Here is a 57,671-nt window from a genome sequence, read left to right on the forward strand (position 1 = left end):
CTTATATGGATGTTTTTATAACGTAAAAAATATAGAAAACGGTGCTTACGCTTATAACAGTAAAACGCATTCCATACAACCACTTCGATATGGAGACCTTCGTTATCCCCTTCAATCTAGTATGACGATGGATAACGTGAATCTTTTTCAAGTACCGCTTTGCCTACATGTAGTCGGAAAGAAAGATTACTATACACGTGCATTAGGCTATAGAGGGTACCGTATTCACCAAATGGAAGCTGGCATACTCGTCCATAAACTCGTTTTCGCCGCAACCGCGATGGGGATGGGCGGTCATCCATTACTAAGTTTTGATACAAATTCATGTGATCAGTTATACGGGATAGATACTGGAAATGAAACGTCTCTCATTCAAATTCCTGTTGGGGCGTATCGAGCACGGAATTGGTTAAAAGGGGATTTGCGTAATTAGAAGCACGCCGGTGGACGGCGTGCTTTTTTAAAGGACTTAATTTATAAAAAGCGAAATGAGTATATATTCTTACATAAAAGGAGAGTTTAACTTGAGCATTTTACAACGATTAATCCAGCAAGCAAAAAATCCTCGCGGGACAATTGGTTCTTCCATGCTTTGTATTATGAACACTGCACATACGAGGATAACAAATTGGGCATTACAGAAATTACATATAAAGAAAGATGCAATCATATTAGATATCGGTTGTGGCGGAGGTAAAACGATACACACTCTTTCAAAACGAACTCCACTTGGGAGAATATATGGGATTGATTACTCCGATCAAGCTGTAAAAAATTCTCTACAGACGAATATAAAGGATGTTCAAAAACAAAAAGTCATTATTCAACAAGCAAGCGTTTCTTCTATTCCCTATCATACGAACTTCTTCGATCTCATTACCGCTTTTCAAACACACTACTTTTGGCCTGATGTGGAACAAGATATAAAAGAAGTATTTCGCGTCCTACAACCGAACGGATCCTTTTTATTAGTGGCTGAAACTTTCAAAATTCAATATCATATGGAGAAATGTAAAACGACTGAAGAATTAATAAACCTATTTTATAAAACAGGATTTAAAAGTGTGAAATGTTACGAAGAAAGAGGATGCCTTTGTGTAATAGGAAACAAATAAAAAAGCAGACCCTTTGAGGTCTGCTTTTTTACTAGATTAATTTAAAAATACTCTTAATTTGTCTCGCGAATAACCAATTTTTCGTACCGTAGTTATCATTTAAACTATCTAAATTGATAGATTGTCCGTTAGCAAACTTTAATTCTAACGTTGTATTTTTGTCATTTGTTTTTAAGTTGCTATGTGTAATTGCTTCATACTTTAATTTTTCGATTTCAACATATTCATCTTTTTCTTGTCCAATCACGACATGATCTTGGAAGAAAAACAATACTTCTACCTTCTTACCGAAACAAAATACATTTTTCGTATAAATTAATGTCGCATTATCAAGTCCGACGCATACTTCTTTCATCTCTTCCACAACGTGTCCAAAGTCTTCTTCTTGTCTTGCGTTTGATTCAGCAATCCATTCTTCGATTGTTTTCATGTTAATTGCCATACTGTGCCCCCTGGTTCGTCCATTACTTTATTTAAAAATAAATACTATATGAAAATATAAGCGATAAGTACTATGTTTTCAAGGGTGAACGGTATATTCGAAATAAAGTGAAACTTTAATTAGTGGAGGTGTTCTTCATCCCCCACTGATTATTAGTTGAACCAATCGGGCTTTTACGGGCAGTTGATCCCCACCTAACCTCTTTGCTTTCGCTGAATTTTGAGGTGGGGGTCTTACTGCCCGTTAATGCGGGATAAAGTTAAATTTCAAAGTAATCTACTAGGGGCACCGATTTCATTATATTTTAAACGTTTGAACGAGGCATTCTTCATCATCGATTAACTGTGTTTTCTCATCAAATTCGATGTTTAGCTCCCTATATACTTTCTTCCAAAAAGAAACAGCTGGTACATTTTTCACAAGTTCGATAACGAAATACTGTCCTCGTTTCTCTTTTAGTACATTCTCAATAACTTGTTTACCAATTCCTTTTCCTTTGTACTGATTCAATATGAAAATGTCATTTATGCCAAAGTCGTTTTCCTTCTTCAAAAACGGGCGTTCCAACAATAATAAAAATCCTACAATACTATTTTCAGCTTTTATAAAATACGGAGTGATTCCGTCATTTTTCCAAAACATGTGCAAATCTTCGTATTCAAAAAATCCATTTGCCCCAATCTTTATATTAGGAGTGAATGTAGAGAGGTCATGAAGATATAGTGCGTACAAATTACGTAATATTTCTTTTTCTGATTCTTGAACTGTTTGAATTGTTACAACCATTTTTAATAATCCCCTTCCCTATATGTAACTGTTTCTCCCTCTTTATTATTCGCTAAAAAATTTTACCTACCTTTGCAAAAAAAAATAGCACTTAAAAAGTGCTATTCTGCTCTCCTTGCCGCTTGCTGAATTGGATCCCAAACACTGTTATATGGTGGTGCATAACTTAAGTCGACATCTTCTAAATCGTGAATGCTCATTTTATTGAAAAGCGCCATTGCGATTACGTCAATTCGCTTATCTACACCTTCTTCTCCAATTACTTGTCCGCCCAATAATTGTTTTGTGTCCGAGCGATATAGTAATTTCAAGTGAAGTGGCTTAGCACTTGGATAATAACCGGCCATATTTGTTGAATCTACATGAACCGTCTTATACGGTATGTTTAGCCCTTTTGCTTCTTTTTCATTTAAGCCTGTTCTTGCGAGCGTCAAATCCATAAATTTAATAATACCTGTACCTAACGTACCTTTAAATGCTCTTCGTTTATCAAGCATATTCAGTCCAGCGAGTCGCCCTTGTTTATTCGCAGTCGTTCCGAGCGGGATATGATCATGAATTTCCTTTATAACGTGGTAATGTGTGGCACAATCACCAGCTGCATATACGTCCTGCACATTCGTTTGCATATATGCATTTACTTCAATTGCCCCTTTATGATTTGTACGTATATTTGTTCCTTCAAGAAAATCAGTATTTGGCTTCACTCCAACCGACACTAAAACAAGATCTGCTTTATACGTTCCTTTATCCGTTTCAATTTGTTCCACTCTTTCATTTCCTTTAAATGCTTTTACATTTTCATTCGTTAAAATTTCAATATTATGTTTACCTGCTTCTTTATGTATATGTTCAGCCATATCTGCATCATAAATCGTACCGATATGATCATTTCTCTCAATCATTCTTACTTTCTTACCAAGTTCAACAAATGTTTCTGCCATCTCCAGTCCAATCGCACCGCCGCCAATAATAGTTACATCCTCAACTTTATTCGTTTCTAGCGTTTTTAATATACGCTCAGCATCAGGAATTGTTTTTAAAAGATGAACGCCTTGCAAATCTCGACCTTCCCATTCTGGCATAATAGGGCGCACTCCAGTCGCAATTAATAATCGATCGTACGGAAATTCAAAAATATCTTTCGTCTTCGTATGCTCTGCGTACACCATTTTCTTTTCCGTATCTACTTTCGTTACTTCATGACGCACTTTCGCATCAATTCCATACTTATCACGAAACGTCTTTACATTACGCGCGATTAATTTTTCCGTAGAAGCGATAGCACCACTAATGACATATGGTAACCCACACTGCGCGTACGAATAAATTTCACCTTTTTCTAACGTCACAACATTTGCATTTTCATCGTTTCTAACAATTTGCATAGCTGCACTCATACCAGCTGCATCTCCGCCAATAATGACATAGTTCACTTTACCACTCCTTCTTTTTTACATACTCTTTACGTTTTCCATATTTTACAGAAATAACACCTACTCCCATTGTAAAGAAAGAGAATTTCATCTTCAAATTTTGTGCACAAACCTATGCCTTAATAGGTAACCGTCGTGTCTTATAAACAACATATTTAATATGCTATAACAGTAATAATCGAAAGTGGAGGTGAAACATATATGTGTGCCGGCCTTCTCGCTCAAACTCCAGAGGAACCGCAAGAACCGAAACCCGCCGTGTCGCTTGATCAAGAATTTTCTATTAATGCAACATTATACAGCGCTCGCGCTTGGTTATCTAATGATGAGACTTTCGCACAAACGATTTGGAAAGGCTCTCACTTCGCTTCAGCATCACACGCTGGCAAGTCCATCTTACCAATCGGTACTGTAAAAATTTTGAACTTATCTGATGATACAATAACAGTTACTGCATCATCAGAATCAGATGATGCCCTCAAAATAGTCGTACCGCCTCATTCTGAAGGTGTTTTAACATCTAGTGCATTATCTGATGTGCACGCAAGTACATCAGGAGGAGCAAGTAAAGTCACATTCCTCTTTCATATCTTTTTCTCAAGGGATCCTGGTCCAGCTAAAAAACCATAGAAAAGGTACAGTTATGCACTGTACCTTTTTCACATTTTCTATTCTCTTGATTTGATGAGTTCAACATTATAAGATTCAATCTTCAAACTGAGTCCACACTTTATACATACATTCATCCATTCAACCACCTTTTCTTTAGAGGCCAGTTAATCCCTGTGTAAAGGTTTGAATTATTGTGTTTATGTAAGACCAAAACACGATAAATGTTGCAATTCCGATGAAAACATTTGCAATAAAAAGAGTATAGACAAGATCTAATCCACCGTTATCTAGTTTTACTGTAGCTACAATTATACTAATTCCCATATACGTTGTAGCCAGCCCTAATAAGATTGGTAAGAAGAAGATTAATAAAAAACTAAATAGAAAAGAAAGCACTAATATAGCGATAGCCGGAGTTGCTATCGTTCCCCATACGCCGAATACTTCAAGAAATGAAAAAGAAGATTTCATCATCTTACCACTTACAAAAATAATAAATCCGACAAATAAAGTTAAAATTAGTAAAAATAAAAAGACCGTTACAGAGTCCAAAAAGAATGTAGGAGTAGTTATATCTGGTGTAAATGTTTTCGTAACAGCTGCTGCAGCACTCATCATTCTATAAAAAATACATGCACCTAAAAAACAAATAAGAACAAGACTTACAATTCCATTTCGTACTTCAACCTTACCGCTTTTCATAATCGCTGTCGGTGCTTTGAAAGCATGTTTAAAGAACTGAAAATAGCCACTCGCAAACCGCTTCGCCTGCTCTACCGTTTCATTTGGTCGAGTTTCCTTTGCTGGTGCTACGCGTGCTCGTTGCTCATCTTCTTGTGCACCACTCGCTACTACTTCCTCCGTCAACGAATGTCCACAATTCCCGCAAAACTTTGCCTCTGTTGTATTTTCCGTACGACACGCCGGACATTTCATTCTCTCATTCCCTCCTTAAGCATATACCATATAGGGTGTTACAAATTCAATATATGACTTTGTACATAAAACATGACTACAAGAAAAAGATTCTGAAATCCTGCTTTCAAAAGAAATATATGTGCTAGCAATCTTGAAAAATAATGCTATTATGAAACAGAACAAATAACATTTTTAACAGATTGGATGAAAGACAATGGAATTGGTAAACTCAATTTTTCAAATACTCCTTACAAGCGTAATCCAATTATTTTCTTTAATTGGCGTTATCATTGTAATTGGATTTCTATTAGGCTATTTAGAATCTCTCACACGCATGTATTGGTCGAGAGCTTTCGGAAGAAAAGGATTCCTTTTAACGGCGTGGATCGGTGTTCCGATTCACGAACTTGGACACGCCATTATGTGTGTATTATTTCGTCATAAAATTGTAGCAACGCAGTTTTTCCCAACAGATACAAGCCAAGGCGCTTTAGGCTACGTACAACATCAATACAATCAAAAAAGTGTATATCAACGAATTGGGAACTTCTTCATCGGAATCGGTCCTATTATTTCCGGTATTACTGCGTTAATCCTTTTAATGCGCTATTTCGTACCAAATTCATATTTCTTATTTAATACAACTCTCGAAAAAACAATCGCTTCTACTTCTATTAATATAGAAATGGTTCAAAACATGCTCTTGTCGACGTTCGTATTATTGAAAAGCTTATTTACAATAAGTAATTTATTGAATCCTTCCTTTTGGCTATTTTTATTTATCGCTATTTGTATTTCTGCACATATCGCTTTAAGTAAAACAGATATTAAAGGATCAATAGACGGTGTTATCGTCATGTTTATCGTATTATTTTTATTCAACATAATCGCAGGACTATTTCAGTACGACAGTAACCAGCTAATTGGCAAAGTGATGAAGTATAATATGTACCTCATCGCGTTTTCTAGCGTGGCACTGCTGTTCTCTTGTATTTCTACACTTGTTAGTTTTGGATTTTATAAAATAAGAGGAGGGCGTTCGTTTTGAACGCCCTCTTCTCATCACTTATTGTTCTTATAATCACATTGCTCAACCGGAACGCGAGCATGTCCTTCTTCATCTGTACACCATGACTGCGACTGGAAGGCAAGAAAAATACCGATCCATGATTCTTCCTTTTCGAAGTGAATGAGTATACCTCCGTCTTGCCATATACCATTATCACCTTTCCATTTCTCTACATTCCCTTGATTCATATGAATATCGTGTATACCGTTTCCTGGTTCAAAATGAAAGTAAGAATCTGGTGTATTTTCTTCTGGTCCCCATCTTTCACCGAACGCGTAAATAATTGCTTTTTCTTCTATCGCTCGTTTTATATAACGTTCTATTTTTTCATTTAAATCATTATCCACTCCTGCTTTTTCAGCAGGTAAAGGAATCATTTGTTTCGAATCAAATACATTACCTCTTACGTAGTCTAAAGCTACTTTCGGTTCATTGTTTTTTACTTCTGTAAAACCGAACGGTAATGTCGGTAAAATATGAATCGCCTCTGACCGAATATCGTTACTCGCAAAATATAAAACTTCTGACGGATAACTTTGCGATTTCACATTAATTGCAATACGATAATCTACTCCTGCTTCACCTTGTAAATGAACTTGATAATGAGGTGTTTTCCCTTTTCCAATCTTAGACTGTATAACTGTACCTTTTAACACGCCGTAGTTTTTTAGGGGCATACATTTCATCTCCTATTCATTTAGTAGAAGCTTTTCATATTTAAAACATTATCCAATCATAAAAAAAAATCCTCCTATGTTAGGAGGATTTTTAATTTCTCAACATATACCAAACAATAACCTCTACTACTACGAGCAAAACCGCACCAAAAATCATTAACGTCGTCTTCTTTAATAGTTCATTTTCACGATAAGGGATGTTACATAAATACGCACCTAGTGTAATTCGCGATGGGCAAGCGATTGTCGCTACTGATGATGCGGTGTTTTGCAGTGTCGTGACGTATTGCCATGGGAGTGCTACGTTTTGCGCAGTTTGCATTTGTAGTTTTATAAACATCGCATTTGATCCGGCGTTACTACCTGTTAAAAAGCCACCGATTCCGCCGATAAACGGAGCAACGAAAACGAAAAACGTTCCAAATGTTTCACCAGCTGTTTTTGCCAGTAATGAATGCATGCCAGATGCACCCATTAGTTCTGAAATGGCGATAAACATCGTCGTTGTAATCGCAAAAGGAATCCATTGTTTTATCGTTTGCGAGAGTGATTGTTTAATAATATGAGATGGAATACGGAAGAAGATAATAGTAAATAAGCAAGTCATACCGAGCCAAAATCCTGGTGAATATAGTAGCTCTAGCTTGTAAGAGTATGATTTCAAATCAAGAACGGCATATGATCTGAATACATCATGTAATGCTGGTACGAGGCGAGAAAGTAAAATACAAACTGTTAGGAATATATAAGGGCTAATAATTTTTATAATAGATACTTCTCTCTCCGTTGCCGCAGCATGTTCTGTTATTAAATTTTGCTCACTTTTTCCTTTTAATTTAATGATAAGAAAACCAAATGTAATTGTAACGATAGAACTTAATATACCTGCGAGTTCAACACTTACGTATGCGTTAGAAAGATAGATTCCGAGAGAAAATAATAGAAAGAAACCGAATCCTTCTTTCCACTTTTCAATAACAGCCTGCCAACCACCAACAACGTGTAAAGAAAGAATGACGAAATAAGCAAACATCGGAATGCTTAGTAGTGCCGTATTTGTGCCAAGTGTTGTAAGCGGCATATTTATAAGCTGCGAACCGATAATCGTACCAGTTGCCATTGCGCCCCATGAACTAGCTAGTAAACCAATAAATGAAAGTAGTACAGCTTGAAACGGTTTATAACCTAATGATAGAAAGATAGGTGCTGCAACCATAAAGCCAATTCCGAATCCACTTACTGATTCGATTAGCGGGCAAATACCAAAACACATAAGGAGCATTTGTAATAAACGATCGTGCGTCACTTCTTCTAAAAAACGCGCTACTTGATCGATGTACCCCATTTTGTTCATGAGGTGAAATAAAAAAATACCGAAAAACAAAACGTACCCAACAATAAAACAAATTAACCAACCTTTAATCGTTGCGTGAACAGTTTCACTTATCCCTAATTGAAACGTTGGCGAGAGTAAAACGATTCCAACAGACACAACGTAAGCAATTAAAGAGGATCTTAATGACGTTTGTTTAAATAAAAATAAACAAATGAAAATCATCATAATTGGGATAAGTGCCAACAATATGGCCATGTTATCATCTCTTTTCATTAAAAATACAATTTTTAACTATTATATAACAGATGTCATATTTTTCAATTGTTTTTGAAACAGATTCAAAAAAGGAGCCAAATGACTCCTTTTCATCCCCATTTTCTATTATCCTGAAAAACACTCTGCTGTCCGACTATTTTGTCTAACACAACAAACACAATATAAGCACATATTACTTGCAATACAACATTTCCAAATTTCATTAATTCAAATGAATGGATCCAGCGAAATAATTCGTTTAATAATACAATCGAAACGATACTAAATAGTTCTATACTAATCGAAAATATACATATTTCTAAAATAGATTGCTCTTGAATGCGATTTAAGTTGGAAAAGATGAATACATATCCTAAAAATAGAGCCATCAACTCTATTTTCGTCATGCTAATAAGCCAAGCGTATAGTGGTACAGTTAAAAGAAGATATAGTAGTTTTCGTCTTAGCATGCCTTCTCACCCTCTAAATTATATGTATTTTCTGTATATTTTAACATTTATTACGTAAAACAAAAAGAAGAGACTTATGCCTCTTCTTTTTGTTTTGTTGCCTGTATTAATTCACATATTTCTTCTCGCTTTTCATTTTCTAACAGCTCAATGACTTTACTTCCAACGACTACTCCATCACATATTGTAATCATTTCTTCTACATGTTCCTTTGTTGAAATACCGAACCCTGCCACTACCGGTAAATGCGTATGTGATTTTACTTTTTCTAAGTAACTATGAATCTCACCTTTAAATTTTTGACGTACTCCTGTTACGCCTGCTACTGTAACGGCGTAGACGAATCCTTCTGATTCACTCGTGATTTTTTCGATTCGCTCAATTGGGCTTGTTACTGTAACGAGTGGAATTAGCGCAATGTTTGCCTCTCGAAGTAACGGGGCAATAATATTTTGCTCTTCATACGGTAAGTCTGGAACGATGATGCCGTCTACACCTGCTTCTATACAGTTTTCGATGAATCGTTCTTTTCCAAATGCGAGTACCGGATTTAAATATGTCATGAGTACAAACGGAATTTGTACTTCTTTCCTTACCTCTATTAATGCTTGAAAAATGCCTTTTAATGTTACACCGCTATCTAGCGCTCGTTTCCCTGCTCTTTGAATCGTTGGACCGTCTGCGACTGGATCTGAAAACGGAATGCCGATTTCAACGATGCTCGCTTCTGCTTCATCTAGAAAACAAATTCTTTCTTTTAATTTTTCAAGGCCACCATCTCCGCCCATTACGTACGGAATAAATGCTTTCTTGCCATTTTCAAACGCTGCTTTAATTTTTTCTACTCCCATTTTTTACACCTCTTCCATATAACGTTTTATACTCTCTACATCTTTATCCCCGCGACCAGATAAACAAATGACAAGTCCTTCGTCTTTCTTCATTTGCGGCGCTAATTTTAATGCGTATGCGACAGCATGTGAGCTTTCTAACGCCGGAATAATCCCTTCTTTTTTCGTTAATAATTGAAATGCTTCTAACGCTTCTTCGTCTGTTATTGAATGATAAGAAACGCGTCCAATATCTTTTAGCAAGCTATGTTCTGGCCCAACACCTGGATAATCGAGTCCCGCTGAAATAGAATGCGCTTCTTGAATTTGTCCTTCTTCATTTTGCAGAAGGTACATCATCGATCCGTGTAAAACACCAACGCTTCCTTTCGTTAAAGTAGCTGCGTGCTTTTCTGTATGAACACCTTTCCCAGCTGCTTCTACGCCGTAAAGAGCGACTTCTTCATCGTGTACGAACGGATAAAACATGCCCATCGCATTACTACCACCACCAATACATGCAACGACTGCCTCTGGTAATTTCCCTTCTAACGCTTCATATTGTTTTTTCGTTTCTTTCCCAATTACACTTTGGAAATCACGAACAATTTGCGGGAATGGATGTGGTCCAAGAACGGATCCCATAATGTAGTGTGTATCGTGTACATGTGAAACCCAGTAGCGAAGCGCCTCGTTTACCGCATCTTTTAATGTACCGCTACCTGCCGCTACGCTTTCTACTTTCGCTCCGAGTAATTCCATTCGGAACACATTTAATTTTTGACGTCTCACATCTTCTTCTCCCATAAAGATGACACATTCTAATCCGAGTAGGGCACATACAGTAGCGGTTGCCACTCCGTGTTGTCCTGCCCCTGTTTCAGCGACAACTTTTTTCTTGCCCATTCGTACTGCAAGAAGTGCCTGACCGATTGTATTGTTAATTTTATGAGCTCCTGTATGGTTCAAATCTTCACGTTTTAAATAAATCTTTGCACCGCCACAATACTTCGTCATATTTTCAGCGAAATAAAGCGGTGTTTCTCTTCCGATGTATGTTTTTAAATAATGATTTAATTCCTTTTGGAACGCTTCATCTTGCATTGCTTCTTTATATGCTTCTTCTAGTTCTAATACAGATTGCATTAACGTTTCTGGAACGTATCGTCCGCCGTATATACCGTAGTGACCTTTTTCATCTGGATATGCGTAATTCATTTGGAACACTCCTTCGCTTTTATAATAAATTGTTTTATTTTCTCTACATCTTTCTTTCCTTCTGTCTCCACTCCGCTACTTACATCGACCATGTATGGCTGAATAGTTCGAATCGCTTCTTCTATATTAAGAGCGTTTAATCCACCAGCTAATATCGTTTTCTCTCGCGACTCTTTTGACATATGTGCGAGTAACTCCCATGAAAATTTCTTTCCATTTCCCCCGTGAAACTTTTCTTTCGGACTATCAAACAATATATAATCCGCTTCATATGTTTGAGCGTTTTTCATATCTTCCTCCGAAGTCACTCCGAGCGCCTTTATAGACGGAATATTCAATCTTTTGATTTGGTGATTATCTTCATCCCCATGTAGTTGCACATGTGTTAACCCGCACTCATCTGCAATTTCCTGGATCACTTCTACTGATTCATTTACGAAAACACCAACCTTTAACACGTTTGCTGGAATCTCCTGAATGATTTCTTTCGCTAGCCTTGGAGTAATTTTTCGCTTACTTTCTGCAAAAACAAATCCAATTGCATCTGCTCCGTATTCGCAAGCACGTTTTGCCGTTTCAACATCAGTGATGCCGCAAATTTTCACTTTCATATGTTCACCTTACAGTCTTCAAAAAAGGTATGAATAGAAGATGATGTCATAAGTGCCTCTCCAACTAACACACCTTTTGCTCCAGCTTTTTTAACACGGATAATATCTTCCTTTGAATGAATCCCGCTTTCACTAATCCAAAGTAATTTCTCCTCGTTTAATCGTTTTCCAAGCTTTTCTGTTTGGCTTAAATCGACTTCGAATGTTTTTAAATTACGGTTGTTAATGCCGATAACGTGCGGATTTAATTGGATCGCAATTTCTAATTCCTGTTCATCATGAACTTCAACAATTGCTTCTAATCCTTTTTCTAGTACGTAGGTGTACAACTCTTTTAACTTCTCTTTCGTTAACGCCGCTACGATTAGTAAAATAATATCTGCGCCAGCTTCATACGCTCTATCAATTTGAATCGTATCGATTATGAAATCTTTGCATAAAAGCGGAATGTTACTTTCTTCTCTTGCCGTTTGTAAATCATGAAACGACCCTTTAAAAAATTGACCGTCTGTTAAAATAGAAACTGCTCCTGCGCCGCATTCTTCATATATTTTCACTTGTTTTCGTACATCAACATTTAAATTGATATCCCCTTTTGATGGTGATGCTCGCTTTACTTCTGCAATGACAGTAAACTGCTGTAATGCTTCTACAAGTGAATGTGTCTTTCTACTTTCTTTTAATGGTGTATACGTTTCATATAATGCCGCAACTTCCTTTTTCTTTTGGTCTACAATTTTGTCTAAAATCGTCCCCACTTTAATTCACCCTTTCTAATTTTTCATGACTTGCTGCAATTAATAAGTTTAGTTTGGCTAATGCTTTTCCAGAGTCAATACTATGCACCGCTAGTGTAATTCCTTCTTCAATCGTTTCTGCTTTTCCATTTGCGAAAAGGGCTAGACCTGCATTTAATAAAACAGTATCGCGGTAGACACCCTTTTCTCCACTTAATACGCCGAGCGTAATCTTTGCATTTTCTTTTGAATCTCCGCCTCTAATCTCTTCGTTTTTCACTACTGAGAAACCATGTTTCTCAGGATCAATACTCGTTTCTACTATTTCATTATCCTTTAAAATGACAACATGATTCTCTCCTTGTAATGATGCTTCATCTAAAAATCCACTTCCGTTTACGACAAGCGCTTGTTTTCTTCCCAGCTTCTGTAATACTTGCGCAACTGGTAGTAACATATCTCGTTTATAAATGCCGACAAATTGTGTTTCTAAATTTACCGGATTTGTTAAAGGACCAATTAAGTTAAAAATCGTCGGCACATTCAATTCTTTTCTTATTTTCATAATGCGTCTTAATGCTGGATGCATCGCTGGCGCGAATAAAAATGCGATGCCGACATGCTCTAATAAATAATCAATTTCGTTTGGCGTACTGCTAATATTTACACCGAGTTCTTCTAATAAATCTGCACTTCCTGTTTTACTAGAAACAGCTCGATTCCCATGTTTTGCAACCTTTACGCCAGCTCCTGCCAGTACAAATGCCGATGTTGTACTAATATTAAACGTTTGGGCACCGTCACCACCCGTTCCGCAATTGTCCATCGCTCCTTGTATATGGTTCGAAAATGGTAGTGCCTTTTCGCGAAGAGCTCGAACAAGTCCGTATATTTCTTCTGCTGTTTCACCTTTCGCTTTAAGTAAGACTAAGAAAGCTGCAATTTCACTTTCCAATATGTTTTCATTTAATAAAAGAAGCCCTGCTCTATACATTTCCTCTTCTGTTAAATGTTGCCCCTCCACTAATTTACGAAGATAGCTATTCATACTCTTTCCTCCTCCTTCACTTCTGTTAAAAAGGCACGTATTAACTTTCCGCCTTCTTCTGTCGCGATTGATTCCGGATGAAACTGTAATCCGAATAGCGGATAATAATTGTGACGAACTGCCATAATTTCTCCATCGTCCATCGCTGTCGCTAGTATGTCAAAACACTCTGGCAAGCTCGTTTGCGCTGCAACAAGGGAATGGTAGCGCATCGCTGTTAACGGCTGTGTAACATATGAAAAAATTGACGTTCCGTTATGTTTCACGTGTGATGTTTTTCCGTGTTTAATGCGTTCTGCTCTTACAATGTCTCCTCCAAATGCTGATATAATTGCTTGATGACCAAGGCAAATACCTAATATGGGAACGTTCTTATAAAAATGACGAATCACTTCGATACACATACCAGCATCCTCTGGTTTTCCTGGTCCTGGTGAAAGCACAATTCCTGTTGGATTCATCTCTTCTAGCTGTTCTATCGTTATTTGATCATTTCTTACGACTACAATATCTTCTTCGTATTCACCTAACAGTTGATACAAGTTATAAGTAAATGAATCATAATTATCAATTAGTACAATCATTTCATTACCTCCAATAGTGCTCTCGCTTTATTTAACGTTTCTTCATATTCAGCTACTGGGTCTGAATCATAAACAATTCCCGCTCCTGCCTGAACGTATGCTTTTTCATCCTTTACGACCATCGTTCGAATAGCGAGCGCCATATCAAGGTTCCCTGAAAAACTAACGTATCCAACTGCACCCGCGTATACATTTCTTTTTTCATTCTCTAGCTCATTTATAATTTCCATTGCTCTAATTTTCGGAGCTCCCGACACTGTTCCTGCTGGTAGGCAATACGCTAATGCATCAAATCCACTCATTTGTTTTCGCAATGTTCCGTAAACTTCAGATACAATGTGCATAACATGAGAGTATTTTTCTACTTTCATATATTTATCTATCGTCACGGATCCAATTTCACTTACTCTGCCAATATCATTTCGCCCAAGATCTACAAGCATCATATGCTCCGCTCGTTCTTTCTCATTTTCTAACAGTTCTTTTTCAATTTCCGCATCTTGCTCCTTCGTTTTCCCTCTCGGCCTCGTACCCGCAATTGGATTCGTCATCACCTTATCTTCTCTAACTGATAACAAGCTTTCCGGCGAAGAACCGAGTACAACATAATCTTGAAAATCGATATAGAACATATATGGTGACGGATTGGCAATTCGAAGTTTTCGGTATAACGCGAATGGATCACCGATACATTCACTTTGCAAACGCTGTGACAGTACGACTTGGAATATGTCCCCGGCTCTTATATGTTCTTTCGCCGTTTCTACCATCTCACAAAACTCTTTTTCCGTTATAGAAGAAGTGAATGATAATGTTGACCTTATTTCAGTTACTTCCGCTGCTTCTTCCTGTAACACTTCCTCTTTGTATACTTGCAACCTTTCATATACTTCGTCATAAGAAGCTGAATCGTCTTCCCTGCATACATATACAAATGATAATTTTTGGCGTAAGTGGTCATACACAATTAACTCACGGTACAGTAAAAGGTGTACTTCCGGAATATTTAATGGATCGTGTAAATCTGCTCCAATGTTTTCATATTGCCGGATGACGTCATAGCCAATATAACCAACTGCTCCTCCGCAAAATGGAAATGGACTGTCTACTTGTGCTGACGCGATTACTTCTTCTAACACTTGTAGTACGTTACCTTGCAGCTTTTCTGTTTGGCCGTAAATCGTTCGTTCCACTTCCGTACCAACGCTTTTTACTTCACCATATGGATTACATCCTAAGTAAGAATAGCGTCCTTTATCTTGATGAAGCTGCGAACTTTCTAATAAAAACTTTTTCTTTCCCTTCATACGTCTATATAAAGAAATTGGCGTAATGCTATCTCCTTCTTCTTCAGCGATTACTAAAAATGCTCTTCCCTGTTCTTTTTGCTTCATAAATTCCTCTTTTGTCATCATGCCTTTCACCTCAATCTGAAAAATAAAAAAGTCCTCTACATATCGAAAATATGTAGAGGACGATAAATTTACCGTGGTACCACCTCATGTTGGACGCAAAAGCATCCCGCTTTGTTCAGGTACAAAATATATACCTTATCCTTGTAACGGCGGAACCCGGGTTGCCTACTGAAAATAATTGTTCAGCATACCTCTCGTAAGCCCATTCCGTATATGGCACCGTACCGGGCTCCCACCTATCCCCGGCTCTCTGTAACGTCTCCAATATACGTACTCTTCTTACTTAAACGATTTCGTTTATTTAATTTTTTGTACACAAAAAGGGAGTACTCATCCTATAGAAAGGACGGGTACTCCCGTGGTGCCACCTTAATTCGTTACAAATGTAACGCACTTTACCGTATCAAAAACAATACGTGTCTCTTGTATCGATGAGATCATGTCGCCAAAGCCTACTTCTTTCGTTTCGGTTTGGAAGCTCCGAAGCCCATTCCACATCAATCCCATACTGATTCGCACCAACCATCAGCTCTCTGACATGTTCATCATGTGTACTCTTCTTCATCAACGCTTGCATTTTTTTAAGTTGCACTCATTATAGACTTAACTTTTTTCATAAGTCAATACTTTTAAAAGAATTTTATTTTTCTCTTCTTTCAATATTATATTGACAAAACAACCTCTTTTTATGTAAATATAATAAATACTCTATTAAAAATAAGGTTTTTTGTATGAATATTATATATTAAAAAAGTAAAAAGACGCCAAAAAACGCTTACAATTCTGAAAATTCATATTTCTGTATGGATTTTTCAGAATAATCATGATAGATTATAAATATGCATAACGCATCAAAAGACATGACAAAAGGAAGGGGAACTACATGAGTACGCAGATGTTAACTTTAACTTCTATCTCTATTTACATGCTCGGGATGTTAGTAATTGGCTATTTCGCCTATAAACGAACGTCCAACTTAACAGATTATATGCTTGGCGGGCGTACACTAGGCCCCGCAGTAACAGCATTAAGTGCTGGAGCAGCTGATATGAGTGGTTGGCTTTTAATGGGCTTACCCGGTGCAATGTTTAGCGTTGGATTAAGTAGTAGTTGGATTGCGATTGGCCTAACACTAGGCGCATACGCAAACTGGCTTTATGTCGCTCCTCGCTTACGTACCTACTCTGAAATTGCAAACAACTCTATTACTATCCCAGAATTTTTGGAACACCGTTTCCACGACAAATCCCATATGTTACGCCTAGTATCTGGACTTGTTATTATGATATTTTTCACGTTTTATGTAGCTTCAGGATTTGTCTCTGGCGCTGTATTATTCGAAAATTCATTTGGACTCAATTACCATGTTGGTCTTCTTATCGTTGGTGGAGTTGTCGTAGCTTACACATTATTTGGTGGATTTTTAGCTGTAAGTTGGACAGACTTCGTGCAAGGAATCATTATGGTAGTCGCTCTTATTCTTGTTCCAGTCGTAACAATTATGCACGTAAATGGACTTGGTCCAGCATTTGAAACAATTAAATCTATCGATCCGGCATTATTAGATATTTTTAAAGGCACTTCTGTATTAGGAATTATTTCATTATTCGCATGGGGCCTTGGTTATGTTGGACAACCACATATTATCGTACGTTTTATGGCGATTTCTTCTGTAAAAGAAATTAAAAGCGCACGACGCATTGGTATGAGCTGGATGATTTTCTCTGTTGCTGGAGCTATGTTTACTGGCCTTATCGGTATTGCATACTATTCAAAAGCAGGTTTAAAACTTTCTGATCCAGAAACGATTTTCGTTGAACTTGGCACTATTTTATTCCATCCACTTATTACTGGATTTTTATTAGCAGCGATTTTAGCAGCGGTTATGAGTACAATTTCATCTCAGTTACTCGTTACTTCTAGTGCTATAACAGAAGATTTATATCGTACATTCTTTAAACGTTCTGCTTCTGATAAAGAACTTGTATTTGTCGGTCGTATGGCTGTACTTGTTATTGCATTAGTTGGGTGCGCATTAGCGTTTAAACAAAATGATACGATTTTAGCTCTTGTTGGATACGCTTGGGCTGGATTTGGTTCTTCATTCGGACCTGCTATTTTATTAAGCTTATATTGGAAACGTATGACGAAGTGGGGCGCACTTGCTGGTATGGTTTCTGGTGCCGCTACAGTCATTATTTGGACTCAATTCAAATTCTTAAAAGAATTCTTATATGAAATGATTCCTGGTTTCACTATTAGTTTACTAGTAATCGTAATTGTTAGTTTACTAACGCAACCTTCAAAAGAAATTGAAGAGCAATTTGAGGATTTCGAAAAACAACATAGTCATAATCTATAAAGGAAAAGCTCTGCTGTTATCGTATCAGCAGAGCTTTCTTTTTATGAAAGTTCGACAATCTTCTACTCGAATTTAACAATTTCTTTATGTTTCGTTAAATTAAACATAACACTACTCCTTTATAGTAGTACTATCAGCACTTATACAGAAAGGGGACTCCAACATGTTAGCAGCTTTCCAGCAACAACAAACACGAAAATTTTCACCTATTACAAATACTTCTGCGTCTCGTTTGAACATACAACCTAATCCACCTAAAATTTCAATCGCTCCTTCTGTTATTTCAGTCATTGGTGTTCATATGGAAAAAAATAAGTTGAAAGTAAGAACTGGACAAAGCACTGAGTTATCAGCCTCCGTTTTGCCAGTGCAAGCAACGAATAAAGAACTTATTTGGACAAATATGAATGCTGATGTTATCACAATGTATCCAAAAGGTGATACGGTAACGATTACTGGAAAAAGTGCCGGAAGAGCAGTCGTAATTGTCACAACTACTGAAGGAAAGTTCCGTGACCTATGTATTATTCATGTACAACCTTATATGACAAATCCAAAGTAAAAGAGTGGCTTCCTAGCCACTCTTTTACTTGATTTCAATGTATGAATTTTTACTTGTAACGAGATTGATGAATTGGTCTTTATCTTGAGGAGAAATAACTTCTGTTTTATGTGCGCCGTAAACAATTTCAAGTCGATCAAATGACAATGCATGAGCTGCTATTGGATTTTTCGTATTTGAAATTTGTTTTATATCTCGTATAAATATGCGTTTTTTAACGAGACCTGATCTAATTGTAATTGTTTCTTCTCCGACGATGTATTTTGTCGAAAACCAACTCCACATAAATAATATCGCTAACGGAATTGTAAAAAATAAAAGAAAATACTCTTTCCCTGCAAATAGAGGAGCAAAACACGCTCCAATGACAACGAAAAAAATCGGATATAACCATATATCTTTTTTTGATGGAAATTCCATTAAACTTCCCTTCCTCCCCTATATTTCTGTAAAACAAAAAGAGAAGTATCACAACTTCTCTTTTCTCCTCTAACATTATAATTCCTGTGTATATGCCGGCTCATTTACTACATTTTTTGCTGTTCGTTTTTGTTGCTGTAGTAAGAAAACAGATACACCAAACAATACGAGCATGCTACCGATAATTTGCATGGCATTTAGTCTTTCACCGAGTAAGAAGAACGCTAATATAGATGCTCCAACTGGTTCACCTAAAATACTCATTGAAATCGTTGTTGCATTTACGTAGTTTAATAACCAATTATTAATGACGTGTGACACTGTCGGCACAACCGCAAGTAAAAGAAAAACAGTCCAATCCCACTTCGTATAACCTGTAAAAGGCACTTGCAATACTATATTATAAATCCCCATAAAAATACCTGCGAATGCAAAAACTGTAAAGCTATAAATCCAGTGTGATACTTTCTTTACCGTTGTTTGCCCGATAAATAAATAACCGACAACCGCTATGACACTTAAAAAGGATAATATATCTCCATAAATCGCTTGTTCACTTAACCCTAAATCTCCCCACCCAATACACATTACGCCTAGTATCGCTATTCCCATTGTTGCAATGGCTGAGTATGTTGTTCTTTCTTTAAATAAGAAAAAACCTCCAACTAAAGATACGATTGGTTGAAGCGCTAAAATAATAGTCGAACTAGCAACTGTCGTATGCTTTAAAGATTCAAACCATAAAAGAAAATGAAGTGCTAAAAAGAAACCAGATCCAATTAAAAATCCCCAATCTTTTATTTGAATCTTACTAAACTCTTCCCGTTTTTTCCAAACGATAGGCAGCATAATAAGTACGATAATCCATAATCGATACATACTTAATATTGAAGATGGTGCTGAGGACATCTTTACAAAAACTGCTGCGAATGAAATGGCTATAATGGAAATTGCTAATGGTAGTGCGATTGATCTTTCTTGTTTCAAATTCCGTCTCCCCTCTCACCTGTCAAAAATCCCACTTCATTATATCCGTTTTCTTTCACAACTTAAATACTAATTTTTTAGATTCTTCGTACCATTATGGTAAAATAGAAACGAAAGCACCTATTAGTGAATATTTCTTTCTTTTTCACTACAAGCGTCGCTCTTACAATCATTACAGTAAATTTTTATTTAGGGGGATCTACATGAATCAAACAATAGGGAGAATTGAAGAAATTTCATTTTATAGCGCATCACTTCAAGAAGATGTTACACTTCTCGTTTACTTACCGGTAAATTACACACCACTGCACAAACATACAGTTGTAATTGCACAAGATGGTAGAGATTATTTTCAGCTTGGTAAAGCGCACCGTGTAATTGAGCGCCTTCGTGAAACTGAAGAAATTGACCGTACAATTATTGTCGGTATTCCATATAAAAATGTACACGATCGTAAAGAAAAATATTTCCCAAATGAAGTGAAAAACGCTGCGTATATTCGTTTCCTCGCTCATGAACTTGCACCATATATCGATGAAAATTATCCAACGTACCAAATGGGAAAAGGTCGTGTGTTAATTGGTGATTCTCTTGGCGGGACAGTTTCCTTCATGACTGCACTTATGTATCCGCATACATTCGGTAAAGTCGTTATGCAATCACCATTTGTGGATGAAACAGTGATGAGCTTAGCAAAAGACTTCAAAAATCCGGAGGCGCTAGACCTTTATCACGTCATTGGGACAGAAGAAACAGCCGTAAAACGCACTGATGGGCAAGTTTCTGATTTCGTACAACCGAACCGTGAGCTCAATACGCTTCTGACAGATAGAAATTTCATCACGCATTACGAAGAATTTGAAGGTAATCATACGTGGAAGTATTGGCAGACTGATTTACCGAAAGCTTTCTCTCATATTCTATCAATGAAATAATAGAGAGCAGTATTCAGAATAATTTGATATAATAGATTAAGAGATTTATTTTCTCAAAATCTAACTAGACTTACAAAGGGAGGAATTGGAACATGAAATTAGGCATTGTAATTTTTCCATCTAAAATGATTCAAGATAAAGCGAACGGATTGCGTAAACGTTATGATCCGCACTACGCATTAGTTCCGCCACATATTACATTGAAAACACCCTTTGAGACGCAAGATGAACAATTAGAATCGATTGTAAAAGAGTTACATACAATCGCAAGTAAAACGAACCCTTTCACCCTTCATGTCGGAAAAGTTGGTTCATTCGCACCTGTTAATAATGTTCTTTATTTTAAAGTAGAAAAAACACCTGAACTTACTTTCTTAAATGAGGAGATGCATAGCGAATTCTTTATACAAGAACGCGAGTACGCTTTCGTACCTCATTTAACAATCGGACAAGGCTTATCAGATGCAGAGCATGCTGATGTATTAGGCCGATTACGTATGAAAGATTTCTATTATGAACAACCAATTGATCGCTTCCATCTTCTATATCAATTAGAAAACGGAACGTGGACTGTATACGAAACATTCCACCTTGGAAAGGGGAACAACTAATTTGCACGCACAGATCGTACAAACGGACGAACAACTAAGAGATGCATTCTCTGTACGTAAGCAAGTATTTGTGAATGAGCAACAAGTTTCTGCTGACGAAGAGTATGATGAGTTTGAAGAAACTTCAACACACGTTGTTATATATGATAATGATATTCCAGTTGGTGCTGGTCGTTTTCGCATACTGGATGGAATAGGAAAAATGGAACGCATTTGCGTACTAGCTTCCCATCGTAAAAAAGGCATTGGAAAAATTGTTATGGATGCACTTGAAGCGTATGCGAATGAAAACTCGCTACCAAAATTAAAGCTGCATGCCCAAACACATGCTGAAGATTTCTATAAGAAACTTGGATATGTAACGAATTCTGATGTATTCATGGAAGCAAATATTCCTCACATCGTTATGATAAAAGAATTGTAATTTGAAAACAGGAGGTATCCCCTCCTGTTTTTTACATTGCTATTTTCTTTTTCTTCCGCTAAAGTTAAATGTTGATGCTATAGTTTTGAAGGTGAATATATGACACAAGAAAAATTTTCACAAAAATCATTAACGCACGCTGATATTCCGCGTGCAACATACCATATTCCAAAAACATCTACCCATTTAATTATGGAAGAAGATGCTGATGCAGCGTATTTCCGCGCTCTCGAACAACAAAATGTTTTTTTAAATGAAAAACAATTAGAGGCCGTACGCACGACAGAGGGTCCCGTTCTTACATTAGCTGGTGCCGGAAGCGGGAAAACATCTGTTTTAACAACCCGCGTAGGTTATTTAGTAAATGTAAAACAAGTTCATCCACGAAATATTTTATTGCTTACATTTACACAAAAAGCAGCTGAAGAAATCCGAAATCGTGTAGCAAATTTACCAGGTATGAATCGTGCTGCAAGTAGCTACGTTGTTGCCGGTACATTCCACTCTGTCTTTTTAAAATTGCTTCGTAGTCAAGGATATAATCAGCAAATTTTAGCAAACGAAAAACATAAACAAATTATGATAAAGAAAATCTTGAAAGAATTGCGTCTAAAAGACGATTATGATGCTGAAACGATGCTCGCTATGATTTCACTTGAGAAAAACAAATTGAATCGTCCGAAAGATGTAAAAGCAAAAACACCCGTTGAACAAGAATTTAAAGAAGTATACGAGCGTTTTGAAGAAGTAAAACAACGATATAATTATATTGATTTCGATGACATCTTATTAGAAACATATTATATGTTAGAAAATAACATTCCTTTGCTTACCCAATTACAACAACGTTTCCACTATATTGAAGTAGATGAGTTCCAAGATACATCGTATGCACAATATGAAATTGTAAAATTGTTAGCCACGCCAAGAAATAATTTATTTATCGCAGGTGATGACGATCAGGCGATATATGGCTGGCGAGGAGCAAGTCACCAAATTATTTTATCTTTTCCAAAAGAATTTGATAACACTACAATTATCGCACTTAATACGAATTATCGATCCAATCCTTTTATCGTCGGACTTGGAAATGAAGTTATCAAACTAAATCAAGAGCGTTTTGATAAAGAGCTATATTCTGTGCGCGAAGAAGGTGTACAACCTTTTTACGCAAGACCTGCTACGACTCTTGATGAAGCAAATCAAATTTTGCAGCTCATTCAAGAAAAAGTAGATAGCGGCGAACGCAACTATAAAGATTTCTGTTTACTGTATCGCACACATTCTGTAAGCCGTTCATTACTTGATCAGCTTACCATTCACAAAATCCCATTTATTAAGCACGGGGCGAGTCAATCATTTTATGAACATTCTTTAATTAAGCCTGTATTAGATCATTTAAGACTGGTGATTGAACCGTTTCGACTAGAATCACTTTCAAACATATTGCCAACGATGTATATCGGGCGTGATGATTGTATTTCATTTATTGAACGTGAACAATGGAAATACGGTGAGGGCCGTTTCCCTTCTCTTCTTCATTTCTTATTATTAAATCCGAGCTTAAAACCTTTTCAAGTGAAAAAGGTAAATGAGCGTATCGATTTTATTAAATTTATAAAAGAATTAGAACCGAAAAAAGCATTAAAAGAAATTATTCATGGTAAAGGAAAGTATTTAGAGTACTTACAAAGTAATGACCGCTCTTCCTTTACGATGCATAAAGATATACAAGAAGAAATGTTAGAAGAATTAATGGAGTCAGCAACTCGTTTCACCGATATTCCAGCTTATTTACAATTTATTGATGAAGCAATTCAAGGTCAAAAAGAAATGGAAACATTAAAAACAATGCCAGAAAAAAATGCTGTTTCGCTTATGTCTATTCATAACGCAAAAGGCCTTGAATTTCCATGCGTCTTTTTACTTGGAGCGAGCGATGGTATTCTTCCACATACTTCTTCTTTAAAAGATGCAAATGATCGTGTTACAGAGACTTCTGAAGCTTTAGAAGAAGAACGTCGACTACTTTATGTCGCCATTACACGTGCAAAAGAAGAACTTTACATTTCCTCTCCGCAATTTTTTAGAGGAAAAAAATTAGATATCTCTCGTTTTTTATATACTGCGCGAAAAGATTTACCTGAAAAGACATCCACTAAATAAGGATGTCTTTTTTTTATATTGCATTATGTACATCCCTACTATATAAATTCCCTGTTTTTATCATAAGAATTAACGTAATATCGACCATATCTCATTCATATTGTAATAGTGTATGTCAGAACTCACGATAAGGAGTGAACATAATGAGCTGCAATTGTAACGAAGACCATCATCACCATGATTGTGATTTCAACTGTGTATCGAATGTCGTTCGTTTTATACATGAATTACAAGAATGCGCAACTACAACATGTGGATCCGGTTGCGAAGTTCCATTTTTAGGTGCACATAACAATGCATCAGTAGCGAATACACGTCCTTTTATTTTATACACAAAGACTGGAGAACCTTTTGAAGCATTTGCACCATCTTCAAGCCTTACTAGTTGCCGATCTCCCATTTTCCGCGTAGAAAGTATAGATGATGATGACTGTGCTGTATTACGTGTATTAACTGTAGTTTTAGGTGATGGTACCTCTGTACCACCTGGTGACGACCCAATCTGTACGTTTTTAGCTGTACCAAATGCAAGGCTAGTGTCGACATCTACTTGTATTACTGTTGATTTAAGTTGTTTCTGCGCTATTCAATGCTTACGTGATGTTTCTATATAAAACTAAATATTAATTTAAGCATGGATTGGGTGGCAGAGTTTTCTGCCACCCAATCCATGCTTAAAAGGTATTATTATGTATTTTTCATAAAATTGGGAACTTGTCTAGAACATAGAACCTGTCCTTTTCATTAACTGAAAGTAGAAACAGATAAAGGAGTGAAAAACATGTTCTCTTCTGATTGCGAATTTACTAAAATCGATTGTGAGGCGAAACCAGCTAGTACACTACCTGCCTTCGGTTTTGCTTTCAACGCGTCTGCACCTCAGTTCGCTTCACTATTCACACCACTACTATTACCTAGCGTAAGTCCAAACCCAAATATTACTGTTCCTGTAATAAATGATACAGTAAGTGTTGGAGATGGCATTCGAATTCTACGAGCTGGTATTTATCAAATCAGTTATACATTAACAATTAGTCTTGATAACTCACCTGTTGCACCAGAAGCTGGTCGTTTCTTCTTATCATTAGGTACGCCAGCTAACATTATTCCTGGATCAGGTACAGCAGTTCGTTCTAACGTTATTGGTACTGGTGAAGTAGACGTATCCAGCGGTGTTATTCTTATTAACTTAAACCCTGGTGACTTAATTCAAATTGTGCCAGTTCAGTTAATTGGAACTGTAGACATCCGTGCTGCAGCATTAACAGTTGCACAAATTAGCTAGTAAAAAGCGGTATTTCTAATACAGAAATACCGCTTTTTATATATAATAAAAAACACTCACAGTAACATGAGTGTTTCATTCTTCATAGTGTTTTATTGTGTTCTTCTTTTTAGCACAATTACATCCTTTTTTCTTCACAAAACCTTGTTGTTGCAATTGTTCTTGATATGCCTGTTGTTGCAATTGGTGTTGTTGCTGTATATGATACCATTGCTGCAGGTCATATGAATTTTGCCTTGGATTATTGCTCACAGCAAACATCTCCTCTACTGTCAATTCTGTCTATTTACTATATGAACAACTCCTTATTTCCGTTCCCTCATTCATTTAAACTCCGCTTTTTCTCGTATTATGCAAATATACTATTCTCCCATAAAATATCCTGTGATTGTTTCAATGATTGCTGCTGCACCTGCAATAGCTAATAATGCAAGTAACGGCTCTGCAACGATAGGAATCCAATTATATAAAACTAATAAAAAAGCACTAACCCATACACCTGTACACCAATAACAGCTTAATAATTCGCCAACCCACTTTCTTAATCCTTTACCTTTTACTTTTGTAAAAGTTGATACACTTCCATCTGGCTCTGTAATCTCTAACTCATCAATAAACGGTCTTCGCAAAAAGGCTGTAATTTTATCATAAACAATTAAACGAGTGAGCCTAAAGGCAGCTAACGCAAAAATAAAAAATAAAAGCCAGCTTGTAAACAGCATGATTCCACCTTCCCTTATCTTCTTTCGCCTATTTAAAAAAAAAGGTCTTGAGATTGTGACCAAATCTCCTCGACTCCAATATCTTATTAATGTAAATACAAACAAGAAGATAAGGAGTGACATTAATGAGTTGTAACGAAAATAAACACCATAGCTCTTCTCATTGTGTAGTTGACGTTGTAAAATTCATCAATGAATTACAAGATTGTTCTACAACAACGTGTGGATCTGGTTGTGAAATTCCATTTTTAGGTGCACACAACACTGCATCGGTAGCAAATACACGCCCTTTTATTTTATACACAAAAGCTGGAGCACCATTTGAAGCATTTGCACCATCTGCAAGCCTTACTAGCTGCCGATCTCCAATTTTCCGTGTGGAAAGCGTAGATGATGATAGCTGTGCTGTCTTACGTGTGTTAACTGTAGTATTAGGTGACGGTTCTCCTGTACCGCCTGGTGACGATCCAATTTGTACGTTTTTAGCTGTACCAAATGCAAGATTAGTATCGACATCTACTTGTATCACTGTAGATTTAAGCTGTTTCTGTGCGATTCAGTGCTTACGCGACGTTTCTATCTAATAAGTGAAGTAAACTAAAAAACTATTGGGGTGGTAGAAGATTTTCTACCACCTTTACATATTTAAAAGCCGGCCATACTAATCGATTGGATATCATCTATAGACAACTTAATATCTCGCATACTATTTGGCGGCATAATAGCTACAATTCCATTACGATACGATATGATTGATCCAACATATGAGACTGTAGCTGTTTTTATTCTGCACCTTATTTTCGGAATATAATGAGGGCGGTTTAATAAAAAATGAATCTTCTCTTCATTATTCATATCCTTAAATGATTTATTATACGGGACAGTTCTCACTGGCTCTTGTTGCTCTTGCTGCTCTTGTACTTGTTCCTCTTCTTCTATTTTTTCTTCTACTTGTTGCTCTTCTTGTTGCTCTATTACCTCTTCCACAGCACTACTTACAATATTTTCGTTTCTATTACTTTCCTCTTTTCGATTTTCATTTTCAAAGTTTGTTAAGATAATTCTTTTTATTTTCGGTGCAGCAAGTTCCAAATTTACTTGCGCAATATATAACAACGGTTTTCCAACTGTTGAACTTTTATTTTTATTCTTCACACTCGTCCCTCCCACTTCCATACGTAGCTGAATAAACTGTGTACTATTATAGTTATATTCATAACGTGGTAAGAACTTTCGTTAAAAATTGTTCTTTCTAAGAACAAATAAAAAGGACAATCTCAACATTTAGAGATTGTCCTTTAAAAATTAATATTATATTTATCCTAGGATATGATACCCTGAATCAACGTGAATGTTTTCTCCTGTTACGCCGCGTGCTAAATCACTGAATAAGAATACTGCTGTATCCCCAACTTCTTCTGGAGTTGTTGTACGACGAAGTGGTGCGCGCTCCTCAATTTCTCTTAAAATTGAGTTAAAGTCGCCTACGCCTTTTGCAGACAACGTACGAATTGGTCCTGCAGAAATAGCGTTAACTCGAATGCCATGTTGGCCTAAATCGTTAGCTAAATATTTTACGCTCGCTTCTAATGAAGCTTTCGCAACACCCATAACGTTATAGTTTTTCACAACGCGCTCGCCGCCAAGGTATGTTAACGTTAAAATATTTCCGCCTTCTGTCATTACTTTCTTCGCTTCTCTTGCTACAGCTGTTAAAGAGAATGCACTAATATTTTGTGCAAGTAAAAATCCATCGCGAGAAGTATCTACAAATTCACCTTTTAAATCATCACGATTTGCAAAAGCAATACAGTGTGCAACACCGTGAATTGTACCAACCTCTTGCTTGATTGTTTCAAAGCAAGCTGTAAGTTCTTCATCATTTGTTACATCACAAGGTAATACAAGTGATTCTTGTCCTTCTAATGTGTCCGCTAATTCACGAACGTTTCTTTCTAAACGTTCTCCTGCATATGTGAAGATTAGTTTTGCACCTGCATTATGCAAAGAGCGAGCAATTCCCCACGCAATACTTCTTTGGTTCGCAACGCCCATAACAACAAATGTTTTCCCTTGTAATAGTTCCATGATATATCCTCCCAGAATTCCTTATACTTGTTATTAGTACCTGATACTATAATTATAGTACCATAAAACCTCTTAAAGGCAAACAAAAAAGTCATTAACTTAAATTTTGTTAATGACTTTTTGTTTCTATAAAAAACCGCTCTAATCCTTCTTCCCAAGAAGGCATTTGTGAAAAACCATTTAATCGTAGCATGTTATGTTGAAAAACAGAATATTTCGGTCTCGCTGCCGCCGCTCCAAATTCTTCGGTTGAAACAGGTAATACATTCACTTTCATATTTGCATCCGAAAATATTTTTTTTGCAAATTCAAACCAAGAACATGAGCCTCTATTTGATACATGATACGTACCGTATAAAGAAGTATGAATGAGCTTATTAATCATCACATTTAAATCTGCCACATAAGTAGGAGAACCGATTTGATCCGCTACAACAGATACTGCTTCACTTTCTTTACCTAATCGCATCATCGTTTTCACAAAATTATTTCCATACTTACCATATAACCACGATGTACGAACGATAAAGTATTTATTATGTAGCTCTTTGACGAACTGCTCTCCCGCATACTTAGAAGCTCCATATATATTTATCGGTGATGGATTATGGAACTCATGATAGCCATCTGGCCTGTCACCTTGAAATACATAATCGGTACTAATATAAACTAACTTTGCCCCTACTAATTGTGAAGCAACCGCTACATTGCGAGCTCCTATTGCATTTATCACATAAGCAAGATCTTGTTCTTTCTCAGCATGATCAACCTTCGTATACGCTGCACAATGAATAATTATATGTGGCCTAATTTCTTGTACCACTTGCTGTATTCGGGATATATTTGTTATATCTAGTAACTTTTTATCAAATGGATATATGTCATATTCTTCAGGATCTAGCTCTTCTTGTAGTTGCTTTCCCAATTGACCGTTTGCTCCCGTTATGATAACCCGTTCTTTCATTTATATGCCCCTTACTTTTCTTTTAGTGGTTTCCACCATTCTATATGATGTTCATACCATTCCACCGTTTCTTGTAGCCCCTGTTCAAACGTATACTGCGGTTCCCACCCGAGCTCATTCTTCATCTTTTGTGCATCAATCGCATAACGACGATCATGACCTAAACGATCTGTAACATACGCAATATCTTTTTTCGTTTTTCCTAAGAGAGTAATAATTTGTTCCACAACATCTATATTTGTTTTTTCATTATTTCCACCTATATTATATACTTCTCCTATACGTCCCTTATGCAGAACAACGTCAATCGCACTACAATGATCCGTTACATGTAACCAATCTCTTACATTTAATCCATCGCCATATAACGGTAGTTTTTTTCCTTCCAGCGCATTCGTAACCATTAACGGAATTAACTTTTCAGGATATTGATACGGCCCATAGTTATTGGAGCAACGCGTTACTATAACTGGTAATTGATATGTTTTATAATAAGATAAAGCTATCATGTCGGCGCTCGCCTTGCTTGAAGAATATGGACTATTTGGAGCTAACGGGGTTTCCTCGGTAAATCGCCCTGTCTTCCCTAAAGAGCCGTACACCTCATCTGTTGATACTTGCACGAGTTTGATATGTGAATATTTTTTTACTAATTCTAATAAGGTGACTGTCCCAATTACATTTGTATCATAAAAAGGGATCGGATTTTCAATACTACGGTCCACATGTGATTCAGCTGCGAAATTTACAATCACATGGACATCTCGCTCTTTTATGACATGCTCTAGCAGCTCTCCATTTTGAATTTCTCCTTTTACAAAAGAGTAATTCGGATGCCCTTGAAGAGACTTCACATTATTTAAATTCCCGCTATATGTTAATGCGTCAAAATTAATAATTTTATATGTTTCATATCTTTGTAACATGTAATGAACAAAATTACTTCCAATAAATCCAGCCCCACCTGTTACTAATATATTCATATAACAACTCTCCTACTCAAAAGCTATCTTCACATTCCTGAAGTAACGGTAATATTCGATCTTTATCAGACAAAATAGGACTCGTTACCGGCCATGGAATTGCTAATTCTTTATCTTCCCAAAGTAACCCTGAGTCATGTTCAGCGCTATAATACTCATCTACTTTATACATAACAATAGTATGCGGGACAAGTGTACAAAAACCATGTGCAAATCCTTTTGGCACTAATAATTGCCGGTGATTATCCGCGCTTAAAATATATCCTCTCCACTGTTTAAACGTTGATGAATCTTTTCGCAAATCAACGATAACGTCATAAATTGCTCCTTGCATAACTTGAATAAGTTTCGTTTGTGCTTTCGGATTCTTTTGAAAGTGTAATCCCCGAATCGTTCCCGACCTAGCTGAATAAGAAACATTATCCTGTACAAACGAATACGTAATCCCTAATATTTCTAGCACCTTCTTATTATAACTTTCTGTAAAAAAGCCACGCTCATCTCCAAATAACCTCGGTTCTAACAATTTCGCGTCGGTAAAATTTGTTTCTACAACTTTCATATTCTCACCTATTCTCCGTTAAACTGTTTCCCAAAGTTTATATCCTGCGCTAACGTATTCGCCCTTTGAAGAGAACCATGAGTTCCCGCATCAGTCCACCAACCGCTCATTTCATTATAAGTAAGTACCCCTCGTTTTAAATACCAATTATTGATATCTGTAATTTCAAGTTCTCCCCTTGCGGAAGGTTTTAATTCTTTTATATAAGAAAAAACTTTCGAATCATACAAATAAATTCCTGTAACTGCATAGGAACTTTTCGGCTCTTTCGGCTTTTCTTCAATTTCAATTATTTTTCGGTTTTGAATATTTGCTACGCCAAATCTCTCCGGATCATCTACAGATTGCAGCAGTACTTTCGCACCTTCTTTTTGATTTGCAAACTCTTCAACGTACGGACGAATATCATCTGAAAAAATATTATCCCCTAATATAACTACCATGCGATCTTTCCCAACGAAATCCTCACAAAGCCCTAATGCTTGTGCAATTCCCCCAGCCTTATCTTGCACACGATACGTAAAGGACACGCCAAACTCTTGGCCGCTTCCTAAAAAACTAACAACATCTCCCATATGCTCTTTACCTGTAATAATCATAATCTCTGTAATCTCGCATTGTTTTAGCTTATATACCGCATGATAAATCATTGGGTAACGTCCAACAGGAAGCAAATGTTTATTCGTTACTTTCGTTATTGGATATAATCTCGATCCAGTTCCACCTGCTAAAATAATTCCTTTCATCCTGCATCTCTCCCTTATGATGGAGATAGTATATCTTTGTAATGTTCTACAAACACTTTCCGATACTTCTCATATGTATCCGCATCAAACTCATCCCCGTTGTAATGAATGCACCATAAATTCGCTTGATTAGGGATACCAATTAAATAACCCGCCTTTTGAAACTCTAAAGACTGCGACACATCATAAAAGTGGAACCCTTGAAACAAGTCTTCTCGCCACGGAATATCATATTGTGTGGCCATTAATAAACCATCAATTGCTTGAACTGACATAAATGATTGATTCTCATAAAACAGTTGATCCAAATTTAATAATTGATAATTCCGTCTTCTGTACTCAATCACTTTCCCTACTAAATTTTTCCCTTCCCACCATATCCCGTTGCTCGGTAAAAACTGAGCACCAGCTACGCCAATTAAACCAAGTTTTTCGTTATCTTTAAAAAGCGAAATGAGTGTATAAAACATCTCTCGATTAATAAGATAAGTATCTTGATGTATATAAACCTTATACTTCGCGGGATATGAAAGTGCTCGGTTATATGCACTTGCCATACTTTTCGCATCTCGTATCGGAAAAATTTGTACGACATAACCAGGGGGAACAAAAAGGTTTCTTATTTGTCTCTCGCATTGTTCAAATAGCTCTTCATTATTTATACAAACAACGACTAATATTGTATGATCTTTCATTTTGTAGCCCCTCTATTCGTCTTGATTTACATCTGACATATAGTGCTCCACAAATATCTTTCTGTATTTTTCATAGTTAGTCATATTCACATCAATATGATAATGAATGCACCACGCATCACGCTGTACAGGAACCCCAACTGTATAGCCTGCTTTTCTAAATTCAAATGATTGAGACACATCATAATAGTCAAACCCATCAAACAAGTCTTCCCGCCACGGAATATCGTATTGCGTTGCCATTAATAATCCGTCAATACATTCAACTGGCATAAATGTTTTTGAGTCATGATACGGCTTTTCTTGACTGGCCATATAAAATAAATCATTCATATAACCAACGACTTTTCCAACAACTCCTCTGCCTACATTCCATATTCCATTTGGAGGAACATATTGGGCTCCAACCATACCAATCATTCCAAGATGTTCATGTTCCTGAAACAATTGAAGTAATCCATATAAAAATCCCACATTTACAATGAAAACATCTTGATGTATATACACTTTATATTTTGCTGGATGCGAAATTGCTTGATTATATCCGCTCGTCATACTTTTCGCATTCCGAATCGGCATAAATTGTATAGTATATCCTGGAGGAACTGGCAATTGTAATATATGTCGCGCACATTGTGCATACATTTTTCGATCATTTATACACGTAACAAATAATATTGTTTTATCTGCCGCACTCATAATTGTGATTTTTCTGCTTCAATAATATATTGAAATACAACCGTCTCAGCCATGAAGCCACTTCCAAGACGATATTTTTTACAAATTCCATATAACTCCTCGATAAGCGGTTCATACATTTTATGATCAACATATACACGATCTACTTTACTAATTGAATAGCCTGCTTTTAAAAACATTCGTAGCATTTCGTTAAATGTAAAGAAGCGAATATGTGTTTTATCTAATAAACCATATTCTGTATACGTCCAATTCCCAGCAAGTAAGGGAGCTAATACTGAAATGTGTGAAACGTTCGGTATACTAGCCAAAATTACACCATTTTGCTTTATATATGGTTTTACTTTTTCTATTACAGCCCACGGATCAAATAAATGCTCTAATACGTCACCAAATATAACGCAATCAAATTGCTCCTCTTCATACGGCATATCCATTGTTTCTATATCGCCTAAAACAACATGATCTAGTTTTTCTTTTGCTTGTTCTGCCGCCTCTCGGAATGCCTCAATTCCTGATACACGTGTGCCATTTTCTTTTATGGCAGCTCCCAATGCACCACTCGAGCAACCTATATCAAGAACTTCTTTCCATTCCTTTTTTATATGCTTTAATAAATTCGGATTCACTGCATTATAATAATGCCCGGACTTCTCTTCGTATAAAGAATTTTTTGGGGAATTCATTTTACACACTCCTTATGCAAATTGAATTTGAAATATAAATCTCATCTAAAGTCTATAGATGTAACCAGTACTGGTTACATTGCCGATACTTTACTATATAGCCAATCTATTAAAGTTAGAATCGTGATACATCATTTCTAGAAAAACGCAACCTATAACGATTTATATTGTTTATCAAAAACACTCCGAAAATATTTGCGGTTATATTCAATTGCAGCATTATTCGGAACATAAGAAGCTGCTAATTCATTGTAATAATAAGCTTTATCTTGCTCGCCTAACTTGCTATAACAAATACACATTTGTAAATAGGGAATCCATGTGTAGCTAGCTGGGCTGTGAAAAGGACTCTCTGTTGCCATTGTCACTTCTGTTGCAAGTTTAAACCAAAAAATTGCTTCATTGTATTTTTGTTGATCCATATATATATATCCTATTCTTGTACAATTCTCTCCTCTAGGGACATCATATCGAAATGACTTTACACAAGATTCAACTGCCTTCTCCCACATTCCAAGCTTCGCATAGCAATCTCCTAATTTACCACATGCGTAAATTTTCTCTTCATACCAACCTTCATCTTGATTAAGAAATGTTTTATAAAGTAAAACTGCATCATCATATTTTTGATTATCCATAGATTCATTCGCGTAATAAAACAAATCTCTCGGACTCAATTCTTCTCCAGCTGCTACAGCATCCTGAAAAATTCTCAAATTGCGGTTCGTTACTTTCTTTTCTTTTTTATGCGTAATCGCAACATTACTATTAAAAATTTCACCAAAAATAGCTAAATACTCATGCACCTTTCCAAACCATTGAAATTCTTTTTCACGCTTTACAAGCCGATATCTTTTTGTACAGTATAAAGGTTTCCCATTAGAATCCATTACAAGATGATAAGGCATCGAAACAGCATCCACATTAGAATCTAATTCTTTTTTTAATAGTTTCAATGCCTCTTGAGCATCTTCTAATAACACATCATCAGCATCTAGCCATAATATATATTCTTGCGTTGCTTTTGAAAAAGAAAAATTTCTAGCTGCCGCAAAATCATTAATCCATGGAAAGTCATATATGTTAGAGGTATATTGAGCTACAATTTCTTTCGTTCGATCAATGGAACCTGTATCAACTATAATAATTTCATCAACGATTTTTTCTACTGCGTCTAAACATCGACCAATTGTATCTTCCTCATCTCGAACAATCATACATAAACTAATTGTAATTCCTTGCTTGTTCAACATAATCACCCTCTTCCAAATCAATCATATGTTATACATACAATAAACTTTCCACTTTTTTAACTTGCACAAGCAGTTTAAGATTTCTTTTCAATAATTCAAATGTCCGTGTCATTTTCTTCCGGTTTTGCATCTACTATATAATGAACGCTTTATGGAGGTGAATTTATGTCAAATAATAATTATTCAGATGGATTAAATCCCGATGAATCTTTATCAGCTAGTGCATTTGACCCTAATCTTGTAGGACCAACATTACCACCAATACCACCGTTTACCCTTCCAACCGGGCCGACTGGACCGACTGGACCAACTGGGCCGACTGGGCCAACTGGACCAACTGGACCTTCTGGACCAACTGGACCGACTGGACCAACTGGGCCGACTGGGCCGACTGGACCGACTGGACCGACTGGGCTAACTGGACCGACTGGACCGACTGGACCGACTGGGCTAACTGGACCGACTGGACCGACTGGACCGACTGGACCGACTGGACCGACTGGACCGACTGGACCAACTGGGCCAACTGGGCCAACTGGTGCTACTGGCGCTACTGGCGCTACCGGACCGACTGGACCAACTGGGCCGACTGGACCAACTGGGCCAACTGGACCTTCTGGCTTAGGACTTCCAGCAGGATTGTATGCCTTTAACTCAGCTACAGTTTCTTTGGCTCTTGGGATTAATGATCCAGTACCATTTAATACCGTTGGATCTCAGTTTGGTACGGCAATTTCTCAAATGGATGCCGATACTTTCGTAATTAGTGAAACTGGTTTCTATAAAATTACTGTTATTGCTTATACAGCGGCAGTAAGTTTATTAGGAAGTCTTGGGATTCAAGTTAATGGAATTCCTGTACCAGGTGCAGGCACAAGTTTAATTTCACTTGGAGCTCCTATCGTTATCCAAGCCATTACACAAATTACTACAACACCATCACTCGTTGAAGCAGTTGTTACAGGAATTGGATTATCACTAGCTCTTGGTACAAGTGCATCAATTATTATTGAAAAAATCGCTTAATTTTGCACTTAGCAGTAAGACTGATATCAGTTTTACTGCTTTTTCATTGGTAAATTCAATCATTAAATCTTTCTTTTCTACATAGTCATAATGTTGTATGACATTCCGCAGGAGGAACTTATATGGAAAATAAATCAGCTATCCAGCTTTATCTCGAGTTATTAAAGAAAACAATTTTATTTGAAATATGGTTAGAATACGAACCATACTTACCTGCTTCGCTACATATATCTAAAGAGCTATCATATGAACCAGTTACAGTTCCACTTCCTTTATTTCTTAAGCAATACGTAGAAAATCACAATTTGAAAATCGTTGATCCTAGCGTTTCAAAAAGTGAGCGTCAAGGTGGCAAGGATTGGCCAAGAGCAGCACACAGTATGGTTGGTCGAAAACGTATGAATCAATTGCATGAGGCGATGGAAACTGTTGTAAAGGAAAATATAGAAGGTGATTTTATTGAAACGGGTGTATGGCGCGGAGGATCATGCATTTTTATGAATGGTTTTTTACAAGCAAACAACATTACGGATCGTACTGTGTGGGTTGCCGATTCGTTTGAAGGTCTGCCAGCACCTAACTTAGAACAATATCCGAAAGATTACGGTGATTATTTGCACACATTCGATTACTTACGAGTTTCTTTAGAAACAGTGCAAGAAAACTTTAGAAAATACGATTTATTAAATGATCAGGTGAAATTTTTAAAGGGTTGGTTTAAAGATACCTTGCCTTCAGCACCGGTAGAAAAAATTGCAATTGCTCGCCTTGATGGTGATATGTATGAATCAACGATGGATAGTCTTGTAAACTTATACGATAAAGTTTCAACAGGCGGCTATATTATTATTGATGATTACGGATTGGTAACATGCGCAGAGGCTGTAACAGATTTCAGAAATGAAAGAAACTTAAAAGCTCCTATTACTAAGATTGATGATTTCGGTATTTATTGGCGAAAAGAATAGAATATAATTTTATTTTTTGAGGGGTTCTATTACACTACTTATTCATAAGAACTAATTGTGTAAAGTTCCCCTCACTATAAATGATTAACTTATATATACAATAGAAATCCCCTACTTTACTACAAGGACGGAGTGAATGTATGAATGAAAACGAGAAAAAAATCACATTAATTCCACCCCCAGAACTCGTTCAATATGTAGGTGGTAATTTTGAAGAAGTTGGAAAAGAGTTTATGCAGTATTTTATTGAAATTGGCAATTTAAAATCAAATGAAACAGTGTTAGATGTAGGCTGTGGCATTGGCCGAATGGCGGTTCCATTAATGAATTATTTAAGCGATGAAGGTACTTATTATGGATTTGACTTATTCAATGCGGGAATTACATGGTGCAAAAATAACATTTCTACACGCCGTAACAATTTCCATTTTGAACATGTCGATATATATAATCAATTCTACAATCCCGATGGAAAAGAAGATGCTTCCCAATACAAGTTTCCATATGAAGATGAATCATTCGATTTTATTTTTTTAACGTCTGTATTTACCCATCTCCTTCCGAAAGAATTAGAACATTACGTATGCGAGATTGCACGAGTTCTGAAAAAAGATGGGAGATGTTTTATTACTTTCTTTTTAATTAACCCTGAATCATCCTATTACTTAAATACAGGACTAAGTACGTTAGGTTTTTATCATCAAATTGACAATTGTTATGTTCTAAATAAAGATATCCCTAATTTCGCAGTTGCCTATCCTGAGGAAGATATTCGTACCCTATTAAATAAATATGGGCTAGAAATACAGTCCCCCCCTCATTATGGTTCATGGTGTAGCAGAACTGAACACACAAGTTATCAAGATATTATTCTTACACAAAAAACTTCTGAAAGGTAGTTGTATATGAATAATATAAAAAATTCGCCTCTCGTTTCCATCCTTATTCCCACCTATAATCGACCACATTATTTTAAAATTGCTTTAGAAAGTGCTTTAGCGCAAACGTATTCAAATATTGAAATTATTGTAGGGGACGATAGTACAAATAATGAAACAGAAAAATTAATATACAGACATTATTTACATAAGCATAAACATATAACATACATTCGAAATGCCTCTACTCTAGGACAATTTCATAACGCCCTTATGCTCTTAGAACAGTCAAATGGAGAGTACATAAATTTCTTAATGGACGATGATACATTTTATAATAATAAAATCGAAAAAATGATGTTTTATTTCCAACAAGACCTCAATAAAAATCTCGCACTTATCACATCCTATCGCACTTGGATTGATGATAATGGAGATATAATTGAACAACATCCCTCCATGAAAAAATTATATGATGAAGATACTCTACTAAATGGGAAAGATTTTGGAAACCGTATGCTTATGGCAGGACAAAATATTATCGGTGAGCCTACAATCGTACTCTTTAGAAAAAGCCTATTAACGGAACCTTTCGGCACTTTAAATGGCAGAAAATATGGTTGTAGTGTTGATATGGCCTCTTGGATAAGTTTACTTTCAAAAGGTGATGCGATGTATATAACTGAGCCCTTAAGTTCATTCCGTCTTCATACTGGACAGCAAGTACGTCACAAATTCCTTGAGGGCTGTGAAGATTTTTCTCAGCTCGTTTTAACCTCGAAAAAGTATGGTTTCTTACAAGACGCCAAATATTATAAAAAAGGTTTGATAAGAGCTTACGGATGGTATAAAAATGCGACCAAATTTTACGATCTATTTCCAAACCTCATTCCAGATAAAAATACACATGCACGACTTTCTTATTGTTTAAATATCATTACAAAAGAGCTCCGTGCAATATAGTCCATCACAAGGGAGGAGCTATTCCTTCCTCGTGATGTATGACTTCCCACAAATAGTGGAATAAATGTATGCATAGTCTGCTTGTATATTATTTTTACCATGACATGATCCATATACTTACTAGGCGATAGAAAGGAATACATACATTGAAAGATCCAAATTCTCAATATCAAATAGACTACGTATTACTATTCATCTTATTTGCCATTGGGACTGTTAGTTGCTTTGCAATTGCAAGTGCACAAGCCTCTTTACCACCATTTTTGCAAAATGTAAATTTTGTATTAAAGCAAATCCAATGGTACTTCATTGGATTTATAGCCATCGGTTTTATTATGATTATCGATTTCGATCGTTATCAAAAAATTGCTTGGTATTTATATAGCTTTGCATTGATACTACTAATTGGACTAGAACTTCAAGTACCAGGTGCCGTTACAATAAAAGGTGCGACCGCTTGGTACAGGCTTCCAGGCATCGGAAATTTCCAGCCTTCTGAAATTATGAAATTGTTTTTAATTATCGTCACCGGGCGAATTATAGCAAATCACAATGAGAAATATTTTTCCCGAACAATACACGGCGATTTTTTATTACTCGGAAAAATATGTGCAACAAGTTTGCCACCCCTACTACTTATTGCAAAGGAACCTGATTTAGGAAACACAATGGTAATTTCAGCTATGCTCGCAGCAATGATACTAGTTTCTGGTATACGTTGGCGTTTTATTTTCGGATTAGTTTCTTGTATTTTTGTAGCTGGCGTTACATTAACGTATATTTTTTTTACTCATACAAAATTCTTTAAAGCACACATTTTACAAGAATATCAACTAAATCGCTTCTACGGCTGGTTAGCGCCATACAAATATGATGCGCAAGGCTATCAATTAAGACAAGCTTTCTTAGCTACTGGATCCGGGGAAATGCAAGGAAAAGGTTGGGAAAATGGACAAGTATACTTTCCAGAACCACATACAGATTTTATTTTCACCAATGTTGCTGAGCAATTCGGCTTTTTAGGCGCAAGTGTCATTATTTCACTTTTTTTCCTACTTATTTTCCGCATGATTCATATCGCTTTAGAAAGTAATGACCCTTTCGGTAGTTACATATGTGCTGGTACAATCGGAATGTTTACTTTTCAAGTATTTCAAAATATCGGGATGACCATCGGATTACTACCTATTACAGGAATTACATTACCCCTTATGAGCTACGGAGGAAGTTCCTTACTCACATACATGATAGCGATTGGATTCGTTTTAAACGTCCGCTCAAGAACGAAAATCTTTATGTTTAAATGACGAGCAAAAATAGTATATTTTTATCTCTATCCTTTTTTAGATATACTAATGAAAAATATGGTGGAGGTTGAAATATGAAATTTGACATTATAGGGGATATTCATGGATGCTTTCAAGAGTTTCAAGATTTAACGACAAAACTCGGATACAACTGGAATAGTGACCTGCCGTTTCACCCTGACCAACGTAAGCTTGCTTTTGTTGGTGATATTACAGATCGCGGCCCTCATTCATTACGTATGATTGAAATTGTATGGGAACTCGTCATAATTAAAAAGGTAGCTTATTACGCTCCGGGAAATCACTGTAATAAACTATACCGTTTTTTCCTTGGGCGTAATGTGACAATCGCTCATGGACTCGAAACAACTGTTGCCGAATATGAAGCACTGCCTTCTCATAAACAAAACATTATAAAAGAAAAATTTATCACCCTTTACGAGCACTCTCCTTTTTATCACGTACTCGACGAGAAAAGGTTAATTGTATGTCACGCTGGAATTCGGCAAGATTACATAGGAAGACAAGACAAAAAAGTACAAACCTTTGTATTATATGGCGATATTACAGGAGAAAAACATGCTGACGGCTCTCCTGTCCGGCGCGACTGGGCAAAAGAATATAAAGGAAAAACTTGGATTGTATATGGACATACACCCGTTAAAGAACCTCGCTTCGTAAATCATACAGTCAATATTGACACTGGCGCTGTATTTGGTGGCAAACTAACCGGACTACGTTATCCTGAGATGGAGACTGTTTCCGTCCCTTCCTCCCTGTCTTTTGTCCCTGAGAAATTTCGCCCAATTTCATAACGACCCTTATTTAGATACCATTCACAAATTACGAGGATTACCGTATCATTTAGGCGGCTCTCCTATAAAAACTAGGTGAAGTAATTAAAAAAAGATGTAATAAAGTGCATCTTTTTTTAATTACACGGCATATACTGTCGCAGGAGGTGACAGAATGAAGAAAAAATCTTCTAAACAAAAAAGAAAATGCCCGCCTTTTTATCTGCCCATGTACGGAATTAACAACTGGTGCAGCATTCGAGCTGCAGCTTTAGAAGAACCGGACGGACAAGGGGCTTCCCCCAAAAACAAAGCTAAACAAAAATATGTCTCTTTAGAAAATGCTGTAATGAGCCGCATAATCGATAATAGAAAAACAAAGATGCAGCAAAAAAATAAACCTCTCTCTACTCACACTGAACAGATTGTGCCTTCTGAGCAAACAGAGAAAAATACAAAAGAAGACATCCCTGTAGCAATAAATAAAAAAGCAGAACCAGAAATTCCAGCTGCTATTATAAATCAAGTGAAAAAAATAAGAGAAGCATTAGCACCATCCAATGATATACAAACAGAAAAAACGATCATAATTCAAACTCCTACACCTGAAAATACAAAAGTAAAAAAAGGGGGACGGTATGCACATGCAGAGGGGCTTCACTCTAATGCAGAGGGTTCAGCTTCACATGCAGAAGGACTTCTTACACACGCAAAAGCTTCTTTCTCTCATGCGGAAGGATCAAAAACGAAAGCAACTGGACATAGTTCCCATAGTGAAGGAAGTGAAACGACAGCAGGTGGCTCTTATTCTCATGCGGAAGGTAAACACACAATCGCTTTAGGCGAAGCAGCACATGCAGAAGGAACCGCGACTATCGCTAACGGATTCTCTTCTCATGCGGAAGGTAATCATACATCAACAGCTCATTTTGCAGGTAGCCATATTATGGGGCGCTTCGGCACAGCAGAAGAATCTTATTCTTGGTTTATTGCAAACGGCACAAATGAAACCGATCATAATATCGGTGCAAAGTGGCTTGCTCATAATGGGGAAATGTATATTGATGGCGCTTCTTACAATGCAAGTGGAACTGATTTTGCACAAATGTTTGAAACAACAGACAATAATTTTATTGATGTAGGTTATTTCGTTACATTTAGTAGCGAAGAAAAAATTCGGATCGCTACTTCAAACGATTCATTCATTTTAGGAATATCTAGTGCAACCCCCGCCCTTATAGGAAATAGCGGTGCTTTAAGTTGGCAAAAACGCTATAAAACAGATAACTTTGGAAAACGCCAATATGTGCGTACGGAATCGCAAGACATACAACCTCTTTTAAATACAGGATGGGATCCGACTTGCAAATATATAGCAAGAAAAGATCGTACCGAGTGGCTTCCTGTCGGATTAATTGGACAAATGTTAGTACGCGATGACGGCACTTGCGAAACGCATGGATATTGTCGTCCAAATAACGATGGCATTGCTACAAAATCCGAAAGTGGCTTTTTCGTTATAAAGCGCACGGGTGAAAATCAAATTTTAATATTATTTCGCTAAGAAAAAAGGGAACAAAATTCTTCGTTTCATAAGAATTTTGTTCCCTTTTTAAGTACGCCTTAATACCTCTTCCATATCGCTTGGAATCGTTGTAGTGAAAGACATTTCCTTCTCTAAAATAGGATGATAAAACGTCAAAGATGTACTATGAAGTGCTTGACGTTTTATCACATCTCTTCGTCCTCCATATAAATCATCACCAAGTAACGGGTGGCCTATATGAGCCATATGTACACGAATTTGATGCGTTCTTCCGGTCTCAAGCTCAAGTGATACATGCGTCTTGTGATTGGTGCTATCCATCACTCTAAAATGAGTAACTGCTCTTTGCCCATTTTCACAAACGGTTCGCTCAATAATGCTATCCGATTTTCGTCCAATCGGTGCATCAATCGTTCCTTCTCGCTCTATCATCTCACCGTGAACAATTGCTTCATATGTTCTTTTCACAGCTTTTTGTTGATGCTGTTTCGATAAAAGATGATGCACGAAACGATTTTTTGCAATAAGCATAAGCCCTGAAGTATCACGATCTAATCTTGTTACGATGTGCACCGTACTTGCAAGATGCTGCTTATCATAATGAGATAAGAGCGCATTCGCAACACTCCCTGCCGGATGTTCTCTAGACGGAATCGTTGACATGTTCGCCTCTTTGTTTATGACAAGAACCGCATCATCTTCATATACAATACATAAAGGGATATCTTCTTTAATCATCCCTTCACTTCTTTCTTCCACTGGAAAAAAGACACGTAATTCTTCACCAGCTTGCAACTGATGACGAACACTCGCATGTTGATTATTTACTTCAATAGCTCCGCCGCGAAATTTTATATCCGTTAAGGCGGCTTTAGAAATCCCTTTTGTTTTTAAAAACTCTCTAACTAAAGTTCCCTCTTCAGCCGATTCTATATCCCATTTCAATGTAAATCTGTTCAAATATATAAACCCTTTCTATTTATCTGCAACAAACGAGTCACGAACTCGTTTCCAGAACGGGAACGGACGGAAACGAACAAATCTTACTTTCTCGTTTGCAACGCGATACTGGATTGATTTCACATCTTGATGAACCATCGTTAAATGGTCCACCGTAATTTGTAAGTTCATTCCTGCAGCCGGCTTCAACACACATGTATGATGCTTCGGCAATACGAGTGGCGAGCCTACAGTACGAAACACGCGGTTATTAATAGATGCCATTTCTGCAATTTGAATCGCTTCAATAGAAGGGTGAATAATCGCTCCGCCAAGCGCCTTATTATATGCAGTACTTCCCGAAGGAGTAGAAATACAAAGGCCATCTCCGCGGAACGTTTCAAAGTACTCTCCGCGTATTTCTACTTCTGTTACTAATGTACCTTCTGCACTTTTTACAGTTGCTTCATTCATCGCCAAATACTGTGATTCTTTACTCCCATTCACATAGCGAATAATCACTTCTAAAAGCGGATATTCCACCACTTGGAATGGTGTTTTAGCAATTGCAATTACTAATTTCTCTACTTCTGTCGGTAACCAATCTGCATAGAAACCTAAATGCCCTGTATGTACACCAACAAATGCTGTTTCATCCAATCGATTATAATAACGATGAAACGCATATAAAAGCGTTCCATCTCCCCCAACAGAAATTACAATATCGGGTTCCTTTTCATCCATTATAAATCCAAAATCTAGCAAGTATTCTTTCATCGTGCTTGCCAGTGTATCTGATGATTGATCTCCCTTTGACATAATTGTAAATTTCATCGCCCAACACCCTTTAGTTTATGATTCGGAATCTTTCGTTTCTTGTTTTCTTGAAAAAGCTTTCTGCGCTTCTTGAATCTCAAGACGAATAGAAGACATTTCTTCATCTAATAAAAACGCCGCTTCCGCTGCGCGTTGCAAGCGTATTTTAATATCTTCAGGAAAACGTCCACTATATTTATAATTTAAAGAATGCTCAATTGTTGCCCAAAAATTCATTGCTAACGTGCGTATTTGGATTTCTACCAATACTTTTTTTTCTCCCTGAATCGTTTGAACGGGGTAACTAATGACAACGTGATAAGAGCGATAGCCGCTATCTTTCTTTTGCGTGACATAATCACGTTCTTCCACGATTTCAAAGTCATTTCGTTTTCGAAGATATTCTACAACAGGCTTAATCTCATCAACAAATTGACACATCATTCGAAGGCCCGCGATGTCTTGCATATCTTCTCTCAGCCGATCTAGCGGTACATTTCTCTTCTCCGCTTTATCAACAATACTAGCAACCGACTTTACCCTTCCTGTTACAAACTCAATTGGAGAATGCTCTGTTAACATTGCAAATTGAGTACGCATTCCTTTTAGTTTCACTTTCAGCTCTGCCACCGCTTGATGGTAAGGTGCTAAAAATTCTTCCCAATTTCGATTCATTTCAACCACCACCAAAATCAATCCATTTGCTTATAGAAATACTTTTTCTACAGCAGTTACTAGTTCTTCTCCGTAATTTGCATTACCTTCAATATTTTCAACTAAATATTCTACTTCTTCTTTTAAATTTTCTAATTCCATTTCAACGTCATTCACACGAACGAACATTACTATATCGTTATTCATCGCTTCATGCATTGCTTCCCAGCATGTGTGCGGAATACTTACATAAATGAAAGATGATTCGTTTTCTAAAATATATAAAAATGATAAATTGTCTGAGTCTACAAGTACGTGATTACGCGCACTTAACTCCTTTACCTCTATTTCATTATTTTCCGCACAAAAAATAAGCGCATTCTCTCTCTTTTCTACGCTCTTAACTTGAATTTTATTTTGCATGCTCTAACTCCTCCATCTCAACTTCCTGTCTTACTTAACAGTATTATTGTATCATAACATGGACGCAAACAAATAAAACATTGAACCAAATTTATGAAAAAGCGATAATGTGTAAAGAATTATTATTTAAAAGGAGCGCGCATACAATGACACAAGAAATTGAAATTGAATTTAAAAATATTGTTACAGAAGAAGAATTCGATACATTATGTAAATCATTCTCTATTGAAGTATTTACGAAACAGGTGAATCACTACTTTGAAACACCGGGCTTCTCGTTAAAAGAAGCTGGCTCTGCACTTCGTATTCGTCATAAAGGAGAAACTTATACATTAACATTGAAACAACCTGCAGAAGTCGGCTTGTTAGAAACGCATCAAGTCGTAACAGAAGACGAAGCAAGAATGATGATGGAAACAAACGTAATCATTCCAGGGGCTGTAATGGATCAACTACACAAATTACAAATTCCTGTTTCCACTTTAACTTATATGGGTAGTTTAACAACTGAAAGAGCCGAAACACTCTTTGAAGGCGGAACGCTTGTCTTTGATCATAGTTTCTATTACAATCACGATGATTATGAAATTGAATTTGAAGTGCAAGATGAAGAAACAGGAAAAGCTGCATTTATTCATTTATTAAAACAGCACGACATACCAATCCGTCATACAAATAATAAAGTAAAACGCTTTTTCCTTGCCAAACAAAACAAAGCACGCTAAAGTGAAAATTCCACTAGTGACTACGTTCTACTAGTGGATATATCTCACTTTTTAAAAGGAAAAGATTCTTTTACATTTGAAAAATAAGCAAAGAACGTTATGAAGGCTGTTTATTTGCCCTCTAGAACATTCCATTGCTACAATAGATATACATTTCATGGAAAAAGGAGTTTATAAAGGATGAGCAAGCAACCGATGACACCATTTGAAGCAATTGGCGGTGAACAATGCATTGCAATATTAGTAGACACGTTTTATTCCTATGTCAGTAAACACCCTGACCTATCTCCCATCTTCCCGGATGATTTAACAGAAACCGCTAGGAAGCAGAAACAATTTTTAACGCAATATTTAGGTGGTCCTAATTTGTACACTGAAGAACATGGTCATCCTATGTTAAGAGCACGCCATCTTCCGTTTGAGATTACTCCAAAACGAGCAGAAGCTTGGCTATCATGTATGGAGCAAGCAATGGATGACACAGGAGTGCACGGTCATATAAGAGAGTTCGTTTTTGAACGTTTAGCGTTAACTGCTCAGCATATGGTTAATACCCCAAACGAAACAGGTGAAGTGTAATGGATAAGCAGGAAGCAACGCATATAAATATGCCATCTCCTTCCGCATGTGAGCATAAGTCTGTAGAAGCATATTTATTTATTGATCCACTTTGTAAAGATTGCTGGGAAATTGAGCCCTTTATTATTAAACTATGGCTTGAATACGGGAAATACTTCTCTATTCGTCATATCGTAACTGGAAAAGTGGACGGAACGAACGCTTCCTCACACAAATGGAATAAACCTGCTAATATTCGATTTGTGTGGGAAAAGACAACAAGTTTACAAGGTTTTTCATGTGATGGAAAGGTACATATGCAAGAAGCATCGTCAACACCATATTTAGTTTCGATGGCAATTAAGGCAGCGGAGTTACAGGGCCGAAAAGCAGGTTCGAAGTTTTTGCGAAAACTCCAAGAATACATTTTCCTTGAAAATGTATTAAACCCTGACTGCGAATTATTACTTGCATGTGCAAGAGATAGCGATATTGATGTAGAAGAATTTAAAAAAGACCTACATTCCGCTAGCGCAAAAAAAGCTTTCCAATGTGACTTGAAATTTACAAATGAGATGCATATTACAGAAATACCTTCTCTCGTATTCTTTCATGCAAATTCAGATGAAGAAGGTATTAAAATCGCTGGAACTTATTCCTACGACGTATACGTACAATTATTGAAAGAACTTGTAAAATGTGAAATCGAGCCAGAACCATTACCACCTTTAGAAGTGTTACTAGAAGCAACGCAATTTATATCTTCAAAAGAAGTAGCATTTATATATGACTGCTCGCAGCAAGAGATCGAGCGTGAACTGAAAAAATTACAACTGAAACGAAAAGTACAAATGATTGACGTAAAATGTGAGCGTTATTGGAAATGGATAGCAAAAGAAAAAGACCTGGTGTAAAACACCAGGTCTTTTTCTTTACGGCTTATAAAAATATTAAAGGGGATGGGAGAAATTTTCACGTTCAAACAAAGGGGTATATGTTTGTATGTGAATTCGTTCACGCTTATTATATTACAAGATTCGACGTCAGATGACAACCCCTTTTGTCGAATTTCACACTTTTGTCACATTCTAAACGTTTTCATTTCTGAATAAGCTATAAAAAAGCTATTTTGGAGGTGTTCTGTATGAAAAAAACGTATATTTTACTTATCTTACTAGCTGTCATCGTTTCTTTTTTCTTGTACATCCTCTCTCTACTACAAGCTTTTCCTAAAATTATTGCCTTCCCTCTTTTATTTGGAGTCATTGTCATCGCTCTCTCTTATTTCAACCATAAAAAACGATTTAAAGGGTTTTAACTACAAAATCACCTGTAAAACTGCCTTCTAATTTAGAAAAAAGAAAGAAATTCACCTTATTTTTTCGACAAATATCGACAAAATATCTAAAACAAAAAAGACGAGGTAAATTCCTCGTCTTTACAATTACTTCTCTTCAAATAATAATGCTTCTAATTCATTTAATTTCTCTTCAAATACTTGTAGCGCTTCTTTTACCGGTTCTGGAGATGCCATATCTACTCCAGCTTTTTTCAGCACTTCAATTGGATAATCTGAGCTTCCTGCTTTTAAGAACTCATTAATGTAACGTTCTACTGCTGGTTGCCCCTCTTCTAAAATTTGTTTAGATAAAGCCGTTGCTGCACTAAATCCTGTTGCGTATTGGTATACGTAATAGTTGTAGTAGAAGTGCGGAATACGAGACCACTCTAAACCAATTTCTTCATCGATTACTAAAGCATCACCGAAATATTTCTTATTTAAATCATAGTAGATCTCCGTTAACATGTCTGGCGTAACCGCATGTCCTTCTTGTACTTTCTTATGAATAATATGCTCAAACTCTGCGAACATCGTTTGACGGAATACAGTACCACGGAATCCTTCTAAATAATGATTTAATAGGTATAGACGCTCTTTCTTATCTTCTGTCGTTTTTAATAAATAATCGTTTAGAAGTGCTTCATTACAAGTTGATGCTACTTCCGCAACGAAGATTGAATAGTCACCGTATACGTGCGGCTGCGTCTTTCTTGTATAGTAACTATGCACGGAATGACCGAACTCATGAGCAAGTGTATATAAATTATTTACATTATCATGCCAGTTCATTAAAATATACGGATTTGTTCCATATGCACCAGATGAATATGCTCCGCTTCGCTTTCCTTTATTCTCATACACATCTACCCAGCGATTTTCATATGCTTCTTTTAAAATGTCAACATACTCATCACCAAGTACGTTTAAAGACTTTAATAACATGTCTTGTGCTTCTTCATACTTCACGTTCATTTTCACTTCTGGTACAAGTGGTGTATATAAATCATACATATGAAGCTCATCAAGTCCTAGTGCACGCTTACGAATATCAATGTAACGATGTAGCAAGTGTAAATTATCATTTACAGATTCAACAAGTTGATCATACACCGCTTCAGGAATATTATTATTACTTAATGCCGCTTGACGTGCAGAATCGTATTTACGAATACGCGCATTGAAATTATTACGTTTCACAGCTCCGCTTAACGTACTTGCAAATGTGTTCTTATATTTCCCGTACGTTTCATATACAGCTTTGAATGCATCTTCGCGCACACGACGATCATCACTTTCTAAAAACTGAATGTAACGACCATGTGTGATTTCCACTTCTTCTCCATCCTCACCTTTAATAGATGGGAATTTCAAATCCGCATTATTCAACATACCAAATGTATTACTTGATGCACTCATTACTTCAGATGCTTCTGCTAATAGAGCCTCTTCCGCTTCAGATAATACGTGCGGGCGTTGACGCGTAATTTCTTCTAATGCATGTTCATATACACTTAAGTCTCTATTTTCTTTCAAGAACGTTTGCAGTGTATCTTCTGAAATCGATAGAATTTCAGGCACAATATATGCTGTGCTGCTAGATACTTGTGAATATAAATTTGTCGCGCGGTCATTTAACGCTTGATACACAGAGTTTGTTGTATCTTGATCGTAACGCATATGTGCATATGTATATAGCTTACCTAATCGCATTGAAATTTCATCTTCATATTGCAATGCTTCAAGTAAATTGTTCGCAGAGTCACCCAGTTTCCCTTTAAATTCAGTTAACTTCGGTAATAGCTCTTTAATGGCTTGGAATTCTTTTTCCCATTCTGCATCTGTTTGGAAAATATCTTCTAATCGCCACGTACTTGATTCTTCAATTTCTTTGCGATCTGGTAATGTTTTTGCTGCGTTTTGTTCAGACATCCTTTAAGCCCTCCTTTAAATATCTCTACTTACATACAATTCGATTTTTCTTATGTAATTCCTTCACGATCAGTCTTTATTATATCCCCTTTTCCTTCTCTCATGTTGTACTTTGCCTCAAATAAAGATAAGGCATACGCTAAGCAAATTTCATCATATTTCGTAACTTCCTCCTCTGTTTTCAGTATGACTACACCCCTTTTTTTCCGGTACTTATAAGTCCCCACTTTCTGCAATACACCTGCATAACATAGAAATACCATATATTCAGTAACTGCCACTTTCCATATATGCTGTGAAAAGTATGGCAGCATACGCCTTTTCGTATACTTTTTCACATAACTACATACATATTGAAGGGAAATATAATCGCCTACCGCAAGCTCACCTATACACTTTATATATAGAAAAGCTTGCCATATAAATGGATTTGTTTGAAAAGCAAATGAGGACGGGAGCGGCACACCAATTTCAGAAGGGAAATTTGCTGGGGTACATTTATATTGATATAAGAGGCGTAATAGTGACTTATGATTGTAATTCCAAATCGGCAAAGCATTTTGCCGAAAATAGCTCTTTCGCTTTTTCCATTCCTCACCTAATGTTTCTTTTCGGAAAGAGACGGGAGAGAAGAGCATTTCAAAAGTAGTCGTTTCAGTTGGTAAATAGATAATATGTGAGAAAGAGATGCTTGTAGAAAATGAAGTGAGAAACGCGCATTTCATAAATGATTTTTGTTTCGAACAGAAGAAAATAAGAAATGGCTGAGGATAAGATTGTAAGGAGAAAGCCATAAGTGAGGAGAATTTCATCCAATATACTGATTGCCTTTTCAATTGATTTCCACCAATGATCCAAATGACCTGTATACCAGCTCGCCAATACGAATAGGTTCGTTTGTACAGCTGCTCTATAGAGAGATTGGCGCATTGGTATTCAATCGCAATTGTTCTCCCTGCTCTCTTTATGAAAATATCTGGTCGTTGCTGAATTTCTGGAAGATAGTGCTCTATATACACAGGAAAGTTTTGACGTTTGAACCACCTATATAACAATTCTTTACCGTGCATATGATACATAGATTCTGCTTCATAAAAAGCAAGACACGCGTCCATTTTCTTATGAGCAAAATGCCAACTTTTTTGTTTCCCTAATTTCATTTGCACTTCCTTCCCACAAGCTATGCAAAAGAAGCTTTCCATTTTACGCATACGATGTAAAAGCTCTTCATCATGATGATAGAGTAAATGAATTTTTTCTCCGTTTTCTCTTTTGGCGATAAACATCGGAATCACACCCTTTCAGCTCCTTATATTCTACAATTTATTACAAATTCCTTTTAAAAAAGAGATGTCCCAATTTCGGACATCTCTTTTTATAATAAAGGTGATAATAATCGATACGTCGATTCAACAATTCGTCTATGAAGACGCCTTTTATGAAAACGATCGACATGAATTTCACTTGATTCTTCTATATCCTCTTTATAATCTTGAACAAGTTTTCGAATGCTGTCTGTATCATATAAAAAGGCATTTACTTCAAAGTTCAAATGAAAACTTCTCATATCCATATTAGCAGTCCCAATGGAAGCTAAATCAGAATCGACAATGACAACTTTGCTATGGAGAAAACCTTTTTCGTATTCATATATCTTTACCCCTGCATCTAAAAGCTCTGGGAAGTACGATCTCGATGCGTAAAAGACGGTGCGCTTATCAGGCTTACTCGGCATTAACAAACGGACATCAATACCAGCAAGTGCCGCTACCTTTAATGCGGATAAAATATCATCATCCGGAATGAAATACGGCGTCGCAATCCAAATGGATTTCTGCGCAGAAGCAATCATGGCAAAGTATAAATGTTTAATTGTTTCCCATTTATTATCTGGTCCACCTGCAACGAGCTGTACGCCTCCCCAATGATCACCCTCAACTGCTTTCGCTTGTAAATATTCAGGGGCCAGCACAGCCTCACCAGTCATATAAAACCAATCTTGAAGGAAAATAAGTTGCAAGCTTTGAACAGCTTCACCACGCAAATACAAATGCGTGTCTCGCCAAAAACCGAAATATTTATCCTTCCCTAAATATTCATCACCAATATTTAATCCACCGACAAACCCTTCATTTCCATCAATAATAACGATTTTTCGGTGGTTTCGATAATTAATCTTATCGTTTAAAATCGGAAAGCGCACAGGGAAAAACGGAATCATTTCTACTCCTGCATCATTCAATTCTTCAATATATGAATTCGATAATCTAAAACTTCCAACCGCATCATATAAAAAACGAACGACAACACCTTCTTTTGATTTCTGTATTAAAATATCTTTAATTTCTGTTCCAAGCTTATCATCACGCACAATGTAATATTCCATATGAATGTGGTGTTTCGCTCGTTTTAATCCATCTAAAATGGCCTGAAACGTTTCATCTCCATTTGTTAATGTTCTCGTTTCAGTTTGAAATGAAATATTTAAAGCGCCTAAGCGGTCCGCTAAACGAAATAACAGCTCTTGATGCTTATGATTGCGCAAAATCCGTTCTTCGTAATCTTCATGCCCCTTATATTGTAAAAATGCTTGTTCATCGAGCAACGCCTTCTTTTGGAACATTCTCTTCCTCCGAAAGTTCTGTCCAAATAATAAATAAGCGAAGAATCCAAATACCGGAAAAATACCTAACACAATGAGCCATGTAAGTGTTTTAGACGGATGACGGTTCTCTAAGAAAATAACACATCCAATTAAAAATGCAGATACCGTAAATAAAATACTAATAATACCTAAAATCGAAACATCTTTTATCCCAATTACATCCGAATAAAATGCTACATCAATAAACATACGTAACGAAACAAATAATGCGAACAATAGTAGAACAAAGAAAATCAACTTTAATGTATTTTTCATCTCTTACCTCCTTACTAAGAAAGCTTTCCTATTCTTCATATAAAAAGCCGATTTCATACTACAGAAATCGGCCTACGTTTTAGCAGGAAAATTATTGCGAATTGTTTCAAGCGCACGCTCTTTCACAATTTGTTTCCCATACTCACTTACACGATGAATTGTTAAAGTTGATTCTTCTCCGTATTCTAAAACAATACTTAAAATACGATCAATTTCTTCTTCATCATGTAGCACTTCATCGAATTCCACATATACATAATAGCGGTTCTCAAATGAATACAGCTCATCTTTTATATCTTCAAAGATAAGACGGTGGCTTAATGAAATGACATCTTCAAAATCATTAAACTTAATTAAAAAGCCAAACGTACCATCTTCGTTAAAGTTTGTTCCGGCTTGTTCTTCTACCTCTTCCACTAATTCTTGCTGGAATAATGATTCAATGCCTTCATCTAGAGGAATGTCTATAATTTTATCTACACCTATTGGTAGTTCTAGCTTTTGTCCATCCTTTGAAAGCTCTGCTTTCGTTACAAGTACTTCAATCCCTTTATCGACTGCTTGCACTTGAATCCATAACGGTCCATCAATAAAGAAATCATCATGATCACGAGCTTCGTCCATCATCTCCCAAAAGAGCTCTTCACTTCGTTCGCGGTCATACCAAATTTCTTCACGATTAAACCCTCTATCCTCTATATCAATGTACGTAATAAAAAATTTCATCGTATGGTCATTAATTCTTTCAATATCCAAAATACAACTCTCCCTTCCTGCTTAGAATTGTTATGAAGGGATTCCCCACTCATATGACAAATCAATAGATTCTTGTACTCTCATTTTATGATAAGATTCTCCAGAATGGAAATAAAATCGATTTATTTTACAAAAATAGTTATATGCCTATCTTCATTCGACCACCTACACAAATATATCATTATAGCGATTTCTCACTCATGAAAAATTTGGACATACATTTCCACCTTCCCCCGTACACTGTAATAAAGTGAAACTTTTATTAGAGAAGATGATTTAATCTCTCTCTTCACCACATACATACAGTTCGCTTATTAATACATCATAAATGGAGGCAGACGAATGGACTTAGAGTTTTTAACATCTGTACTTATGATTGTCGGTATCGATGTTGTATTAGGTGGTGACAACGCAATCGTCATCGCACTAGCTAGCCGAAATTTACCTGAATCAAAACGAAATAAAGCCATTTTGATTGGTACTCTTTTAGCAATCGTACTAAGAATTATCCTTACTATACTAGCTGTCTATTTACTCGACATTCCATTTCTACAACTTATCGGGGGCGTTTTACTTACATTAATTGCAGTAAATTTACTAACTGATAATAGCAACGATCTTTCTGCTATTCAGGGGAAAACAACTTTATTTCAAGCTGTGCGTACAATTGTATTCGCGGATCTCGTTATGGGGTTTGACAACGTTATTGCCATTGCAGGTGCAGCTCACGGAAGATTTTTACTCGTAATAATCGGCTTACTCATTTCTATTCCGATTATTATTTGGGGTAGCAAACTTATTTTAATACTTATGGAACGCTTTCCATTCCTCATTTATTGCGGAGCAGCGATTCTCGCCTATACAGCAGGAAAAATGGTTACACATGAAGACAGGCTTGCAACGTTCTTTCATAATAATCCAAATTTCACCACAAGCATGCCTTTCTTATTCATTTTCACTGTTCTATGCATCGGTATTATCGTGCAACAAGTTCGATTACGAAACGTGAAACATTAAAAAAAACCTTCTACTATATAATAGGTAGAAGGTTTTCATATTATTATAATTAATTTACAAGACGCTGTGCTTCACGTAATTGAAACGTTCTTACTGTACGTGGTAAGAAACGACGGATTTCGTCTTCATTGTAACCTACTTGAAGGCGTTTCTCGTCAATCATAATTGGACGACGTAAAATCCCTGGATAGTCACGAATCATCTTATATAAATCTTGAAGTGGTAAAGACTCTAAATTTACATTTAATTCTTGGAAAACTTTTGAACGAGTAGAAATAATCTCATCCGTTCCGCTTTCTGTCATACGTAAAATCTCTTTAATTTCCTCAATCGTTAATGGATCTGAGAAAATATTACGTTCTGTATAAGGAATATGATTTTCCTCTAGCCATAATTTCGCCTTTCTACAAGACGTACAGCTTGGAGAACTATATAATGTTACCATACAAAGCTCACTCTCCTTAAAGAGTACAAATTCTGTACTAATTACAGTTTAAATTTCTAAATTCAGCAATTTTTTACGATACCTTGTCTTATAACAAAGTGCAAAAAATCGCATTTCATGTAAGCAACAACTTTGAGCAAACAACAATTACTTTTAATAAGTAACTTCTATAATCATTATACAATAGATTTTGCAAGAAATATACAGTAAATTTCCTTCTAATTGAGAAAACTCTTCCGTGTATTCCACTGCTATGTAACATAATTACACTAACTTCAGCTGTACTTCAACAATAACCTTCAACCCTCTTATTACTGGCTTGTCATAGATTTTTCATGTGATATACAGTTATTTACCCATAATCTTCCCTATGAAAAAGAGAACGTTTTCTTACCTTTTCTTGATAAATCAATTAAGAAATGTAAGACTATACAAGTGAGAATCAAGAAGAACGCTTGTTCTCATTTTAACAAACATCCTCATCCATGTCTATACGATTTCTAAAATAAATCAATTATTTTTCTGACATTTCTTTCTTTTTTATCTTTTATCTCATACAATAAACATACAGACAGGCAAAGGGGGAATTTGCAAATGATTGCTTTTTTTACTGATTTTGTCACTGTTGCTGCCCTCATCATCGGAATCACAGCATTGATTGGTGTCATTACAAATAGCATTGGTGAAAAACTCTTTGGCGGAAAAGAAAAGATGAAGTTTGTTAATAAAAGTTTGGATGTACAATCCGGCTGGAACCAAGTTGGCGGGAAAGGTATTTATAAGAAACGTACGTATTAAAAAAAGCAGGTAATCACCTGCTTTTTTCTTATTTCTCTACTGACGCCCATTTAAAGCTTAAGTCGCCGCCATATTTATGGTTGTACATATTTTTAATTGATTCTCTTTGTAAGTATGCTCTACCACGTTGATATACCGGAACAATCGCAGCATCATCAAGTAACATTTTCTCCGCTTCTAGTAAGCTTTTCCAACGAGCATTTACATCGCTTCCATCTTTCTTTGCTTTCGTGATAATTTCATCATATTTCGGATTAGAATATTTCATTTTATTTTGGGATCCATCAGTTACGAACATATCAAGATATGTAATTGGATCTGGGAAGTCTGCACTCCATCCAGAGAATGACATGACAAAATCGCCCGCATCTTCTAATTTTAGTTTTTGCGCAAATGGTTGTTGTTTAATTTTCACTGTTAAACCTGGTAAATTCTTTTCTAATTCACCTTTTAAATATTCACCTGTTTTCTTCGATAATTCAACATCTTCATTTAATAGCTCTAATTCGATTTCATTTTTACCAAGCTCTTTTTTACCAGCTTCCCAATATTTCTTCGCTTCTTTCACGTTTGGTTTTACAATATCTCCATTTACAGCACGGAAGTCCTTTTTATCCGGTCCTTTAATGAAGTTATCAGGAATTAATCCTGTTGCTGGCTTAGAGCCGTTATTTAATAATGTATCAACGAACGGCTTACGTTCAAAAGCAAGTGAAATTGCTTTACGAATATTTTTATTTGCTAACGCTGGATCTTTTTGATTTAAACGAAGGAAGAATACAGATGTATCTTCTACTGTTTGGAAATCTGGTTTTCCTTTATATTTATCGATGAACTCTGCTAATAACGTCGCTCGATCGACTGCGTTTGTTTCATATAAATTAATTGGCGTGGACGTATCTTTTACAATATTAAAGTTTACTTCCTCAATCTTCACTTCTTTATTGTCCCAATATGACGTGCTCTTTGTCATTTTAAAGCTACGTTCATGTTGCCAATCACTTAGTGTAAATGGTCCGTTATAAAGTGTTGTATTCGCTTCCAAACCAAACTTCGTACCTTGCTCTTTCACAAACTTTTCATTCACAGGATAGAAGATTGGATATACCATTAAATCTACAAGATATGGAATTGAATTGTCTAGTTCCACTTCTAATGTATAATCATCAATCGCTTTTACACCTAATTGATCTGGACTCATCTCTTTTTTATTAATTTTCTCTGCATTTTTTATATCATACATAATGTACGCTGATTTCGCAGCTGTATCTGGGTTAATTGCTCTTTGCCATGCGTACACGAAATCTTTCGCCGTCACAGGCTCACCATTTGACCATTTTGCATCTTCACGTAATTTAAATGTATATTTTTTACCGTCTTCTGACTTTTGGAATTCCTTTGCTACACCTGGAACAAGCTTATCATCTTTTCCTAAACTGTATAAGCCTTCCATCGTATTAGTCATTACTCTTGAAGAAACTGCATCAGCTGATAACGCTGGATCCATCGTTGGAATTTCTTGTGTTTCAATTAAGTTAATAACTTGCTTCGCACCGCTTTTCCCGCTATCCCCTTTTGCGTTCGCTTGCGGTTCATCTTTTTGATAGCTACATGCCCCTAACATCATGCTCATTGCTACTGTTGACGCTACAAAAACTGGTATCTTTTTTTTCATACTTCCACCCTCCAAAAAAATGTTAGCCCTTTCATTTTCAAACAGAAAGAAATATATATATGTTCTAACAATTCATATTATACACACAAATATATTTTTTGTATATTTATATTTCTATTTTATTAAAATTTTCTGTTAAAAAATAAACCTTTGTAAACGTTTCATATTGCTGTTTATCCTTACTAAATTGTTAAAAATAATTATTTTTATATTTTTCTAAATTATCAGAGAAAAATAAATTTTATATCTCATAATACTTTTTGCATAATTATCCTTCTCTTTTTATCATAAAATAGCGCTCCCTTCATAATAAAGATATGTAGGTTAAAATGAGTGCAAAGGATAGGAAAGTATGTTACGATACACTTTGCTAAAAATAGATATCGGTAAAGAGGGGACGGACATGGCAGCAATTCAGGCAAAAAACGGGCCGACAGAGAAATTAAGTTTATTCTTATTAACATGGCCTATTTTTCTAGAAGT

65 protein-coding genes and 2 other annotated features (2 of these 67 cut by a window edge) are annotated in these 57,671 nt (G+C 36.3%); of the genes, 27 read left to right on the plus strand and 38 right to left on the minus strand.

The genetic code is table 11. From position 1 onward, the window contains the following. Together MKO96_RS08255 and MKO96_RS08260 are read left to right on the plus strand one after the other, a co-directional pair. Positions 1-433 carry the final stretch of a SagB family peptide dehydrogenase gene (locus MKO96_RS08255; protein WP_240587203.1) on the plus strand. The gene continues 1,109 nt to the left of window position 1, outside the view, so the window shows 433 of its 1,542 coding nt (coding positions 1,110-1,542); the start codon falls outside the window, past its left edge; it ends in the stop codon at positions 431-433. 91 nt (positions 434-524) lie between these two features. Beyond that, positions 525-1,115: a class I SAM-dependent methyltransferase gene (locus tag MKO96_RS08260; RefSeq protein ID WP_240587204.1), complete on the plus strand. Its 591-nt coding sequence runs from the start codon at positions 525-527 to the stop codon at positions 1,113-1,115. Positions 1,116-1,146: 31 nt separating this feature from the next. Here MKO96_RS08260 and MKO96_RS08265 read toward each other — a convergent pair whose 3' ends face one another. The 3 genes from MKO96_RS08265 to MKO96_RS08275 all read right to left on the minus strand — a co-directional run bounded on the left by MKO96_RS08265 (position 1,147) and on the right by MKO96_RS08275 (position 3,779). Then, a complete protein-coding gene (locus tag MKO96_RS08265) occupies positions 1,147-1,557 on the minus strand; it encodes a DUF3908 family protein (protein WP_098095516.1) in 411 nt (136 codons plus the stop codon). Between the two features lie 297 nt (positions 1,558-1,854). Beyond that, positions 1,855-2,343: a GNAT family N-acetyltransferase gene (locus MKO96_RS08270; protein ID WP_240587205.1), complete on the minus strand. Its 489-nt coding sequence runs from the start codon at positions 2,341-2,343 to the stop codon at positions 1,855-1,857. A 101-nt stretch (positions 2,344-2,444) separates the two neighbouring features. Beyond that, positions 2,445-3,779, minus strand: coding sequence for a CoA-disulfide reductase (locus MKO96_RS08275; RefSeq protein ID WP_240587206.1), 1,335 nt, complete (start codon positions 3,777-3,779; stop codon positions 2,445-2,447). Positions 3,780-3,980: 201 nt separating this feature from the next. Between MKO96_RS08275 and MKO96_RS08280 the strand changes: the two genes are divergently transcribed. After that, positions 3,981-4,409, plus strand: coding sequence for a hypothetical protein (locus tag MKO96_RS08280; protein WP_240587207.1), 429 nt, complete (start codon positions 3,981-3,983; stop codon positions 4,407-4,409). A gap of 135 nt (positions 4,410-4,544) precedes the next feature. Here MKO96_RS08280 and MKO96_RS08285 read toward each other — a convergent pair whose 3' ends face one another. After that, positions 4,545-5,327, minus strand: coding sequence for a zinc ribbon domain-containing protein (locus MKO96_RS08285; RefSeq protein WP_240587208.1), 783 nt, complete (start codon positions 5,325-5,327; stop codon positions 4,545-4,547). 196 nt (positions 5,328-5,523) lie between these two features. On the opposite strand from MKO96_RS08285, the gene MKO96_RS08290 reads away from it, so the two are divergent. Further along, positions 5,524-6,357 (plus strand): hypothetical protein, encoded by an 834-nt coding sequence (locus tag MKO96_RS08290; RefSeq protein WP_240587209.1) that lies wholly within the window; start codon positions 5,524-5,526, stop codon positions 6,355-6,357. 14 nt (positions 6,358-6,371) lie between these two features. Here MKO96_RS08290 and MKO96_RS08295 read toward each other — a convergent pair whose 3' ends face one another. The 10 genes from MKO96_RS08295 to trpE form a co-directional block, all read right to left on the minus strand. Then, entirely contained in the window at positions 6,372-7,055 is a 684-nt protein-coding gene (locus MKO96_RS08295) for a DUF2278 family protein (RefSeq protein WP_240587210.1), read from the minus strand. Between the two features lie 91 nt (positions 7,056-7,146). After that, positions 7,147-8,646, minus strand: a complete 1,500-nt coding sequence (locus MKO96_RS08300; RefSeq protein WP_240587211.1) for an L-lactate permease — start codon at positions 8,644-8,646, stop codon at positions 7,147-7,149. Positions 8,647-8,756: 110 nt separating this feature from the next. Next, positions 8,757-9,116, minus strand: a complete 360-nt coding sequence (locus MKO96_RS08305) for a DUF4029 domain-containing protein (RefSeq protein ID WP_240587212.1) — start codon at positions 9,114-9,116, stop codon at positions 8,757-8,759. Between the two features lie 74 nt (positions 9,117-9,190). After that, positions 9,191-9,967, minus strand: a complete 777-nt coding sequence (gene trpA, locus MKO96_RS08310) for a tryptophan synthase subunit alpha (RefSeq protein ID WP_240587213.1) — start codon at positions 9,965-9,967, stop codon at positions 9,191-9,193. 3 nt (positions 9,968-9,970) lie between these two features. Next, positions 9,971-11,164: a tryptophan synthase subunit beta gene (trpB, locus tag MKO96_RS08315; RefSeq protein WP_098538258.1), complete on the minus strand. Its 1,194-nt coding sequence runs from the start codon at positions 11,162-11,164 to the stop codon at positions 9,971-9,973. After that, positions 11,161-11,775 (minus strand): phosphoribosylanthranilate isomerase, encoded by a 615-nt coding sequence (locus MKO96_RS08320; RefSeq protein WP_240587214.1) that lies wholly within the window; start codon positions 11,773-11,775, stop codon positions 11,161-11,163. The genes trpB and MKO96_RS08320 overlap by 4 nt, the downstream gene beginning before the upstream one ends. Next, positions 11,772-12,533: an indole-3-glycerol phosphate synthase TrpC gene (trpC, locus tag MKO96_RS08325; RefSeq protein WP_240587215.1), complete on the minus strand. Its 762-nt coding sequence runs from the start codon at positions 12,531-12,533 to the stop codon at positions 11,772-11,774. Before trpC ends, MKO96_RS08320 begins: the two co-directional genes overlap by 4 nt. 1 nt (position 12,534) lies before the next feature. Beyond that, positions 12,535-13,560 (minus strand): anthranilate phosphoribosyltransferase, encoded by a 1,026-nt coding sequence (gene trpD, locus MKO96_RS08330; RefSeq protein WP_240587216.1) that lies wholly within the window; start codon positions 13,558-13,560, stop codon positions 12,535-12,537. Then, positions 13,557-14,144, minus strand: coding sequence for an aminodeoxychorismate/anthranilate synthase component II (locus MKO96_RS08335; protein ID WP_240587217.1), 588 nt, complete (start codon positions 14,142-14,144; stop codon positions 13,557-13,559). The genes trpD and MKO96_RS08335 overlap by 4 nt, the downstream gene beginning before the upstream one ends. Then, entirely contained in the window at positions 14,141-15,559 is a 1,419-nt protein-coding gene (gene trpE, locus MKO96_RS08340) for an anthranilate synthase component I (RefSeq protein WP_240587218.1), read from the minus strand. Before trpE ends, MKO96_RS08335 begins: the two co-directional genes overlap by 4 nt. A gap of 52 nt (positions 15,560-15,611) precedes the next feature. Further along, positions 15,612-15,856: a binding site (T-box leader), on the minus strand. A 42-nt stretch (positions 15,857-15,898) separates the two neighbouring features. After that, positions 15,899-16,136 (minus strand) — a binding site (T-box leader). A gap of 306 nt (positions 16,137-16,442) precedes the next feature. On the opposite strand from trpE, the gene putP reads away from it, so the two are divergent. After that, complete coding sequence (gene putP, locus MKO96_RS08345) at positions 16,443-17,921, plus strand: sodium/proline symporter PutP (RefSeq protein ID WP_087979816.1); 1,479 nt, start codon at positions 16,443-16,445, stop codon at positions 17,919-17,921. Between the two features lie 163 nt (positions 17,922-18,084). Then, positions 18,085-18,483: an Ig-like domain-containing protein gene (locus MKO96_RS08350; protein ID WP_046958298.1), complete on the plus strand. Its 399-nt coding sequence runs from the start codon at positions 18,085-18,087 to the stop codon at positions 18,481-18,483. 24 nt (positions 18,484-18,507) lie between these two features. Here the strand turns inward: MKO96_RS08350 and MKO96_RS08355 are convergent, their stop codons facing one another. Both MKO96_RS08355 and MKO96_RS08360 read right to left on the minus strand, forming a co-directional pair. After that, complete coding sequence (locus MKO96_RS08355) at positions 18,508-18,903, minus strand: PH domain-containing protein (protein WP_240587219.1); 396 nt, start codon at positions 18,901-18,903, stop codon at positions 18,508-18,510. Positions 18,904-18,978: 75 nt separating this feature from the next. Beyond that, positions 18,979-19,890, minus strand: a complete 912-nt coding sequence (locus MKO96_RS08360; protein WP_000808244.1) for a DMT family transporter — start codon at positions 19,888-19,890, stop codon at positions 18,979-18,981. Between the two features lie 203 nt (positions 19,891-20,093). Here MKO96_RS08360 and MKO96_RS08365 point away from each other — a divergent pair, with 203 nt between their 5' ends. The 6 genes from MKO96_RS08365 to exsF all read left to right on the plus strand — a co-directional run bounded on the left by MKO96_RS08365 (position 20,094) and on the right by exsF (position 25,311). After that, positions 20,094-20,825 (plus strand): alpha/beta hydrolase, encoded by a 732-nt coding sequence (locus MKO96_RS08365; RefSeq protein WP_001076851.1) that lies wholly within the window; start codon positions 20,094-20,096, stop codon positions 20,823-20,825. Between the two features lie 92 nt (positions 20,826-20,917). Next, positions 20,918-21,436, plus strand: coding sequence for a YjcG family protein (locus tag MKO96_RS08370; RefSeq protein ID WP_000765870.1), 519 nt, complete (start codon positions 20,918-20,920; stop codon positions 21,434-21,436). A 1-nt stretch (position 21,437) separates the two neighbouring features. Beyond that, entirely contained in the window at positions 21,438-21,860 is a 423-nt protein-coding gene (locus MKO96_RS08375) for a GNAT family N-acetyltransferase (RefSeq protein ID WP_240587220.1), read from the plus strand. 99 nt (positions 21,861-21,959) lie between these two features. Beyond that, positions 21,960-24,026, plus strand: a complete 2,067-nt coding sequence (locus MKO96_RS08380) for an ATP-dependent helicase (RefSeq protein ID WP_240587221.1) — start codon at positions 21,960-21,962, stop codon at positions 24,024-24,026. 143 nt (positions 24,027-24,169) lie between these two features. After that, the gene (cotY, locus tag MKO96_RS08385) at positions 24,170-24,640 is read left to right on the plus strand and encodes a spore coat protein CotY (RefSeq protein ID WP_001277699.1); all 471 of its coding nucleotides are present in this window, start codon (positions 24,170-24,172) and stop codon (positions 24,638-24,640) included. 167 nt (positions 24,641-24,807) lie between these two features. Next, the gene (gene exsF / locus MKO96_RS08390) at positions 24,808-25,311 is read left to right on the plus strand and encodes an exosporium protein ExsF (protein WP_053565003.1); all 504 of its coding nucleotides are present in this window, start codon (positions 24,808-24,810) and stop codon (positions 25,309-25,311) included. A 75-nt stretch (positions 25,312-25,386) separates the two neighbouring features. Here exsF and MKO96_RS08395 read toward each other — a convergent pair whose 3' ends face one another. Then, positions 25,387-25,572: a cytochrome C oxidase subunit III gene (locus tag MKO96_RS08395; protein WP_240587222.1), complete on the minus strand. Its 186-nt coding sequence runs from the start codon at positions 25,570-25,572 to the stop codon at positions 25,387-25,389. A gap of 101 nt (positions 25,573-25,673) precedes the next feature. Beyond that, positions 25,674-26,033, minus strand: a complete 360-nt coding sequence (locus MKO96_RS08400; RefSeq protein ID WP_000899663.1) for a DUF1360 domain-containing protein — start codon at positions 26,031-26,033, stop codon at positions 25,674-25,676. A gap of 125 nt (positions 26,034-26,158) precedes the next feature. Here MKO96_RS08400 and exsY point away from each other — a divergent pair, with 125 nt between their 5' ends. Further along, a complete protein-coding gene (gene exsY / locus MKO96_RS08405; protein WP_240587223.1) occupies positions 26,159-26,617 on the plus strand; it encodes an exosporium assembly protein ExsY in 459 nt (152 codons plus the stop codon). A gap of 61 nt (positions 26,618-26,678) precedes the next feature. On the opposite strand, the gene MKO96_RS08410 is transcribed toward exsY, so the two are convergent. The 10 genes from MKO96_RS08410 to MKO96_RS08455 form a co-directional block, all read right to left on the minus strand. Continuing rightward, positions 26,679-27,209 (minus strand): spore coat CotO family protein, encoded by a 531-nt coding sequence (locus tag MKO96_RS08410; protein ID WP_240587224.1) that lies wholly within the window; start codon positions 27,207-27,209, stop codon positions 26,679-26,681. Positions 27,210-27,350: 141 nt separating this feature from the next. Continuing rightward, on the minus strand, positions 27,351-28,121 hold the full coding sequence (gene fabI, locus MKO96_RS08415; RefSeq protein WP_000421885.1) for an enoyl-ACP reductase FabI: 771 nt from the start codon (positions 28,119-28,121) through the stop codon (positions 27,351-27,353). Positions 28,122-28,230: 109 nt separating this feature from the next. Continuing rightward, positions 28,231-29,085, minus strand: coding sequence for a dTDP-4-dehydrorhamnose reductase (gene rfbD, locus MKO96_RS08420; RefSeq protein ID WP_240587225.1), 855 nt, complete (start codon positions 29,083-29,085; stop codon positions 28,231-28,233). A gap of 11 nt (positions 29,086-29,096) precedes the next feature. Then, entirely contained in the window at positions 29,097-30,068 is a 972-nt protein-coding gene (gene rfbB, locus MKO96_RS08425; RefSeq protein ID WP_240587226.1) for a dTDP-glucose 4,6-dehydratase, read from the minus strand. A gap of 16 nt (positions 30,069-30,084) precedes the next feature. Continuing rightward, entirely contained in the window at positions 30,085-30,630 is a 546-nt protein-coding gene (gene rfbC, locus MKO96_RS08430) for a dTDP-4-dehydrorhamnose 3,5-epimerase (protein WP_000869423.1), read from the minus strand. A gap of 8 nt (positions 30,631-30,638) precedes the next feature. Beyond that, complete coding sequence (locus tag MKO96_RS08435) at positions 30,639-31,376, minus strand: sugar phosphate nucleotidyltransferase (protein WP_240587227.1); 738 nt, start codon at positions 31,374-31,376, stop codon at positions 30,639-30,641. Between the two features lie 14 nt (positions 31,377-31,390). Further along, positions 31,391-32,071 carry a glycosyltransferase family protein gene (locus MKO96_RS08440; protein WP_048561505.1) on the minus strand — a complete coding sequence of 227 codons (681 nt, stop codon included), beginning with the start codon at positions 32,069-32,071 and terminating at the stop codon, positions 31,391-31,393. A 12-nt stretch (positions 32,072-32,083) separates the two neighbouring features. Continuing rightward, positions 32,084-32,770, minus strand: coding sequence for a glycosyltransferase family protein (locus MKO96_RS08445; RefSeq protein ID WP_240587228.1), 687 nt, complete (start codon positions 32,768-32,770; stop codon positions 32,084-32,086). Then, positions 32,767-33,456, minus strand: a complete 690-nt coding sequence (locus MKO96_RS08450; RefSeq protein WP_087979806.1) for a class I SAM-dependent methyltransferase — start codon at positions 33,454-33,456, stop codon at positions 32,767-32,769. The genes MKO96_RS08445 and MKO96_RS08450 overlap by 4 nt, the downstream gene beginning before the upstream one ends. 152 nt (positions 33,457-33,608) lie before the next feature. Next, on the minus strand, positions 33,609-34,709 hold the full coding sequence (locus MKO96_RS08455) for a glycosyltransferase (protein ID WP_240587229.1): 1,101 nt from the start codon (positions 34,707-34,709) through the stop codon (positions 33,609-33,611). A 165-nt stretch (positions 34,710-34,874) separates the two neighbouring features. On the opposite strand from MKO96_RS08455, the gene MKO96_RS08460 reads away from it, so the two are divergent. From MKO96_RS08460 to MKO96_RS08490, 7 genes are all read left to right on the plus strand, one after another. Beyond that, positions 34,875-35,735, plus strand: coding sequence for a BclA C-terminal domain-containing protein (locus MKO96_RS08460; protein ID WP_240587230.1), 861 nt, complete (start codon positions 34,875-34,877; stop codon positions 35,733-35,735). Between the two features lie 122 nt (positions 35,736-35,857). Then, on the plus strand, positions 35,858-36,703 hold the full coding sequence (locus MKO96_RS08465) for a TylF/MycF family methyltransferase (protein ID WP_087979803.1): 846 nt from the start codon (positions 35,858-35,860) through the stop codon (positions 36,701-36,703). Between the two features lie 140 nt (positions 36,704-36,843). Then, a complete protein-coding gene (locus MKO96_RS08470; protein WP_098109763.1) occupies positions 36,844-37,602 on the plus strand; it encodes a class I SAM-dependent methyltransferase in 759 nt (252 codons plus the stop codon). A gap of 6 nt (positions 37,603-37,608) precedes the next feature. Next, a complete protein-coding gene (locus MKO96_RS08475) occupies positions 37,609-38,544 on the plus strand; it encodes a glycosyltransferase family 2 protein (RefSeq protein ID WP_240587231.1) in 936 nt (311 codons plus the stop codon). 146 nt (positions 38,545-38,690) lie between these two features. Further along, a complete protein-coding gene (locus MKO96_RS08480) occupies positions 38,691-39,851 on the plus strand; it encodes an FtsW/RodA/SpoVE family cell cycle protein (RefSeq protein WP_240587232.1) in 1,161 nt (386 codons plus the stop codon). Positions 39,852-39,925: 74 nt separating this feature from the next. Beyond that, a complete protein-coding gene (gene prpE / locus MKO96_RS08485) occupies positions 39,926-40,666 on the plus strand; it encodes a bis(5'-nucleosyl)-tetraphosphatase PrpE (protein ID WP_240587233.1) in 741 nt (246 codons plus the stop codon). A 154-nt stretch (positions 40,667-40,820) separates the two neighbouring features. Further along, positions 40,821-42,209 carry a peptidase G2 autoproteolytic cleavage domain-containing protein gene (locus MKO96_RS08490; protein ID WP_240587234.1) on the plus strand — a complete coding sequence of 463 codons (1,389 nt, stop codon included), beginning with the start codon at positions 40,821-40,823 and terminating at the stop codon, positions 42,207-42,209. Positions 42,210-42,257: 48 nt separating this feature from the next. Here MKO96_RS08490 and MKO96_RS08495 read toward each other — a convergent pair whose 3' ends face one another. From MKO96_RS08495 to MKO96_RS08510, 4 genes are read right to left on the minus strand one after another with little or no spacing between them, the layout of a single operon-like run. After that, complete coding sequence (locus MKO96_RS08495) at positions 42,258-43,151, minus strand: RluA family pseudouridine synthase (RefSeq protein WP_240587235.1); 894 nt, start codon at positions 43,149-43,151, stop codon at positions 42,258-42,260. A 15-nt stretch (positions 43,152-43,166) separates the two neighbouring features. Then, on the minus strand, positions 43,167-43,964 hold the full coding sequence (locus MKO96_RS08500) for an NAD kinase (RefSeq protein ID WP_000673190.1): 798 nt from the start codon (positions 43,962-43,964) through the stop codon (positions 43,167-43,169). 18 nt (positions 43,965-43,982) lie between these two features. Further along, positions 43,983-44,621: a GTP diphosphokinase gene (yjbM, locus tag MKO96_RS08505; protein WP_240587236.1), complete on the minus strand. Its 639-nt coding sequence runs from the start codon at positions 44,619-44,621 to the stop codon at positions 43,983-43,985. A 30-nt stretch (positions 44,622-44,651) separates the two neighbouring features. Next, positions 44,652-45,023 (minus strand): UPF0738 family protein, encoded by a 372-nt coding sequence (locus MKO96_RS08510; RefSeq protein ID WP_001179996.1) that lies wholly within the window; start codon positions 45,021-45,023, stop codon positions 44,652-44,654. Between the two features lie 146 nt (positions 45,024-45,169). Here MKO96_RS08510 and MKO96_RS08515 point away from each other — a divergent pair, with 146 nt between their 5' ends. The 4 genes from MKO96_RS08515 (at position 45,170) to MKO96_RS08530 (ending at position 47,624) form a co-directional block, all read left to right on the plus strand. Further along, positions 45,170-45,748 carry a CYTH domain-containing protein gene (locus tag MKO96_RS08515; RefSeq protein ID WP_046957019.1) on the plus strand — a complete coding sequence of 193 codons (579 nt, stop codon included), beginning with the start codon at positions 45,170-45,172 and terminating at the stop codon, positions 45,746-45,748. A 180-nt stretch (positions 45,749-45,928) separates the two neighbouring features. Next, positions 45,929-46,327 carry a globin domain-containing protein gene (locus MKO96_RS08520; RefSeq protein WP_000043382.1) on the plus strand — a complete coding sequence of 133 codons (399 nt, stop codon included), beginning with the start codon at positions 45,929-45,931 and terminating at the stop codon, positions 46,325-46,327. Continuing rightward, positions 46,327-47,220 carry a ClpXP adapter SpxH family protein gene (locus MKO96_RS08525; RefSeq protein WP_240587237.1) on the plus strand — a complete coding sequence of 298 codons (894 nt, stop codon included), beginning with the start codon at positions 46,327-46,329 and terminating at the stop codon, positions 47,218-47,220. The genes MKO96_RS08520 and MKO96_RS08525 overlap by 1 nt, the downstream gene beginning before the upstream one ends. A gap of 230 nt (positions 47,221-47,450) precedes the next feature. Then, a complete protein-coding gene (locus tag MKO96_RS08530) occupies positions 47,451-47,624 on the plus strand; it encodes a hypothetical protein (protein ID WP_046957017.1) in 174 nt (57 codons plus the stop codon). Positions 47,625-47,750: 126 nt separating this feature from the next. On the opposite strand, the gene pepF is transcribed toward MKO96_RS08530, so the two are convergent. From pepF to mecA, 4 genes are all read right to left on the minus strand, one after another. Then, entirely contained in the window at positions 47,751-49,577 is a 1,827-nt protein-coding gene (gene pepF, locus MKO96_RS08535; RefSeq protein WP_240587238.1) for an oligoendopeptidase F, read from the minus strand. A 50-nt stretch (positions 49,578-49,627) separates the two neighbouring features. After that, positions 49,628-50,872 carry a competence protein CoiA gene (locus MKO96_RS08540; protein ID WP_240587239.1) on the minus strand — a complete coding sequence of 415 codons (1,245 nt, stop codon included), beginning with the start codon at positions 50,870-50,872 and terminating at the stop codon, positions 49,628-49,630. An 80-nt stretch (positions 50,873-50,952) separates the two neighbouring features. Beyond that, the gene (locus MKO96_RS08545; protein WP_240587240.1) at positions 50,953-52,497 is read right to left on the minus strand and encodes a cardiolipin synthase; all 1,545 of its coding nucleotides are present in this window, start codon (positions 52,495-52,497) and stop codon (positions 50,953-50,955) included. Positions 52,498-52,569: 72 nt separating this feature from the next. Beyond that, the gene (gene mecA, locus MKO96_RS08550; RefSeq protein WP_000350712.1) at positions 52,570-53,253 is read right to left on the minus strand and encodes an adaptor protein MecA; all 684 of its coding nucleotides are present in this window, start codon (positions 53,251-53,253) and stop codon (positions 52,570-52,572) included. Between the two features lie 342 nt (positions 53,254-53,595). Between mecA and MKO96_RS08555 the strand changes: the two genes are divergently transcribed. Then, a complete protein-coding gene (locus MKO96_RS08555; protein ID WP_000362605.1) occupies positions 53,596-54,270 on the plus strand; it encodes a TerC family protein in 675 nt (224 codons plus the stop codon). Between the two features lie 49 nt (positions 54,271-54,319). Here MKO96_RS08555 and spx read toward each other — a convergent pair whose 3' ends face one another. Continuing rightward, positions 54,320-54,715 (minus strand): transcriptional regulator Spx, encoded by a 396-nt coding sequence (gene spx, locus MKO96_RS08560; protein ID WP_000258267.1) that lies wholly within the window; start codon positions 54,713-54,715, stop codon positions 54,320-54,322. A 594-nt stretch (positions 54,716-55,309) separates the two neighbouring features. On the opposite strand from spx, the gene MKO96_RS08565 reads away from it, so the two are divergent. After that, positions 55,310-55,513, plus strand: a complete 204-nt coding sequence (locus tag MKO96_RS08565; RefSeq protein WP_240587241.1) for a hypothetical protein — start codon at positions 55,310-55,312, stop codon at positions 55,511-55,513. 28 nt (positions 55,514-55,541) lie between these two features. Here MKO96_RS08565 and MKO96_RS08570 read toward each other — a convergent pair whose 3' ends face one another. Further along, positions 55,542-57,188, minus strand: coding sequence for a peptide ABC transporter substrate-binding protein (locus MKO96_RS08570; RefSeq protein WP_240587242.1), 1,647 nt, complete (start codon positions 57,186-57,188; stop codon positions 55,542-55,544). Positions 57,189-57,540: 352 nt separating this feature from the next. Here MKO96_RS08570 and MKO96_RS08575 point away from each other — a divergent pair, with 352 nt between their 5' ends. Continuing rightward, a protein-coding gene (locus tag MKO96_RS08575; RefSeq protein WP_240587243.1) for an MATE family efflux transporter crosses the window boundary here: on the plus strand, positions 57,541-57,671 show its 5' portion. The gene runs 1,315 nt beyond the window's last position; the window shows 131 of its 1,446 coding nt (coding positions 1-131); it begins with the start codon at positions 57,541-57,543; its stop codon lies beyond the right edge, outside the window.

The sequence above is a fragment of the Bacillus sp. ES1-5 genome, from assembly GCF_022487605.1.
Taxonomy (GTDB): Bacteria; Bacillota; Bacilli; order Bacillales; family Bacillaceae_G; genus Bacillus_A; species Bacillus_A wiedmannii.

Excerpts from the sequence above, each read along its gene's own strand:
- MKO96_RS08265 (WP_098095516.1), bottom strand. The coding sequence starts at position 1,557 with ATGGCAATTAACATGAAAACAATCGAAGAATGGATTGCTGAATCAAAC.
- MKO96_RS08270 (WP_240587205.1), bottom strand. The coding sequence starts at position 2,343 with ATGGTTGTAACAATTCAAACAGTTCAAGAATCAGAAAAAGAAATATTA.
- MKO96_RS08280 (WP_240587207.1), top strand. The coding sequence starts at position 3,981 with ATGTGTGCCGGCCTTCTCGCTCAAACTCCAGAGGAACCGCAAGAACCG.
- MKO96_RS08285 (WP_240587208.1), bottom strand. The coding sequence starts at position 5,327 with ATGAAATGTCCGGCGTGTCGTACGGAAAATACAACAGAGGCAAAGTTT.
- MKO96_RS08290 (WP_240587209.1), top strand. The coding sequence starts at position 5,524 with ATGGAATTGGTAAACTCAATTTTTCAAATACTCCTTACAAGCGTAATC.
- MKO96_RS08295 (WP_240587210.1), bottom strand. The coding sequence starts at position 7,055 with ATGCCCCTAAAAAACTACGGCGTGTTAAAAGGTACAGTTATACAGTCT.
- MKO96_RS08300 (WP_240587211.1), bottom strand. The coding sequence starts at position 8,646 with ATGGCCATATTGTTGGCACTTATCCCAATTATGATGATTTTCATTTGT.
- MKO96_RS08305 (WP_240587212.1), bottom strand. The coding sequence starts at position 9,116 with ATGCTAAGACGAAAACTACTATATCTTCTTTTAACTGTACCACTATAC.
- trpA (WP_240587213.1), bottom strand. The coding sequence starts at position 9,967 with ATGGGAGTAGAAAAAATTAAAGCAGCGTTTGAAAATGGCAAGAAAGCA.
- trpB (WP_098538258.1), bottom strand. The coding sequence starts at position 11,164 with ATGAATTACGCATATCCAGATGAAAAAGGTCACTACGGTATATACGGC.
- MKO96_RS08320 (WP_240587214.1), bottom strand. The coding sequence starts at position 11,775 with ATGAAAGTGAAAATTTGCGGCATCACTGATGTTGAAACGGCAAAACGT.
- trpD (WP_240587216.1), bottom strand. The coding sequence starts at position 13,560 with ATGAATAGCTATCTTCGTAAATTAGTGGAGGGGCAACATTTAACAGAA.
- MKO96_RS08335 (WP_240587217.1), bottom strand. The coding sequence starts at position 14,144 with ATGATTGTACTAATTGATAATTATGATTCATTTACTTATAACTTGTAT.
- trpE (WP_240587218.1), bottom strand. The coding sequence starts at position 15,559 with ATGATGACAAAAGAGGAATTTATGAAGCAAAAAGAACAGGGAAGAGCA.
- putP (WP_087979816.1), top strand. The coding sequence starts at position 16,443 with ATGAGTACGCAGATGTTAACTTTAACTTCTATCTCTATTTACATGCTC.
- MKO96_RS08350 (WP_046958298.1), top strand. The coding sequence starts at position 18,085 with ATGTTAGCAGCTTTCCAGCAACAACAAACACGAAAATTTTCACCTATT.
- MKO96_RS08355 (WP_240587219.1), bottom strand. The coding sequence starts at position 18,903 with ATGGAATTTCCATCAAAAAAAGATATATGGTTATATCCGATTTTTTTC.
- MKO96_RS08365 (WP_001076851.1), top strand. The coding sequence starts at position 20,094 with ATGAATCAAACAATAGGGAGAATTGAAGAAATTTCATTTTATAGCGCA.
- MKO96_RS08370 (WP_000765870.1), top strand. The coding sequence starts at position 20,918 with ATGAAATTAGGCATTGTAATTTTTCCATCTAAAATGATTCAAGATAAA.
- MKO96_RS08380 (WP_240587221.1), top strand. The coding sequence starts at position 21,960 with ATGACACAAGAAAAATTTTCACAAAAATCATTAACGCACGCTGATATT.
- cotY (WP_001277699.1), top strand. The coding sequence starts at position 24,170 with ATGAGCTGCAATTGTAACGAAGACCATCATCACCATGATTGTGATTTC.
- exsF (WP_053565003.1), top strand. The coding sequence starts at position 24,808 with ATGTTCTCTTCTGATTGCGAATTTACTAAAATCGATTGTGAGGCGAAA.
- MKO96_RS08395 (WP_240587222.1), bottom strand. The coding sequence starts at position 25,572 with ATGTTTGCTGTGAGCAATAATCCAAGGCAAAATTCATATGACCTGCAG.
- MKO96_RS08400 (WP_000899663.1), bottom strand. The coding sequence starts at position 26,033 with ATGCTGTTTACAAGCTGGCTTTTATTTTTTATTTTTGCGTTAGCTGCC.
- exsY (WP_240587223.1), top strand. The coding sequence starts at position 26,159 with ATGAGTTGTAACGAAAATAAACACCATAGCTCTTCTCATTGTGTAGTT.
- MKO96_RS08410 (WP_240587224.1), bottom strand. The coding sequence starts at position 27,209 with ATGGAAGTGGGAGGGACGAGTGTGAAGAATAAAAATAAAAGTTCAACA.
- fabI (WP_000421885.1), bottom strand. The coding sequence starts at position 28,121 with ATGGAACTATTACAAGGGAAAACATTTGTTGTTATGGGCGTTGCGAAC.
- rfbD (WP_240587225.1), bottom strand. The coding sequence starts at position 29,085 with ATGAAAGAACGGGTTATCATAACGGGAGCAAACGGTCAATTGGGAAAG.
- rfbB (WP_240587226.1), bottom strand. The coding sequence starts at position 30,068 with ATGAATATATTAGTAACAGGTGGGGCTGGATTTATTGGAAGTAATTTT.
- rfbC (WP_000869423.1), bottom strand. The coding sequence starts at position 30,630 with ATGAAAGTTGTAGAAACAAATTTTACCGACGCGAAATTGTTAGAACCG.
- MKO96_RS08435 (WP_240587227.1), bottom strand. The coding sequence starts at position 31,376 with ATGAAAGGAATTATTTTAGCAGGTGGAACTGGATCGAGATTATATCCA.
- MKO96_RS08440 (WP_048561505.1), bottom strand. The coding sequence starts at position 32,071 with ATGAAAGATCATACAATATTAGTCGTTGTTTGTATAAATAATGAAGAG.
- MKO96_RS08445 (WP_240587228.1), bottom strand. The coding sequence starts at position 32,770 with ATGAGTGCGGCAGATAAAACAATATTATTTGTTACGTGTATAAATGAT.
- MKO96_RS08450 (WP_087979806.1), bottom strand. The coding sequence starts at position 33,456 with ATGAATTCCCCAAAAAATTCTTTATACGAAGAGAAGTCCGGGCATTAT.
- MKO96_RS08455 (WP_240587229.1), bottom strand. The coding sequence starts at position 34,709 with ATGTTGAACAAGCAAGGAATTACAATTAGTTTATGTATGATTGTTCGA.
- MKO96_RS08460 (WP_240587230.1), top strand. The coding sequence starts at position 34,875 with ATGTCAAATAATAATTATTCAGATGGATTAAATCCCGATGAATCTTTA.
- MKO96_RS08465 (WP_087979803.1), top strand. The coding sequence starts at position 35,858 with ATGGAAAATAAATCAGCTATCCAGCTTTATCTCGAGTTATTAAAGAAA.
- MKO96_RS08470 (WP_098109763.1), top strand. The coding sequence starts at position 36,844 with ATGAATGAAAACGAGAAAAAAATCACATTAATTCCACCCCCAGAACTC.
- MKO96_RS08475 (WP_240587231.1), top strand. The coding sequence starts at position 37,609 with ATGAATAATATAAAAAATTCGCCTCTCGTTTCCATCCTTATTCCCACC.
- prpE (WP_240587233.1), top strand. The coding sequence starts at position 39,926 with ATGAAATTTGACATTATAGGGGATATTCATGGATGCTTTCAAGAGTTT.
- MKO96_RS08490 (WP_240587234.1), top strand. The coding sequence starts at position 40,821 with ATGAAGAAAAAATCTTCTAAACAAAAAAGAAAATGCCCGCCTTTTTAT.
- MKO96_RS08500 (WP_000673190.1), bottom strand. The coding sequence starts at position 43,964 with ATGAAATTTACAATTATGTCAAAGGGAGATCAATCATCAGATACACTG.
- yjbM (WP_240587236.1), bottom strand. The coding sequence starts at position 44,621 with ATGAATCGAAATTGGGAAGAATTTTTAGCACCTTACCATCAAGCGGTG.
- MKO96_RS08510 (WP_001179996.1), bottom strand. The coding sequence starts at position 45,023 with ATGCAAAATAAAATTCAAGTTAAGAGCGTAGAAAAGAGAGAGAATGCG.
- MKO96_RS08515 (WP_046957019.1), top strand. The coding sequence starts at position 45,170 with ATGACACAAGAAATTGAAATTGAATTTAAAAATATTGTTACAGAAGAA.
- MKO96_RS08520 (WP_000043382.1), top strand. The coding sequence starts at position 45,929 with ATGAGCAAGCAACCGATGACACCATTTGAAGCAATTGGCGGTGAACAA.
- MKO96_RS08525 (WP_240587237.1), top strand. The coding sequence starts at position 46,327 with ATGGATAAGCAGGAAGCAACGCATATAAATATGCCATCTCCTTCCGCA.
- MKO96_RS08530 (WP_046957017.1), top strand. The coding sequence starts at position 47,451 with ATGAAAAAAACGTATATTTTACTTATCTTACTAGCTGTCATCGTTTCT.
- pepF (WP_240587238.1), bottom strand. The coding sequence starts at position 49,577 with ATGTCTGAACAAAACGCAGCAAAAACATTACCAGATCGCAAAGAAATT.
- MKO96_RS08545 (WP_240587240.1), bottom strand. The coding sequence starts at position 52,497 with ATGAAAAATACATTAAAGTTGATTTTCTTTGTTCTACTATTGTTCGCA.
- MKO96_RS08555 (WP_000362605.1), top strand. The coding sequence starts at position 53,596 with ATGGACTTAGAGTTTTTAACATCTGTACTTATGATTGTCGGTATCGAT.
- spx (WP_000258267.1), bottom strand. The coding sequence starts at position 54,715 with ATGGTAACATTATATAGTTCTCCAAGCTGTACGTCTTGTAGAAAGGCG.
- MKO96_RS08565 (WP_240587241.1), top strand. The coding sequence starts at position 55,310 with ATGATTGCTTTTTTTACTGATTTTGTCACTGTTGCTGCCCTCATCATC.
- MKO96_RS08570 (WP_240587242.1), bottom strand. The coding sequence starts at position 57,188 with ATGAAAAAAAAGATACCAGTTTTTGTAGCGTCAACAGTAGCAATGAGC.